This window comes from Agrobacterium sp. T29 (assembly GCF_006970545.1).
In the GTDB taxonomy this organism is placed as follows: Bacteria; Pseudomonadota; Alphaproteobacteria; order Rhizobiales; family Rhizobiaceae; genus Agrobacterium; species Agrobacterium leguminum.
In genome coordinates this window covers 1085007-1142677 of record NZ_CP040641.1, presented here as the reverse complement: position 1 = coordinate 1142677, position 57671 = coordinate 1085007, and the positions used below count along the sequence as shown (strand labels likewise).

The 57671-nt window shown below is 60.5% G+C and carries 51 protein-coding genes (2 of these 51 cut by a window edge); 39 read left to right on the top strand and 12 right to left on the bottom strand.

Annotation, left to right across the window (positions count from 1 at the left end; genetic code table 11):
• Positions 1 to 1050, bottom strand: partial view of a glycosyl transferase family protein gene (locus FGF54_RS20255; protein ID WP_142780918.1) — the 5' portion only. The gene continues 420 nt to the left of window position 1, outside the view; 1050 of the gene's 1470 nt are visible here — the first part of the coding sequence; it begins with the start codon at positions 1048 to 1050; its stop codon lies off the left edge, out of view.
• Positions 1051 to 1197: 147 nt separating this feature from the next.
• On the opposite strand from FGF54_RS20255, the gene FGF54_RS20250 reads away from it, so the two are divergent.
• Entirely contained in the window at positions 1198 to 3306 is a 2109-nt protein-coding gene (locus FGF54_RS20250) for a TonB-dependent siderophore receptor (protein WP_142780917.1), read from the top strand.
• 160 nt (positions 3307 to 3466) lie between these two features.
• Entirely contained in the window at positions 3467 to 3922 is a 456-nt protein-coding gene (soxR, locus tag FGF54_RS20245) for a redox-sensitive transcriptional activator SoxR (protein WP_003519761.1), read from the top strand.
• A 30-nt stretch (positions 3923 to 3952) separates the two neighbouring features.
• Here soxR and amyA read toward each other — a convergent pair whose 3' ends face one another.
• The 6 genes from amyA to FGF54_RS20215 all read right to left on the bottom strand — a co-directional run bounded on the left by amyA (position 3953) and on the right by FGF54_RS20215 (position 11815).
• Complete coding sequence (amyA, locus tag FGF54_RS20240; protein ID WP_142780916.1) at positions 3953 to 5440, bottom strand: alpha-amylase; 1488 nt, start codon at positions 5438 to 5440, stop codon at positions 3953 to 3955.
• 111 nt (positions 5441 to 5551) lie between these two features.
• The gene (locus FGF54_RS20235; protein WP_142780915.1) at positions 5552 to 7285 is read right to left on the bottom strand and encodes a biotin carboxylase N-terminal domain-containing protein; all 1734 of its coding nucleotides are present in this window, start codon (positions 7283 to 7285) and stop codon (positions 5552 to 5554) included.
• Positions 7282 to 8898: a 5-oxoprolinase/urea amidolyase family protein gene (locus FGF54_RS20230; RefSeq protein ID WP_142781590.1), complete on the bottom strand. Its 1617-nt coding sequence runs from the start codon at positions 8896 to 8898 to the stop codon at positions 7282 to 7284. The genes FGF54_RS20235 and FGF54_RS20230 overlap by 4 nt, the downstream gene beginning before the upstream one ends.
• Positions 8899 to 8905: 7 nt before the next feature.
• The gene (locus FGF54_RS20225) at positions 8906 to 9715 is read right to left on the bottom strand and encodes a putative hydro-lyase (RefSeq protein ID WP_142780914.1); all 810 of its coding nucleotides are present in this window, start codon (positions 9713 to 9715) and stop codon (positions 8906 to 8908) included.
• An 11-nt stretch (positions 9716 to 9726) separates the two neighbouring features.
• A complete protein-coding gene (locus tag FGF54_RS20220) occupies positions 9727 to 10494 on the bottom strand; it encodes a LamB/YcsF family protein (protein ID WP_142780913.1) in 768 nt (255 codons plus the stop codon).
• Between the two features lie 79 nt (positions 10495 to 10573).
• Positions 10574 to 11815, bottom strand: a complete 1242-nt coding sequence (locus tag FGF54_RS20215; RefSeq protein WP_035260452.1) for an NRAMP family divalent metal transporter — start codon at positions 11813 to 11815, stop codon at positions 10574 to 10576.
• A gap of 367 nt (positions 11816 to 12182) precedes the next feature.
• Here FGF54_RS20215 and FGF54_RS20210 point away from each other — a divergent pair, with 367 nt between their 5' ends.
• The 12 genes from FGF54_RS20210 (at position 12183) to FGF54_RS20150 (ending at position 27635) form a co-directional block, all read left to right on the top strand.
• Positions 12183 to 12848 carry a GntR family transcriptional regulator gene (locus tag FGF54_RS20210; RefSeq protein WP_065656665.1) on the top strand — a complete coding sequence of 222 codons (666 nt, stop codon included), beginning with the start codon at positions 12183 to 12185 and terminating at the stop codon, positions 12846 to 12848.
• Positions 12849 to 12949: 101 nt separating this feature from the next.
• Positions 12950 to 13537 (top strand): ANTAR domain-containing response regulator, encoded by a 588-nt coding sequence (locus FGF54_RS20205; protein ID WP_003519752.1) that lies wholly within the window; start codon positions 12950 to 12952, stop codon positions 13535 to 13537.
• 34 nt (positions 13538 to 13571) lie between these two features.
• Positions 13572 to 14858: a CmpA/NrtA family ABC transporter substrate-binding protein gene (locus FGF54_RS20200; protein WP_142780912.1), complete on the top strand. Its 1287-nt coding sequence runs from the start codon at positions 13572 to 13574 to the stop codon at positions 14856 to 14858.
• A 380-nt stretch (positions 14859 to 15238) separates the two neighbouring features.
• Positions 15239 to 16531, top strand: a complete 1293-nt coding sequence (locus FGF54_RS20195) for a CmpA/NrtA family ABC transporter substrate-binding protein (RefSeq protein ID WP_142780911.1) — start codon at positions 15239 to 15241, stop codon at positions 16529 to 16531.
• 115 nt (positions 16532 to 16646) lie between these two features.
• On the top strand, positions 16647 to 17540 hold the full coding sequence (gene ntrB / locus FGF54_RS20190) for a nitrate ABC transporter permease (protein ID WP_142780910.1): 894 nt from the start codon (positions 16647 to 16649) through the stop codon (positions 17538 to 17540).
• Positions 17541 to 17553: 13 nt separating this feature from the next.
• Positions 17554 to 18351 (top strand): ABC transporter ATP-binding protein, encoded by a 798-nt coding sequence (locus FGF54_RS20185; RefSeq protein ID WP_078052189.1) that lies wholly within the window; start codon positions 17554 to 17556, stop codon positions 18349 to 18351.
• A 5-nt stretch (positions 18352 to 18356) separates the two neighbouring features.
• Positions 18357 to 20804 (top strand): nitrite reductase large subunit NirB, encoded by a 2448-nt coding sequence (nirB, locus tag FGF54_RS20180; RefSeq protein WP_142780909.1) that lies wholly within the window; start codon positions 18357 to 18359, stop codon positions 20802 to 20804.
• A gap of 5 nt (positions 20805 to 20809) precedes the next feature.
• Positions 20810 to 21145 carry a nitrite reductase small subunit NirD gene (gene nirD / locus FGF54_RS20175; protein WP_003519747.1) on the top strand — a complete coding sequence of 112 codons (336 nt, stop codon included), beginning with the start codon at positions 20810 to 20812 and terminating at the stop codon, positions 21143 to 21145.
• A 214-nt stretch (positions 21146 to 21359) separates the two neighbouring features.
• The gene (locus tag FGF54_RS20165; RefSeq protein WP_142780907.1) at positions 21360 to 24008 is read left to right on the top strand and encodes a nitrate reductase; all 2649 of its coding nucleotides are present in this window, start codon (positions 21360 to 21362) and stop codon (positions 24006 to 24008) included.
• On the top strand, positions 23980 to 25437 hold the full coding sequence (gene cysG / locus FGF54_RS20160; RefSeq protein ID WP_168208199.1) for a siroheme synthase CysG: 1458 nt from the start codon (positions 23980 to 23982) through the stop codon (positions 25435 to 25437). The genes FGF54_RS20165 and cysG overlap by 29 nt, the downstream gene beginning before the upstream one ends.
• 323 nt (positions 25438 to 25760) lie before the next feature.
• A complete protein-coding gene (locus tag FGF54_RS20155; RefSeq protein ID WP_142781589.1) occupies positions 25761 to 26828 on the top strand; it encodes a cupin domain-containing protein in 1068 nt (355 codons plus the stop codon).
• A gap of 18 nt (positions 26829 to 26846) precedes the next feature.
• Positions 26847 to 27635, top strand: a complete 789-nt coding sequence (locus tag FGF54_RS20150) for a maleylpyruvate isomerase family mycothiol-dependent enzyme (protein WP_210247441.1) — start codon at positions 26847 to 26849, stop codon at positions 27633 to 27635.
• A 75-nt stretch (positions 27636 to 27710) separates the two neighbouring features.
• Here the strand turns inward: FGF54_RS20150 and FGF54_RS20145 are convergent, their stop codons facing one another.
• Together FGF54_RS20145 and FGF54_RS20140 are read right to left on the bottom strand one after the other, a co-directional pair.
• On the bottom strand, positions 27711 to 28541 hold the full coding sequence (locus FGF54_RS20145) for an IclR family transcriptional regulator (RefSeq protein ID WP_142780905.1): 831 nt from the start codon (positions 28539 to 28541) through the stop codon (positions 27711 to 27713).
• Entirely contained in the window at positions 28538 to 28939 is a 402-nt protein-coding gene (locus FGF54_RS20140; RefSeq protein WP_142780904.1) for a thioesterase family protein, read from the bottom strand. The genes FGF54_RS20145 and FGF54_RS20140 overlap by 4 nt, the downstream gene beginning before the upstream one ends.
• 82 nt (positions 28940 to 29021) lie before the next feature.
• Between FGF54_RS20140 and FGF54_RS27355 the strand changes: the two genes are divergently transcribed.
• The 9 genes from FGF54_RS27355 (at position 29022) to FGF54_RS20100 (ending at position 37941) form a co-directional block, all read left to right on the top strand.
• Positions 29022 to 30164, top strand: coding sequence for an FAD-dependent monooxygenase (locus FGF54_RS27355; protein WP_168208198.1), 1143 nt, complete (start codon positions 29022 to 29024; stop codon positions 30162 to 30164).
• Positions 30165 to 30175: 11 nt separating this feature from the next.
• Positions 30176 to 31843, top strand: a complete 1668-nt coding sequence (locus FGF54_RS27350) for a benzoate-CoA ligase family protein (RefSeq protein WP_168208197.1) — start codon at positions 30176 to 30178, stop codon at positions 31841 to 31843.
• Between the two features lie 88 nt (positions 31844 to 31931).
• Complete coding sequence (locus FGF54_RS20130) at positions 31932 to 32660, top strand: fumarylacetoacetate hydrolase family protein (RefSeq protein ID WP_142780903.1); 729 nt, start codon at positions 31932 to 31934, stop codon at positions 32658 to 32660.
• Positions 32657 to 33307, top strand: a complete 651-nt coding sequence (maiA, locus tag FGF54_RS20125) for a maleylacetoacetate isomerase (RefSeq protein ID WP_142780902.1) — start codon at positions 32657 to 32659, stop codon at positions 33305 to 33307. Before FGF54_RS20130 ends, maiA begins: the two co-directional genes overlap by 4 nt.
• A 30-nt stretch (positions 33308 to 33337) precedes the next feature.
• Positions 33338 to 34522, top strand: a complete 1185-nt coding sequence (locus FGF54_RS20120; protein ID WP_142780901.1) for an ABC transporter substrate-binding protein — start codon at positions 33338 to 33340, stop codon at positions 34520 to 34522.
• 42 nt (positions 34523 to 34564) lie between these two features.
• Positions 34565 to 35479 (top strand): branched-chain amino acid ABC transporter permease, encoded by a 915-nt coding sequence (locus tag FGF54_RS20115; RefSeq protein WP_168208243.1) that lies wholly within the window; start codon positions 34565 to 34567, stop codon positions 35477 to 35479.
• Between the two features lie 4 nt (positions 35480 to 35483).
• Positions 35484 to 36494 (top strand): branched-chain amino acid ABC transporter permease, encoded by a 1011-nt coding sequence (locus FGF54_RS20110; RefSeq protein ID WP_142780899.1) that lies wholly within the window; start codon positions 35484 to 35486, stop codon positions 36492 to 36494.
• The gene (locus FGF54_RS20105) at positions 36491 to 37240 is read left to right on the top strand and encodes an ABC transporter ATP-binding protein (RefSeq protein WP_142780898.1); all 750 of its coding nucleotides are present in this window, start codon (positions 36491 to 36493) and stop codon (positions 37238 to 37240) included. Before FGF54_RS20110 ends, FGF54_RS20105 begins: the two co-directional genes overlap by 4 nt.
• A complete protein-coding gene (locus FGF54_RS20100; protein WP_142780897.1) occupies positions 37240 to 37941 on the top strand; it encodes an ABC transporter ATP-binding protein in 702 nt (233 codons plus the stop codon). Before FGF54_RS20105 ends, FGF54_RS20100 begins: the two co-directional genes overlap by 1 nt.
• A 70-nt stretch (positions 37942 to 38011) precedes the next feature.
• Here the strand turns inward: FGF54_RS20100 and FGF54_RS20095 are convergent, their stop codons facing one another.
• Positions 38012 to 38632 carry a TetR/AcrR family transcriptional regulator gene (locus FGF54_RS20095; protein ID WP_142780896.1) on the bottom strand — a complete coding sequence of 207 codons (621 nt, stop codon included), beginning with the start codon at positions 38630 to 38632 and terminating at the stop codon, positions 38012 to 38014.
• Positions 38633 to 38829: 197 nt separating this feature from the next.
• On the opposite strand from FGF54_RS20095, the gene FGF54_RS20090 reads away from it, so the two are divergent.
• The 14 genes from FGF54_RS20090 to glpK all read left to right on the top strand — a co-directional run bounded on the left by FGF54_RS20090 (position 38830) and on the right by glpK (position 53836).
• Complete coding sequence (locus tag FGF54_RS20090) at positions 38830 to 40023, top strand: ABC transporter substrate-binding protein (protein ID WP_142780895.1); 1194 nt, start codon at positions 38830 to 38832, stop codon at positions 40021 to 40023.
• Positions 40024 to 40039: 16 nt separating this feature from the next.
• Positions 40040 to 40165, top strand: coding sequence for a hypothetical protein (locus tag FGF54_RS27745; RefSeq protein WP_256366674.1), 126 nt, complete (start codon positions 40040 to 40042; stop codon positions 40163 to 40165).
• Between the two features lie 4 nt (positions 40166 to 40169).
• Positions 40170 to 41567 (top strand): aminomethyl transferase family protein, encoded by a 1398-nt coding sequence (locus FGF54_RS20085; protein ID WP_246667002.1) that lies wholly within the window; start codon positions 40170 to 40172, stop codon positions 41565 to 41567.
• A 178-nt stretch (positions 41568 to 41745) separates the two neighbouring features.
• Positions 41746 to 42672 (top strand): methylenetetrahydrofolate reductase, encoded by a 927-nt coding sequence (locus tag FGF54_RS20080; protein ID WP_246667001.1) that lies wholly within the window; start codon positions 41746 to 41748, stop codon positions 42670 to 42672.
• Positions 42673 to 42733: 61 nt separating this feature from the next.
• Positions 42734 to 43618 (top strand): formyltetrahydrofolate deformylase, encoded by an 885-nt coding sequence (purU, locus tag FGF54_RS20075; protein ID WP_142780893.1) that lies wholly within the window; start codon positions 42734 to 42736, stop codon positions 43616 to 43618.
• A 167-nt stretch (positions 43619 to 43785) separates the two neighbouring features.
• The gene (locus FGF54_RS20070) at positions 43786 to 44559 is read left to right on the top strand and encodes a DeoR/GlpR family DNA-binding transcription regulator (protein WP_020812079.1); all 774 of its coding nucleotides are present in this window, start codon (positions 43786 to 43788) and stop codon (positions 44557 to 44559) included.
• Positions 44560 to 44667: 108 nt separating this feature from the next.
• Positions 44668 to 46191 carry a glycerol-3-phosphate dehydrogenase gene (locus FGF54_RS20065; protein ID WP_142780892.1) on the top strand — a complete coding sequence of 508 codons (1524 nt, stop codon included), beginning with the start codon at positions 44668 to 44670 and terminating at the stop codon, positions 46189 to 46191.
• Between the two features lie 36 nt (positions 46192 to 46227).
• Complete coding sequence (locus FGF54_RS20060; RefSeq protein WP_142780891.1) at positions 46228 to 47298, top strand: ABC transporter ATP-binding protein; 1071 nt, start codon at positions 46228 to 46230, stop codon at positions 47296 to 47298.
• Between the two features lie 12 nt (positions 47299 to 47310).
• Entirely contained in the window at positions 47311 to 48381 is a 1071-nt protein-coding gene (locus tag FGF54_RS20055; protein WP_059758107.1) for an ABC transporter ATP-binding protein, read from the top strand.
• A 2-nt stretch (positions 48382 to 48383) separates the two neighbouring features.
• The gene (locus FGF54_RS20050) at positions 48384 to 49250 is read left to right on the top strand and encodes a carbohydrate ABC transporter permease (RefSeq protein ID WP_003519739.1); all 867 of its coding nucleotides are present in this window, start codon (positions 48384 to 48386) and stop codon (positions 49248 to 49250) included.
• Between the two features lie 3 nt (positions 49251 to 49253).
• Positions 49254 to 50174 carry a carbohydrate ABC transporter permease gene (locus tag FGF54_RS20045; protein ID WP_035261093.1) on the top strand — a complete coding sequence of 307 codons (921 nt, stop codon included), beginning with the start codon at positions 49254 to 49256 and terminating at the stop codon, positions 50172 to 50174.
• 2 nt (positions 50175 to 50176) lie between these two features.
• The gene (locus tag FGF54_RS20040; RefSeq protein WP_142780890.1) at positions 50177 to 50470 is read left to right on the top strand and encodes a DUF2160 domain-containing protein; all 294 of its coding nucleotides are present in this window, start codon (positions 50177 to 50179) and stop codon (positions 50468 to 50470) included.
• A 75-nt stretch (positions 50471 to 50545) separates the two neighbouring features.
• On the top strand, positions 50546 to 52267 hold the full coding sequence (locus FGF54_RS20035; protein WP_003519735.1) for an ABC transporter substrate-binding protein: 1722 nt from the start codon (positions 50546 to 50548) through the stop codon (positions 52265 to 52267).
• Between the two features lie 69 nt (positions 52268 to 52336).
• On the top strand, positions 52337 to 53836 hold the full coding sequence (gene glpK, locus FGF54_RS20030) for a glycerol kinase GlpK (protein WP_142781586.1): 1500 nt from the start codon (positions 52337 to 52339) through the stop codon (positions 53834 to 53836).
• 5 nt (positions 53837 to 53841) lie between these two features.
• Here glpK and FGF54_RS20025 read toward each other — a convergent pair whose 3' ends face one another.
• Positions 53842 to 54702 (bottom strand): LysR family transcriptional regulator, encoded by an 861-nt coding sequence (locus FGF54_RS20025; protein WP_142780889.1) that lies wholly within the window; start codon positions 54700 to 54702, stop codon positions 53842 to 53844.
• A 98-nt stretch (positions 54703 to 54800) separates the two neighbouring features.
• Here FGF54_RS20025 and FGF54_RS20020 point away from each other — a divergent pair, with 98 nt between their 5' ends.
• The gene (locus FGF54_RS20020) at positions 54801 to 55820 is read left to right on the top strand and encodes a bile acid:sodium symporter family protein (protein ID WP_142780888.1); all 1020 of its coding nucleotides are present in this window, start codon (positions 54801 to 54803) and stop codon (positions 55818 to 55820) included.
• A gap of 66 nt (positions 55821 to 55886) precedes the next feature.
• On the opposite strand, the gene hspL is transcribed toward FGF54_RS20020, so the two are convergent.
• Positions 55887 to 56369 (bottom strand): heat shock protein HspL, encoded by a 483-nt coding sequence (gene hspL, locus FGF54_RS20015; protein ID WP_003519731.1) that lies wholly within the window; start codon positions 56367 to 56369, stop codon positions 55887 to 55889.
• A gap of 379 nt (positions 56370 to 56748) precedes the next feature.
• On the opposite strand from hspL, the gene FGF54_RS20005 reads away from it, so the two are divergent.
• Positions 56749 to 57671, top strand: partial view of an alpha/beta fold hydrolase gene (locus FGF54_RS20005; RefSeq protein WP_142780887.1) — the 5' portion only. It continues 19 nt past the right edge of the window; only the first 923 of its 942 coding nucleotides appear in the window; the start codon lies at positions 56749 to 56751; the stop codon falls past the right edge of the window.

Genomic DNA, 57671 nt, shown 5'->3' with positions numbered 1-57671 from the left:
AAGCGGATTGAGAAGATGCACGACCGTATTGAGCGGCAGGCGCATCTCCAGAATGCCGTACAGGCCAAGCAGGCTTTGAAACTGCAGGGACAGACCACCGATCGGCAGGTAGGCAATGCGTTCCGAGGCTGTGGCTTTCGCCGCCTGCGAAAGCGAGTGGCAAAGGGGAATGCCGCAGGCCTGTGCTGCAAGTTCAAGCTTGCCGCCGTTTTCTCCCTGCCCCACATGCCCGTGCAGCAGGACGCTATATCCCGCCATGGCGACAAGACGCGCGGAATGGAGGAACCACGGCGCATCGCGATGTTTCGGCGACATATAAGCGGGCCAGTCGAGATCCACCGATGCAGGTCCTTGCTGGTCCCTCTCTATATGTCGCCACATGGCTTCAATGAAACCGGCAAGCTCCGCCGCGGTCACGCCGCGATAATTCATCGTGGCAAGCAGCGCGCCTATCTGTATCGGGTCGGCATCCCCATCGAGAATGATAGAGAGCGCGTCCATCGCTTCCACCTGGCTGAGCGGGCGGCTGTTGCCGATACCCATCGCCGAGGTCGCGATATATTTGGCAAGCCTCTGCTGCGGATCGGCATTGTGGCCGATGCGCGCAAGACGGTCGGCGATGTTTTCCGGTGTCGGCTGACCTTCCAGAAGAACGCTGGGGCGAAGCGAAAGCGGCGGCGCCTTCATCAGCACAGGCCGCTCCCAGCCGCTTGCACTGGCGTTGGCCGGGGCGGCGGGTTTTTCCTGCGAATAGTCGATCAGGTTCTCGGCCTCCGCCGCCAGCGAACGAATGCGCAGCCGCATGTTTTCGGCAAAGGGGGTGGGACGCAGGCCCTGACCTGTGCGCAGAAAAAGCTGGTCACCGTATCTTTCGCGCAGCTGCTGCAATATCCGGCTCATGGAAGATGTCGGCAGTCCCATGCCCGCCGCCGCGCGGCTGACGCTGCCTTCCCGCAACAACGCATCGAAAGCGACAAGTAATTTCAACTGCCCAAGCCTGTCGGGTTTTGTCGTGGAGGCTGGTTCATCTTTTCTCTTGCCGGTTGTCATCTTGCGATTTTTTTACTCCGCCTCTTGTCCGGGGAGCCCTTTTTGCAATTTCTGGAATTTAGAACTGTTCGAAAACAAACGCGTTGCGCCCGCACTCCCTCCTAAATAAGTGGGGTTAAATTCTCAAGTTAAATGCGGGGGCATAACATGGAATTGAAGTACCGCGGCCGCGAAAAGTCCGCGACGATAATAAAAGCCGGTCTTTCGGCAGCAATGGCGGGAACGGCGCTTAGCATTGCTCTGCCCGTTTTTGCGCAGCAGGCGTCTGAGGGGAACACGGTTCTTCAGCAGATCGTCGTCACCGCATCCGGTTTCGAGCAGAATGTGAAGGACGCTCCGGCCAGCATCACGGTTGTGACGCGGGAAGATCTGGAAAAGGGATCCTATCGCGACCTGACCGATGCCCTGCGGGAAGTTCAGGGCGTATCCGTCACCGGCATTGCTAATGAAAAGGATATTTTCATTCGCGGTCTGCCCGGTGCTTACACGCTGGTTCTGGTTGACGGCAAGCGGCAGAGCACGCGCGATGCCCGCACCAACGGAAATTCCGGTTTCGAACAGAGTTTCGTGCCGCCGGTTTCGGCGATCGAGCGTATCGAAGTGGTGCGCGGGCCGATGTCCTCGCTTTATGGTTCGGATGCCATGGGCGGTGTCATCAACATCATCACCCGCAAGGTCGGCGATGTCTGGTCAGGTTCCGTCACCACCGAAGGCACGGTTCAGCAGCATTCCAAATTCGGCAATAGCGGCCAGGTCTCCTGGTACGCCAACGGACCGATCCTGAAGGACCAGCTCGGTCTGCAGCTCTGGGGCAGGGGCTTCACACGCGGCGAAGACCGTATTCTGAACGGCACCACGGGCGCCAAGGAATATGATTTCAACGGTCGTCTGACGTTTACGCCGAACGAAGATCACGACATCTATCTCGAAGGCGGCAAGACGCGGCTGCGCCGCAGCGCCGAGCCCGGCGACACGCTGGCGGCGACGGACGCCAACGGCACCTACAATACCAATACGCGCGACCACTGGTCATTGTCGCATACCGGCCGCTGGGGGCCGACCACATCCGAATTCTCGTTCCAGCAGGAATGGGCGGAGCGCACCAACTTCACCAGAAATATCCGCACCGGCCGCGTGACAGAAAACCCGCGCTCGCCGGAAGTGCGTAACACCGTTCTCGACGGTAAGTTCACCACGCCGTTCGAATTGTTCGGCAACCACACTCTGGTCACGGGCGGACAATATTTCGAGGCGCGGCTGACGGACCAGAACCCGGGACGCCGCACCGGCCGCGACGAAACATTTTCAGCGACGCAATGGGCGCTCTTCCTTGAGGATGAATGGCGCATTGTCGATAATTTCGCGCTGACGGGCGGTCTTCGTCTCGATAATCACGAGAAATACGGCAATCATTTCAGCCCGCGCCTTTATGGCGTCTGGAGCGCGACCGAGGAACTGACCATCAAGGGCGGCATCTCTACCGGTTTCCGCGCCCCGGAAATCCGCCAGATCGCACCGGGTTATGCCTATACGACGGGTGGTGGCGGTTGCACCTATGGCCAGAGCGGCACCTGCGGCGTGATCATCGGCGATCCCAACCTCGAAGCGGAAAAGAGCACGAGCTATGAAGTGGCTGCGCTTTGGGACAATGGCGACGTTGCTCTCGGCGCCACCTATTTCTACACCGATTTCAAGGACAAGATTTCCAACGCGCTGGTGCTCAATCCGGATGGAACGCCTGCCCGCTGGAGCGAAGACCGCAACTATCGTCTCTGGTACAATTACAACATCGACGATGCGGTCATTCAGGGCGTGGAACTGACGGCGACATGGTATGCGACGCCGGACCTGACGCTGCGCGGCAACTATACTTATACCCATTCCGAACAGAAAACCGGCGATTATGAAGGTTTCCCGCTGGCGCGCACGCCGGAACATATGGCCAATCTGCGCGGCGACTGGGTGACCCCAATCGACGGTCTGGAAGCCTGGGCCTCGCTGAACTACCACGGGTCGGAAATCAATGCCGGCCCACGCATCGGCACCAACGGCACGCCTGTGACGATCAACGGCAAGGCCGGGCGTAAATATGACGCCTACACGACCCTCGATATCGGCGCGAAATATGCGGTTGCCGAAAATGTCGACCTCAATGCCGCCATTTACAATGTCTTCGACAAGGATGTCGGCACCGACGATTTCAACACCGTCATGGAAGGCCGCCGTTTCTGGATCAGCATGACAGCGAAATTCTGATCCGTGGCCAACATTCACGAAATTTGGAGGCGCCCTTGGGCGCCTCTTTTTTTGGGCTATCGCCTATTGACCTCAACTATAGTTGAGGAATTATACCGGCTGCTCTTCACTATGTTTCCGCGTTTTCCGAGCGGAAATCGTTACGGAAGCAGGAGCCAGAATGGAAAATACCGTATTCAAGCACAGCCTGACGGTTGGAGAGGTTGCCCGCCGCAGCGGCATCGCCGTGTCCACCATCCATTTTTACGAGGCGAAGGGGCTGATTGAAGGCTGGCGAACCGCCGGTAACCAACGTCGTTATCATCGCGCCGTCCTGCGGCGTATCGCCATCATCCGCATCGCGCAGCGGGCGGGTATACAGCTCAGCATCATCAGGGATGCGATGGCCGATCTGCCGCAGGATCGGGTGGCGACGACGGCCGATTGGCGCAGGTTCTCCCAATCCTGGCGGGAAATGCTTCAGCTTCGCATCAACAGCCTTATCATGCTGCGCGATCAGCTTACCGGCTGTATCGGTTGCGGGTGCCTTTCGCTGGATGATTGTCCGTTGCGCAATCCGAACGATGTTCTGGCCGATGACGGCGCAGGTCCGCGCCGCCTCGTTTCTGCGGAATGAACGGGATTTCCGAACCGGAACGGTTGTTCCTCACTCGGAATCGGCTGCAACCCAGACGCTGACGCTGCCGCCATTGGTGGGAAAGACGCCCTTGCCGCTCTCATCGAGGGTAATCCGTTCTTCACGGTGCCCGAGAAAGTCGCGCCAGACCGCCCCGGCGCGATCTGGACCGAGATCGATCTGCTTTTCCGCCGGCTCGCCATTCGACATCACCACCACGCAGCCCGGCGCATCGGCGGTGCCGTGGCGAATAAAGGCGATGCAGCTTGCATGGTCGAGAATATCCGTCTGGGCTCCGTTGGCGAAACGGCTGCGGGCTTCGATGAGCTTCGGCAGGCATTCAATGGCGGGCATATCGATTTTATATTCGTTGCCGTCATTGCCGGTGTCGGTATAGCTCGTGCCGAACAGATCGGGATAAAAGACGCAGGGCACACCGTCTTCGCGCAGCAGGATGATCGCATAGGCAAGAGGTTTGAACCAGGGTTCCACCGGCGCTTCCAGCGATTGCAGCGGCTGCGTGTCGTGATTGTCGACCAGCGTGACGGCATGGTCTGGAACGGCGGAGACAAGCGAACCACCGAAGATGCTGCGCATATCGAAATCGCCGCCCTGTTTCGAGGCATCGTGGAAGCTGTGGTGAAGCGCGACATCGAAAAGCATCAGCTGCTTGTCGACGAGTTCGAGATAGCTTTTCAGCGCCTCGAGATCGGGGTGCCAATATTCCGCCACGACGAAAAGATCGGGATCGACCGTTTCGCGCATATGGCCGACCCAGTTGCGGAAGAACCAGGCCGGAATATGTTTGGCGGCATCCAGCCGGAAGCCATCGACCTGCACCTGCTCGGAGAGCCAGCGGCCCCAATATTTGAGTTCCTCATAAACCGCCCGGTTCCTGAACTCGACATCGGCACCCATCAGATAATCGAAATTGCCATTTTCCTGATCGACTTCCTCATTCCATTCCCCATCGCCATACTCATTGACGAGGCGGAATATGCCGTCTTCGGTCGGCTCCTCGATGTGGTCGACGCCGCTGAAGCACTTCATATCCCAGATGAATTTGGAGTGTTTGCCACTGCGGCCGGGAAAGGTGAAGCGGGTAAAGGCCAGCGCCTGAAAGTCTTCATCGTCGATTTCGGTACGGTCTTCGGGATTGACGCGGCGAACCCGCACCTTCTCCTTTTCATCCGCACCCATCTTGTGATTGAGAACCACGTCATGAATGACGCGGATGCCGTTTTCCTTCAGCGTCCGGCCCGCATGTTCGAGAGCGGCGCGATCGCCATATTTGGTGGCGACGGTGCCCTTCTGGTCGAATTCACCGAGATCGAAGAGATCGTAGGTATCGTAACCGACCGAATAACCGCCGGCAGCACCCTTATAGGCCGGTGGCAGCCAGATATCGGTGATGCCCATTTTCGCAAGGCTTTCGGCCTTTTCGGCCACCTCGCTCCATAATTTCCCTCCGTCCGGATAATACCAATGGAAGAATTGAAGCAAGGTGCGTCCGGCCATATTTCCCTCACAGTCGTTAGCAGGTCGCGCCATAAACGGCCCGGCGGCGAAAGGGTTCCGCCGCCGGCCATGCGCGATCTGCAATTGTGAGGCAGGTGGCCTGTCCGTATATTAGCCGGCTATGTCGAGAAGGGCAGCGCCCGCCTGCAGATAGTCGCCTTCCTTGACGATCAGGCGAACTTTGCCCGCCTTGGTGGCGACAATCTGCGTCTCCATCTTCATGGCTTCCATGACGGCCAGAAGATCGCCTTGCGAAACCATGTCACCGTCTTTTACCTTGAAGGATTGCAGGGTGCCGGAAACCGGGGCGGTGATTTCGCCTTCCTTTTCCTTGGTGGCGGCGGTGCCGGGAACAGCCGTGCTACTGCCACCAACCGCACCGAGGCTGGAGAGCAGCAGGCTGGGCAGACCGACCGATACGCGCTTGCCGTCGATTTCCAGAAAAGTGCGGGTGACGGAAGGGTCGTCGGCCGGTGCCGGGCGTTCCATGGCATCCGGCATGGCGGCGAAGTCGGTTTCGATCCAGCGGGTGTGAACCTTGAAGCCGTCGGTGCCGATGAAATCATCAGTCTCGATCGCGGCGCGATGGAAGGGCAGGACGGTGGCGATGCCTTCGATACGGAATTCTTTGAGCGCGCGGCGGGCGCGGCGCAGAACCTGATCGCGGTCGGCACCCGTGACGATGAGCTTCGCCATCAGCGAGTCGAACACACCCGGCACGCTGGAGCCGCTGACGACGCCGCTATCCACGCGAATGCCGGGACCGGAGGGTGCGTCGAAAAGCGAGATCGAGCCGGGGGTCGGCAGGAAGCCCCGGCCGGGATCTTCGGCATTGATGCGGAATTCCATCGAATGTCCACGCGGTTCCGGCGTTTCGAGGACCCGCAGCTTTTGGCCCTCGGCAATACGGAACTGCTCGATGACGAGATCGATACCGGTGGTTTCTTCGGTAACGGGATGTTCCACCTGCAGGCGCGTATTGACCTCGAGGAAAGAAATCGTGCCATCGACGCCGAGCAGGAATTCGACGGTGCCGGCGCCGGAATAACCGGCAGCGGCGCAGATAGCCTTGGCAGCCGCATGGATTTTCTGCCGCTGTTCGTCGGACAGGAACGGGGCGGGAGCCTCCTCGATCAGCTTCTGGTTCCGGCGCTGCAGCGAACAATCGCGGGTGCCGAGGACGAGCACATTGCCATGCTTGTCGGCCAGAACCTGCGCCTCGATATGGCGCGGCCGGTCAAGGAAACGCTCAAGGAAACATTCGCCACGGCCGAAGGCGGCCGTCGCCTCGCGCACGGCGGATTCGTAGAGATCGGCGATCTCTTCCATCTTCCACGCAACCTTCAGGCCGCGTCCGCCACCGCCATGGGCCGCCTTGATGGCGACGGGCAGGCCGTGTTCTTCGGCGAAGGCGGTGACTTCGGCGGCGGAAGCGACCGGGCCGTCACTGCCGGCGACCAGCGGCGCGCCGACGCCGGTGGCAATGCGCCGTGCCTCTACCTTGTCGCCCAGTGCCTCGATGACATGCGGATCGGGGCCGATCCAGATGAGGCCGGCATCGAGAACGGCACGCGCAAACTCGGCGCGCTCGGACAGGAAACCGTAACCGGGATGCACGGCATCTGCGCCGGCGCGTTTGGCAATCGCGATCAGCTTGGCGATATCGAGATAGGTCTCGGCGGGACGCACGCCCTCCAGCGCATAGGCCTCATCCGCCAGACGGACGAAGAGCGCTTCCTGATCGGGATCGGCATAAACGGCGACCGATTGCACGCCGTAATCGCGACATGCGCGGATGATGCGCACCGCGATCTCGCCGCGATTGGCAATCAGCACTTTTTTCATCGCTCTTCTCCTCGGAATTCTGTGTTCTTGGCCGCGATTTCGGCGAAGGGGCCGATCGGGCGGAATTTGATTTTGGCGTTCACCGGGATCTGCCCGGCAAGATCGAGATGATATTCGGCGACAGCACCGATGACGGGATAACCGCCCGTCAGCGGATGGTCGGCAAGGAACAGAACCGGCTGGCCGCTATGGGGAATCTGGATCGCTCCCGTCGCCGTGCCTTCGCTCGGCAATTCGGCGCTGTCCCTGCGTTCCACCGGCACTTCGCCGGCAAGGCGGATGCCGACGCGGTTGGATTGCGGGGTGACCTGCCAGAGCTGGTCGGTCAGGGTCTCGATACCTTTCTGCGTGAACCAGTCCGTTCGCGGTCCGAGAACGACGTCCAGCGTAACGACCTCACCCGTTGCCGGCGCTTCGAAGGCCGGAACCTCGTCGATCCATACGCTGGAAAGGCCGGTCTTCTCGCCCTTTAGGGAAAGGATGGCGCCCGCGCCCACCGGCTCGGGACCGACGATAGCAAGCGTGTCGGCGGCGAAGCTGCCCAGCACCGGCTCGACATCAAAACCGCCGCGCACCGCAAGATAACAGCGCATGCCCTTCGGCGGCTGACCGAAAGTGACCACATCACCGGGTTCGAGCGACACCGGGCCATGGGTCTTTGCCGCGAAGCTGCGATCCGTTGTGGTGATGGTGACGGGGCAGGGCGCACCTGCAATGCCGATGACGGCGCGGCTCGTGCTCTTAAAGGAAAATCCGCCGAGCGTCAGTTCGAGACATGGCGTGTTGACGGGGTTACCAACGATGCGGTTTGCGGCATTGAACGCGCCGCGATCCAGCGCGCCGGAGGCCGAAACGCCCTGTCCCGTCTGGCCGAAACGGCCGAGATCCTGGAAGATGGCGGGCATGGGGGCGGTGAGCACCTCGAAATGCGGGCCTGCTTTTGCCCAGTCTTTCCCGGCGCTGCGCGGTGCCGAGACGGGGATGTCGACCGTTTTGCCGGCCTTGTCCATGTCGAAGAAACGCACCCGGTAACCCGGCTGAAAAAGCGCGCCGGGATCGCGGTCTATATCCCACATCTTCACCGGCGTGGTGCCAATGATCTGCCAGCCGCCGGGGCTGTTTTGCGGGTAGACGCCGCTGAAGGCGCCGGCCAGCGCCACTGAACCTGCCGGAATGCGGGTGCGCGGGCTTTGCCGACGCGGCACATGCAGCGCCGGATCGCCACCGACCAGATAACCGAAGCCGGGAGCGAAGCCGCAAAAGGCCACGGTGAATTCACTTTCGGTGTGGCGGCGGATGACCTCTTCGATGCTCATGCCGGTCAATTCGGCAACATCGGCGAGGTCCTCACCGTTATAGTGGACGGGGATTTCCACGAGATTGTCCGAAGGCGCGATTTTTGCCGAGAGATCACGGCTTGCCAGCCGCGCGGCCAGCGCTTCGGCACCGATCTTCTCAGGGCGAAAGCGGATCATCAGGGTGCGGGCAGCCGGCACCGTCTCTTCGATACCTTCGACCGGATCGTTCTGAAGCGAGGCGAAAAGCGCCAGGGTTTCATCGAGATCGGCGAGTTCGACGAGAATGGTGGTGAGGCTGACGGGGAGAAAACGCATCATGTCCTCACGCGTGATAGGCTGAATCGGGAATGTCGGTAATGAACATGTGCCCGGGCGCATGGGTGATCGCAAAGGGCACGCCGGACGCCATCACGGCGGCCTGGGGTGTGACGCCGCAGGCCCAGAACACCGGAACTTCCCCCGGCTCGATCCGCACCGCGTCACCGAAGTCGGGTTTTGCAAGATCGGTAATGCCGATCTCTTCCGGCGCGCCGACATGCACGGGTGACCCGTGTACGGCCGGAAAACGTCCCGAAATGGTCGCGGCATCGGCGACGCGTGAGGCCGGGATCGGCCGCATGGAAACGACCATATTGCCCTTCAGCCGACCGGCCGGGCGACAGGCTCGGTTGGTGAGATACATCGGCACATTGCTCTTGTCGGTCATATGGCGGATTTCGATGCCCGCTTCCACCATCGGCGTTTCGAAAGTGAAGCTGCAGCCGATCAGGAAGGCGACGAGATCGTCACGCTCCGCCCAGGCTGCGGTGGCGTCAGCCGTTTCCTCGACGAGCTTGCCGTCCCGCCAGATGCGGTAGAGCGGCAGGTCGGTTCTGAGATCGGCACCGGGCGCCAGAAGCGTGGTGGGCGAACCGGGATCGGATACATCCAGCACCGGGCAGGGTTTGGGATTGCGCTGCGCATAAAGCAGGAAATCGAAGGCCCAGTCGCGCGGCAGCACGATCATGTTCGCCTGCGTGAAGCCGGGTGCAATGCCGGAAGTTGGGGCGACGAGGCCGCCGCGATAGGTGGCGCGGGCCTTTCGTGCGGCTTCGGCGTCGGTGTGGTTGAGATAGGATGTCGGTATCGTCATCGGCTATCCTTTCAGCGATTGGATGCGAAAGAGCGGATGTCGATGCCATCAGCCTCGAAACGGCGACGGATTTCCTGGGCGATGGCGACCGCGCCGGGGCTGTCGCCATGCACGCAGATGGATTGCGCTTCGATCTTTATGCTGCTGCCATCGATGGCCTCAAGCGTGCCTTCGCGGGCAAGCTGTACCATGCGGTCGGCGATTTTCGCCGCGTCATGCAACACGGCACCGGCCTCGCGGCGGGAGACGAGCTGGCCCTGAGGCGTATAGGCGCGATCCGCGAAAGCTTCGGCGACGACGGCAAGACCCGCCTTGCGGGCGAGATCGAGAATGGGCGCGTTGGCGAGGCCCATCAACACCAGCGAAGGATCGATGGCCTTGATGCCGTCAATGACGGCCTGCCCCTGTTTCGCGTCGTTGGCGATGCGGTTGTAAAGTGCGCCATGCGGTTTCACGTAACGCACCGTGGTGCCGGCGGCAGCGGCGACGCCTTTCAGTGCGCCGATCTGGTAGATGACATCGGCGATCAGTTCTTCCGAGGTCGCGTCCAGATCGCGGCGGCCAAAGCCGACGCGGTCCGGATAGGAGACATGGGCGCCGACGACCACGCCTTTTTCGGCGGCGGCCTTGACGGTGCGGTAGATACCGGCCGGATCGCCGGCATGAAATCCGCAGGCGATGTTGGCGCTGGAAACGATGGCGAGCATCGCCTCATCGTCTCCCATGCGCCATGCGCCGTAACTTTCGCCAAGATCGCTGTTGAGATCGATAGCGGCCATGTTTGCCTCCCCTTAGAGCATTTCCAGCAAAAGTACGTAGCGGTTTTGCGTCCGGAAAATGCGTAAAAACACTAGTTTATTACAGGCCAAGCAGGCCGAAGATGGTGCCGGCGGACTTGTAGCCCATGTACCATGTCAATGCGCAGGTCAGAACGCCAAGCACAAGCAGGATGCGCGGGTAACGATAGCCGCCCATCAGGTCTTCGCGTTTCCATGCGGCGAACAGGAAGATGCTGAGGCCGATGGGCAGGATGAGGCCGTTCAGGCCGCCGACGAACACCAGCATGGCGGCGGGCGGCGTGGTGATCAGCAGGTAGCAGACGAGCGAGACGGCGATGAAAACGATCGTCGCCATGTTGCGGGCACGTTCGGTCATGTCCTGCTTGAAGACGGGCAGGAATGAAACGGAAGTATAGGCCGCGCCGATGACGCTGGTGATGGCCGCGGCCCAGAAGATGATGCCGAAGAGCCGGAAGCCGAGATCGCCTGCAGCCGAACGGAAGGCCTGTGCGGCAGGGTTGGCGGCCTGGCCCGACGTATCGATGATGACGCCGCTGGCGACGACGCCGAGAATGGCGAGGAACAGCACATAGCGCATGACACCGGTGACAGCGATGCCGGTTAGCGCCGCGCGGTTGACGGCAGGCAGGTTTTCGATGCCGACCATGCCCCGGTCCAGCAGCCGGTGCGCGCCGGAATAGGTGATGTAGCCGCCGACGGTGCCGCCGACGATGGTGGTGATGGTCGCGAAATTGATCGTGTCCGGCAAGAAGGTCTGGCGGAAGGCGTCGCCCACCGGCGGCGCGGAAACGAAGGCCACATAAAGTGTCAGCACGATCATCAGGATACCGGCGAAGATGATGAACCGGTCGACGGCAAGGCCTGCGCGTTTGGAAACGAAGATGGCGATGGAAAAGATCGCGCTGATGGCACCGCCGATTTTCGGGTCCAGCCCGAAAATGGCGTTCAGGCCAAGGCCGGTGCCGCCAATATTGCCGATGTTGAAGAACAGGCCGCCGATGATGACGAGAATGGCCAGAAGATAACCGGAGCCGGGAATGGCGGCATTGGCGATGTCGGATGCGCGCATGCGCGTCAGTGTGACGATACGCCAGATGTTGAGCTGGACGACGAAGTCGATGAGGATGGAGGCGAGGATGCCGAAGGCGAAGGCGGCACCGAGCTGGGTGGTGAATGTCGCCGTCTGCGTGATGAAGCCGGGACCGATGGCGGATGTCGCCATCAGGAAGATCGCCCCCATCAGGGATGCGCGTTTTGACATCTTCATATCGGCAGTCGGGGTGAGCTTTTTCTGCTCCATGGATTTTCTCCGCTCCTGTCGCAATCCGCCCCTCGCGGATGCTTTATGCGGACGATCTTGTCCTGTTCCGTGAAATTGTCAACATTGTTCAACAATAAATAATAATCGTTCTCTTATTTTGTCTATTTGTTGGACGTTATGCGCGGGAATTCATCACGTTTTTTTCGTGCTTTGCTAATGCTTTGTGCTAAAGCATGTCGCGCAAAGTGTGCAGCGGTTTGCGATAACGACATGCGCCAACAATGGCTTAAAGCGCAAGGAGCGGGTCTGAAAGATCCGCGACACGTTTTAAGGGCAATCATGCCGTGTCCGAACATGCCTGTCACGGAATTCCCGATGCTGCATTGCTCTTAAGGAAAGGAGCGCCATGACCGAAACGATAGAGGGTCTGCCGCTTGCGGATCGATTGGCCAAGGGTATTCGCACCCTGCTGATTTCCGGCGAGTTGATGCCGGGACAGCGCCTTTCAGAGGCAGCCTTCAGTGAACGTTTCGACGTCTCGCGCAATTCGCTGCGCGAAGCTTTTCGGCTGCTGACCAAGGACGGGCTTCTGCGCCATGAGGCAAATCGCGGCGTGTTCGTCGCCGTTCCCACCATGTCCTCGGTCATCGATATTTATCGCGTGCGACGCATGGTGGAATGCGGCGCACTTCGCCAGGCGTGGCACAAGCATCCCGCAATCAAGACGATGCGGGCAGCGGTCGAGGACGCCAAGGTCAAGCGCGAAGATGCAGACTGGCTGGGTGTGGGCAGCGCCAACATGAAATTTCACGCCGCCGTCGTCGATCTTCTCGACAGCGCCCGCCTCAGCGATTTTTACGAGCGTATCGCCGCTGAACTCAGGCTTTGTTTCGGCTTGCTGAAAGATCCCGAACAGCTTCATTCCCCCTTTGTGGACATGAACAGCAAGATCCTGTCGCTGATGGAAGAGGGCAAGGCGCAAGAGGCCGGCGACGAGATGGAAATTTATCTCAATCTGTCCGAGCGGACGGTTCTGAAGGCGCTTGAACGCGCCGTCGAACACGCTTCCTGACATGACGGGCGGCAGGGTAGGAAACGACCCTTGCCGCTCCCGCCATTTTTTGCAGCCGCAGCCGATTGCCAAGTTTGCTGCGCTGCGTCATCAATGCTGACATGACGCTTCGCGACCTGACCATTCTCGTTATCGACGAAAACGCGATCCGCGCCTCCATCATCGAGGAGGGGCTGCGCGAGGCCGGCTATCATCGCGTCACGGTCATCCACGAGGTGAACGGGGTGGCGCGCACCATCGAGACGCTGCAGCCCGATGTCATCTTCATCGATCTTGAAAATCCCAATCGTGACATGATGGAGCATCTGTTCCAGCTTACCCGCACGGTCGGCCGGCCGATCGCCATGTTTGTCGATCGTTCCGATACCGCGTCCATCGAGGCGGCCGTCGAGGCGGGTGTTTCCGCCTATGTGGTGGACGGGCTGAAGAAGGAGCGGGTCAAGCCCATTCTCGATATGGCGGTCAGCCGCTTCAATGCCTTCAGCCGTTTGCAGCGGGAACTTGCCGAAGCGAAATCGGCGCTTGAGGAACGTAAGGTCATCGAGCGTGCCAAGGGCATTCTGATGAAGATGCGCGGCCTTTCCGAAGAGGAGGCCTTTGCGCTTTTGCGGCAAACGGCGATGAACGAGAAGAAGAAGATTTCCGAGATCGCGCAAAGCGTGGTCACCGCGGCCGGTCTGTTGATGTGACGAACCGCCGGTCGGACAGTGTGGAGTGAATGATATGGCGGCACCGGAAAAAACGGCCGGATCAGACAGCGGAGTAACGCAAGCCCCGGCAATCGTCGGCAGCGACCGGCAGAAAATCCTGCGCGCCGGCTTTATTCCTCTTGTCGACGCATCCGTCCTGATTGCTGCGGCCGAATTCGGTTTCGCGGAACGCGAAGGCCTTTTGCTCGATCTCGTCAAGGATGTTTCCTGGGCGAATGTGCGCGACCGGCTGGCGTTTCGGCAATTCGACATCGCCCATATGCTGTCGCCGATGCCCGTCGCCTCCATGCTCGGGCTCGGCTCCAACCCGTCGCCGACCATCACGCCCTTTTCGCTCGGACGCGGCGGCAATGCGATCACCCTTTCGACCCGGCTGTTTGCGCGAATGAAGGCTTTGACCGGGCTTTCCGAAACGGCGGGAGCGCTCGAAAATGCCGAGGCGTTGAAGCGGGTGCTCGATGATATGCGCGCCCGCGGTGAACCGACGCCGACGCTCGGCATGACATATCCGTTTTCATCGCATAATTACGAGTTTCGCTACTGGCTTGCCGCCGGCGGCATTCACCCCGATCACGATGTCAAGCTTGTGGTGGTGCCGCCGCCATTGACCTCGGATGCGCTTGCCGCAGGGGCCATTGACGGTTTCTGCGTCGGAGCGCCATTGAACATCGTCGCTGCCGAGCGCGGCGTCGGTCGCATCGTTGCGGCCAAGCAGGATTTGTGGCCTTCCGCACCGGAAAAGGTCATCGGCATGCGACCCGACTGGGCGGAAAACCAGCAGGAAACGGTCGGACGGCTGCTGACGGCGCTCGATGCCGCCGCGCGCTGGTGCGACCTTGCCGAAAATCACGATGATCTCAGCGCAGCCCTTGCCGATCCCCGCTATATCGGCGCACCGGAAGGCATCATCCGCCGTGTGCTTGCCGGTGAATTCAGTATCGACAGCCAGGGCAACCGCCGGGTGATCGACAATTATTTCATCTTCCACGGCGATCACGCCAATTATCCGCGCCAGAGCCAGGCATTGTGGATCTACAGCCAGATGATCCGCTGGGGGCAAGCGGAATTTTCACGGGCCGGTGTGGAGGCCGCCCTGTCTGCCTACCGGCCGGATATTTATCGGGCGGCGCTGGGCGACGCCAATGCACCTGATGATGCCGATATCCGCATCGAAGGGCAGGAAGAGCAGGACCGTTTCGTGGATGGCCTCGTATTCGATCCCGCCGACATTACCGGCTACGTGAACGCCTTTTCCGTGCGCACCGCCACGCCGTTTTCTCCGACTTCAAGCGAGACGTAAGCGGGGTCATGCCTTGCGGGCTGCGCAAATTTCAAGCGCAGGATTCTTCTCTTTGCACAAATGGAAGACAGAAAACACGCTGGTTAAAATTTAATCAGTAGGTCGATTTTCAAAAACACTCTTTCATTTTCAATAATATAATCTGGTTTTTATAAACTGGCACGCCTCTTGCTTCTTGTTTTTTGCACCGGTCAACGGCGATCGGGGCGAGCAAGGCGCGGCATAGGCGCTTTCACAAGACACAGACGTCGCAAGGTTTTGCTGCCCGGAACACCTCCCGTTCCGCAGGCGCAAACACCGAGCGGCGTTTTTTTATTTTCAGGTTTTTTCGCAAGCGAAAACGTCACCCGCAGAGGTGGCCCAATAAGGGGAACATGCGAATGAAAAATATATTCTCCGGCGATGTCAGCCGCCGCGCGATACTGAAGACGACAGCCACCGCCGCCCTTGTCAGCGCCGTGCGCGTGGCCTTTCCGTCCGGTGCTTTCGCAGCCACCGCTGAGCCCGAAGTGAAAGGTGCGAAAATCGGCTTCATCGCGCTCACCGATGCCGCCCCGCTCATCATTGCGGCGGAAAAGGGCCTGTTCGCTAAACACGGCATGCCGGATGTCGAGGTTCTGAAACAGGCCTCCTGGGGTGCGACGCGCGACAATCTCGTGCTCGGCGGCGCATCGAACGGCATCGATGGCGCACACATCCTGACGCCCATGCCCTATCTCATGCATACCGGCAAGGTGACCCAGAACAATGTGCCGGTGCCGATGACCATCCTCGCCCGCCTCAACCTCGACAGCCAGGGCATTTCCGTCGCCAAGGAATATGCCGAAACCGGCGTTCAGCTCGATGCTTCCAAGCTGAAGGCGGCTTTCGAGAAAAAGAAGGCCGAGGGCAAGGAAATCAAGGCCGCCATGACCTTCCCCGGCGGCACGCATGATCTCTGGATTCGTTACTGGCTTGCCGCCGGCGGCATCGATCCGGACAAGGACGTCTCGACCATCGTTGTTCCGCCGCCGCAGATGGTCGCCAATATGAAGGTCGGCAATATGGACGTCTTCTGTGTGGGCGAACCCTGGAACGAGCAGCTCGTCAATCAGGGCATCGGTTTCACCGCCTGTACCACCGGCGAACTCTGGAAGGGGCATCCGGAAAAGGCGCTCGGCATGCGCGCAGACTGGGTGGAAAAGAACCCCAACGCCACCAAGGCGCTGCTGATGGCTGTGATGGAAGCGCAGCAATGGTGCGATGAGATGGCGAACAAGGAGGAAATGTCCACCATCCTCGGCAAACGCCAATGGTTCAACGTGCCGCCAAAGGACGTGCTTGGCCGCCTGAAGGGCAATATCAATTACGGCAACGGGCGTGTGCTCGAAAATACCGGCCTGCAGATGAAGTTCTGGCAGGACCATGCCTCCTATCCCTTCCGCAGCCACGACAGCTGGTTCATCGCGGAAAACATCCGCTGGGGCAAATTCGCACCCGATACGGATGTGAAGGCGCTGGTGGAGAAGGTGAACCGCGAGGATATCTGGCGCGCGGCGGCCAAGGATCTCGGCGTCGCCGATCTTCCCGCCTCCACCTCGCGTGGCAAGGAAACCTTCTTCGACGGCAAGGTCTTCGACCCGGAAAATCCGTCGGCCTATCTCGAAAGCCTGTCCATCAAGGCGGCCTCCTGAGGAGGAGACCCGGGGTATCGCCCCTCATCCGCCAGATGCGCTGCCCAACCGGCGCGACTGAAGACCGGATGAGGGGCGAGCCCCAGACCGCAACCGAAATCAAGAGGAAATGCCCATGTCCGCATTGGCCCGAAAATTCAACGAAGAGCCGCAGCAGCCGGTAGCGCAGAAGGCAAACGTCGTGGCACTTGCGCCGAAACAGTCGCCGCGGATCGATCTGCGCAAATGGGGTGCGGCGGCGGCCCACAACATCGTACCGCCGTTCATCGTTCTCGCCATTCTGCTGGGCGTCTGGCAATTGCTCTGTTCCGCCCCCGGCTCATCGCTGCCGCCGCCGAGCCAGGTTTTCGAGGAGAGCTACGATCTCATCGTATCGCCGTTCTTCCATAACGGTTCGCAGGATATCGGCCTTGGCTGGCGCGTGCTGGTCTCGCTGGAGCGTGTGGCTTACGGTTTCGGCCTCGCCGCCATTGCCGGCATCATTCTCGGCGCTGTCGTCGGTCAGTCGGTCTGGGCCATGCGCGGTCTCGATCCGATCTTCCAGGTGCTGCGCACCGTGCCGCCGCTTGCCTGGCTGCCGCTTTCGCTGGCCGCCTTTCAGGACAGCAATCCTTCGGCCATTTTCGTGATCTTCATCACCTCCATCTGGCCGGTCATCATCAATACCGCAGTCGGCGTGCGCAATATTCCGCAGGACTACCGCAACGTGGCGCAGGTGCTGCGACTCAACCAGCTGGAATTCTTCTTCAAGATCATGCTGCCTTCGGCGGCACCCTACATCTTCACCGGCCTGCGTATCGGTGTCGGCCTTTCGTGGCTCGCAATCGTCGCGGCGGAAATGCTGACCGGCGGCGTCGGCATCGGTTTCTTCATCTGGGATGCGTGGAATTCCTCGCGCCTGCCCGACATCATCGTGGCGCTCGTCTACATCGGCGTCGTCGGCTTCGTGCTCGACAAGCTGGTGGCGGCGCTCGGCAAGGTCATCACCCGCGGCGCTGCGGCAAATTAAGAGGGCGACGATCATGAACGCTTATCTGAAGCTCGATCACATCGACAAATATTTCGACAAGGGCGGCTCGCGCGCCGAGGTGCTGAAAGGCATCAATCTCACCATCGAAAAAGGCGAATTCGTCTCCGTCATCGGCCATTCCGGTTGCGGCAAATCCACCATGCTCAATCTCATCGCCGGACTGACGAAAGTGTCTGCCGGCGCCGTTCTGCTCGAAAACCGCGAGGTCAACGAGCCCGGCCCGGAACGCGCCGTCGTGTTCCAGAACCACAGCCTGCTGCCATGGCTTTCGGTTTATGAAAACGTCAATCTTGCCGTGGAAAAGGTCTTCCGCAACACCAAGACCCGGGCCGAGCGGCATGACTGGGTCATGCGCAATCTCGATCTCGTGCAGATGGCCCATGCCAGAGATAAGAAACCCTCTGAAATTTCCGGCGGCATGAAACAGCGCGTCGGAATTGCCCGCGCGCTCGCCATGGAGCCCAAGATCCTGCTGCTCGACGAGCCTTTCGGTGCGCTGGACGCGCTGACCCGCGCCCATCTCCAGGACGCGGTGATGGAAATCCACGCCCGGCTTGGCAACACCATGGTCATGATCACCCATGATGTCGACGAGGCGGTGCTGCTTTCCGACCGTATCGTAATGATGACCAACGGTCCCGCCGCCCATATCGGCGAAGTGCTGGAGGTGCCGCTGGCACGCCCGCGCAACCGCATCGAGCTCGCATCCGACAAGACCTACCTCAAATGCCGCGAGGCCGTGCTGAAGTTCCTCTACGAACGTCACCGCTTCGTCGAAGCTGCGGAGTAACGCCCATGACGCAAAAACTCGTCATCATCGGCAATGGCATGGCGCCGGGGCGCATGCTGGAAAACCTGTTCGAAACCGCTCCCGGCCTTTACGACGTCACCATTTTCAACGCCGAGCCGCGCGTCAATTACGACCGCATCATGCTCTCGCCGGTGCTTTCTGGCGAAAAGAGCTATGAAGACATCGTCATCCACAATGACGAATGGTATGCGGCTAACGATGTCACGCTGCACAAGGGCGCGAAGGTCACCGGCATCGACCGTGACAGGAAGACCGTGACCAGCGAAAACGGCATCACGGTTTCCTACGACAAGCTGGTGATCGCCACCGGTTCGTTGCCCTTCATCATTCCCGTCCCCGGCCATCAATTGCCAGGCGTGCTCGCCTACCGCGATCTCGACGATGTGACGAAGATGCTGGCGATCGCCGAGGGCAAGGGCCGCGCCATCGTCATCGGCGCCGGTCTTCTCGGGCTGGAAGCCGCCTATGGCCTCAAGCGCCAGGGCATGGATGTCACCGTCATCCACCTGATGCCGACGATCATGGAGCGCCAGCTCGATCCGGCAGCGGCCTATCTTCTGGAAAAGGCGCTCAATGAGCGCGGCATCGACATCATCACCAAGGCCAATACCAAATGCATTCTCGGTGAGGAGAAGGTCGAGGGCATCGAGCTGGAAGACGGCCGGGTCATCAAGGGCGATATGGTGGTGATGGCGGTCGGCATCCGTCCTGCCTCGGGTCTCGCCAAGGAGGCGGGTATCGCCGTCAATCGCGGCATCGTGGTGGATGACGGCATGATGACGTCGGACGCCTCGATCTACGCGCTCGGCGAATGCGCCGAACATCGCGGCATGTGCTATGGTCTCGTTGCGCCGCTTTATGAATCGGCCCGCGTGCTCGCTGACCGGCTGTGCGGCGGTTCGGCCGAATATCACGGCTCCGTCACCAATACCAAGCTGAAGGTCACCGGCATCAACCTGTTTTCTGCCGGCGATTTCGCAGAAGGCGACGACCGCGAGGAAATCGTGCTGCGCGATGCCACCGCCGGTGTCTACAAGCGCCTGATCCTCAAGGAAAACCGCATCATCGGCGCAGTGCTTTACGGCGAGACGGCGGACGGGTCGTGGTTCTTCGACCTGATGAAGAAATCGACCGATATTTCCGCCATGCGCGAAACCCTGATCTTCGGCCAGGCCTATCAGGGAGGGTCGCCGCTGGACCCTATGGCGGCCGTTGCAGCCTTGCCGGATGATGCGGAAATCTGCGGCTGCAACGGCGTCTGCAAGGGCAAGATCACCTCGGCCATCACGTCCAAGGGGCTGACATCGCTGGACGATGTGCGCGCCCACACAAAGGCATCCGCCTCCTGCGGCAATTGCACCGGCCTTGTCGAGCAGCTGATGACGATAACGCTCGGCGACAGCTATAACCCCGCTGCCGTGCAGCCCATGTGCAAATGCACCGATCTTGGCCACGACGATGTGCGCCGTCTCATCAAGGCCAAGGGGCTGAAGACCATCCCAGCCGTGATGCAGGAGCTGGAATGGAAGACCTCCTGCGGCTGCGCCAAATGCCGGCCGGCGCTCAATTATTACCTCGTCTGCGACTGGCCGGATGAATATGCCGACGATTACCAGTCGCGTTTCATCAACGAGCGCGTCCACGCCAATATCCAGAAGGACGGCACCTATTCCGTCGTGCCGCGCATGTGGGGCGGCGTTACCTCTTCCTCCGAACTCCGGGCGATTGCCGATGTGGTCGACAAGTTCGAAATCCCGATGGTGAAGGTGACGGGCGGCCAGCGCATCGACCTTCTCGGCATCGAGAAGGAGGATTTGCCGGCGGTCTGGGCCGATCTCGGCAAGGCCGGCTTCATTTCCGGCCAGGCCTACGCCAAAGGTTTGCGCACGGTCAAAACCTGCGTCGGCCAGCAATGGTGCCGCTTCGGCACGCAGGATTCCACCGGACTTGGCATCCGCATCGAAAAATTCATGTGGGGCTCGTGGACGCCCGCCAAGCTGAAGCTTGCCGTTTCCGGCTGTCCGCGCAACTGCGCGGAGGCCACCTGCAAGGATATCGGCGTCATCTGCGTCGATTCCGGTTTCGAAATCCATTTCGCCGGTGCCGCCGGTCTCGATATCAAGGGCACGGAAGTTCTGGGTCTTGTCAAAACCGAGGATGAGGCGCTGGAGCATATCGTGGCGCTGACGCAGATGTATCGCGAACAGGCGCGCTATCTCGAGCGCATCTACAAATGGGCCAAGCGCATCGGTTACGACGAAATCCGCCGCCAGATCATGGACGATGCGGAAAAGCGCAAGGCCTATTTCGACCGCTTCGTCTTCAGCCAGAAATTCGCGCAGGTCGATCCCTGGTCGGAACGCGTATCCGGCCACGACAAGCACGAATTCAGGCCCATGGCGGCAATCGGTTTCAGTGAGGCGGCGGAGTGATAACGATGGACAGCAACTGGATCGATATTGGCGATATCTCCGACATTCCCCTGCGCGGCGCGCGCTGCGTCAAAACGCCGATGGGCAAGATCGCCGTGTTCCGCACGGCGGAAAATCAGGTCTTCGCCATCGAGGACCATTGCCCGCACAAGGGCGGGCCGCTGAGCCAGGGCATCGTGCATGGAGCTTCGGTGACGTGTCCCTTGCATAATTGGGTCATTTCGCTGGAAACCGGTAAGGCGCTGGGAGCGGATGAAGGCGAGGTAAGGACCATACCCGTCCGCAATCTGGATGGAAGGCTCTCGATAGCGCTTGAAACCCTGATGATCGCGGCGGAGTGAATTGCGATGGCAGCGGCTTTACCCCCCTCTGTCCTGCCGGACATCTCCCCCTCAAGGGGGGAGATCAATCGCGGCACAAACTTCCATTCACAACTGGCGTCGTCGCCGGCGGAGAGGAAACGGGGAGCCATCCGCTTGTCGATCTCCCCCCTTGAGGGGGAGATGTCCGGCAGGACAGAGGGGGGTAACCGCCACGCACCGAGAGGGCAAACCCATGCCCGTTGAAACAAAAACCACCTGTCCCTATTGCGGCGTCGGCTGCGGCGTCATCGCCACCGTCAACGACGATGGCGCGGTGTCTGTCAGAGGCGATCAGGACCACCCCGCCAATTTTGGCCGGCTGTGCTCCAAAGGTTCGGCTCTGGCCGAAACCATCGATCTCGACGGTCGCCTGCTCCACCCCGAAATCGCCGGCAGGCGGGCGGCATGGGACGAAGCGCTTGACCTCGTCGCCTCCCGGTTTTCTCAAGCCATTGCCGAACACGGCCCGGATTCGGTCGCCTTTTACGTCTCCGGCCAATTGCTGACGGAGGATTATTATCTCGCCAACAAGCTGATGAAGGGTTTCATCGGCTCGGCCAATATCGATACCAATTCAAGGCTCTGCATGTCGTCCTCGGTTGCCGGCCATCGCCGCGCCTTCGGGGCCGATACGGTGCCGGGCACCTATGAGGATATGGAGCTTGCCGATCTGGTGATCCTCACCGGTTCCAATCTCGCCTGGTGCCATCCGGTACTTTACCAAAGGCTTGCGGCGGCAAAGGCGGCACGGCCGGAAATGAAAGTCGTCGTTATCGATCCGCGTCGGACGATGAGCGCCGATATTGCCGACATGCACCTCGCAATCCGCCCGGATGGAGATGTGGCGCTGTTTACCGGTCTACTGGCGCATCTTTCCGATAGCCCTGCAATAGATCGCGGTTATGTGGAAAATCACACGATTGGTTTTGATGCTGCGATGCAGGCAGCAAGCGCGCATAGCCTGCCGGAGATCGCCGAGGCCACCGGCCTGACAGTCGCCGAACTGATTTCCTTTTACGAATTGTTCGAACGCACCGAAAAAGCCGTCACCTGTTACAGCCAGGGCGTCAACCAGTCGCAAAGCGGCACGGACAAGGTCAACGCGATCATCAACTGCCACCTTGCCACCGGCCGCATCGGCAGGCCGGGCACGGGACCTTTTTCGCTGACCGGCCAGCCGAACGCCATGGGTGGGCGCGAGGTCGGCGGGCTGGCCAATATGCTGGCCGCCCATATGGCTATCGAAAATGCCGAGGATCGCGACCGCGTGCGGCGCTTCTGGGCCTCGCCCGCCATCGCGCAAAAGCCCGGCCTGAAGGCGGTGGATATGTTCCGGGTGGTGGCTGACGGCCGCATCAAGGCACTGTGGATCATGGCGACCAACCCGGTGGTTTCCATGCCGGATGCCGGTGCCGTTGAGGCGGCTATCAAGGCCTGTCCTTTCGTTGTGGTGTCCGATGTCATGGCGAGTACCGATACGGCCCGCCATGCCCATGTGCTTCTGCCATCGCTTGGCTGGGGTGAAAAGGACGGCACCGTCACCAATTCCGAGCGGCGCATTTCCCGCCAGCGCGGTTTTCTCGATGCGCCGGGCGAAGCGAAAGCGGACTGGTGGCAAATGGCGGAAGTGGGCCGGCGCATGGGTTTCGGCACGGCCTTCGCCTATGGCCAGCCATCGGAGATTTTTGCCGAACATGCCGCCCTCTCCGGTTTCGAGAATGCGGGCAGTCGCGATTTCGATATCAGCGGTGTCGAACGGAATTCCTATGATGCGATGCCGCCCTTTCAATGGCCAAAGGCCGGAACGGGCGATGCCGTCGTTACCCGCTTTTTTTCGGATGGCCGGTTTTACCATGCCGATGGCAAGGCGCGGTTCATCGCCACCGCTTTGCCGGAGACCGGCAGGACATCGGCGGATTATCCGCTGACGCTGAATACCGGCCGTATCCGCGACCAATGGCACACCATGACCCGCACCGGCAAAAGTGCGCGCCTCACCGCCCATATCGCCGAACCCTTCGCCGAGCTTCATCCGCGCGATGCGCAGGCGCTGGGAATTGAAAGCGCCGATCTGGTGGAGCTGGAAAGTCCCCATGGCAAGGTTCTGCTGCGGGCGCTGGTCAGTGAGAGGCAGGCGCGCGGCTCGGTGTTTGCGCCGATGCACTGGAACGACCAGTTTGCCTCGCAGGCGCGCATCGATGTCGTGGTTGCCCCGGTGACGGATCCGCATTCGGGCCAGCCCGCCTCGAAAAACGTGGCGGTAAGGGCACGGCGCTTCGAAGCGAAGGCCTATGGTTTCGCCATCTCCCGCATCCGGCCGGATGCGCCGGATTGTGCCTATTGGGCCACGGCCAAAGCGGATGGCGGCTATCGCATGGAGCTTGCCTTTGCCGAGGAGCCGCAGGACTGGGCACTCTGGGCGCGACAGATCTTCGGCATCGAGGCCAGGGTTGAGCCGCTGGGCTACAGCGACCGGCAGACGGGCGACCTGCGCCTTGCCTTCTTCGACGGCGATATCCTGCTGGCGGCGCTGTTCATCGCCAGAGAGCCGGTGGCCGTCGCCCGCAACTGGGCGATCTCGCAATTGACTGAGCGCCATGAGGACCTGCGCATGCGTTTTGCGCTGGTTGCGGGTCGCCCCGGTGCCGGCCGCGCCGATCCGGGCGCCACCGTCTGCTCCTGCTTTAATGTCGGGGTGAACCAGATCACAGCCGCCATCCGTGAAGGCTGCCACAGCGTCGAAGCCATCGGCAAGGCGTTGAATGCCGGAACCAATTGCGGCTCCTGCCGCGCCGAAATCAGGGGGATCATCGATGGATGCCTTAAGACCGCAGCGGAATGAACCGGCCCGCATGGAAAGATTAGCCAAGTTGCCGGTCTTCTGGGGGCTTGAGGGCAAGCGCGTGGTGCTGGCGGGCGGATCGGATGGAGCCGCCTGGAAAGCGGAACTGCTGCTGGCCTGCGGGGCGGAATTGCATCTTTATTGCGAGGCAAGCGAGCTTTCGGAAAGCTTTGCAGTGCTTGTCGCAAAAAGCCCGATGCTGACATGGCATGACCGTCCGTGGGGTCCGGATATCTTCGGCGGCGCGGAACTGGCGCTGGCGGATTGCGAGACCGATGCGGAAGCCGAGAGCTTCTACGATGCCGCGCGGGTGGCCGGCGTTCCCGTCAATGTCATCGACAAGCCGGAATTCTGCCAGTTCCAGTTCGGCTCCATCGTCAATCGCTCGCCGGTAGTGGTGTCTATCTCCACCGATGGCGCCGCACCCATTCTGGCGCAGGCCATCCGCCGGCGCATCGAAACATTGCTGCCGCTTTCGCTGAAGGACTGGGGCGCACTTGCCCAAACCATCCGCGAGCACGTCAATCTGCGGCTCGCTCCCGGTGCGTCGCGGCGCTCTTTCTGGGAAAAATTCGTTGATCGGGCTTTTACCGAAAGGCTGGGTGAGGGCAGCGAGGAACGGCTGCTTGCGGATATCGGAATGCAGGCTGCGCGGGCAGGATCGGGGCGCGGCCTTGTGACGCTTGTGGGCGCCGGACCGGGCGATGCCGAACTGCTGACGCTGAAAGCGGTGCGCGCTTTGCAGGCGGCCGATGTCATCCTGTTCGACGATCTCGTTTCGGCCGAGGTGCTGGAACTGGCGCGGCGGGAGGCGAAGCGCATGCTGGTCGGCAAGCGCGGCGGCCGGGAAAGCTGCAGGCAGGAAGACATCAATGACATGATGATCCGTCTCGCCAAGGCCGGCAAACGGGTGGTGCGGTTGAAATCGGGCGATCCAATGATTTTCGGGCGCGCCGGCGAGGAGATCGCCGCGCTGGAGGCTGAAAATATCCCGGTCGAGATCGTGCCCGGCATCACCGCCGCAAGCGCCATGGCCTCGCGCCTGGGTATTTCCCTGACCCATCGCGACCATGCCCAGTCGGTACGCTTTATCACCGGCCATTCCCGGCAGGGAAAGCTGCCGGAGAATATCGACTGGCAATCCCTGTCGAACCCCTCCGTGACCACCGTTTTTTATATGGGCGGGCGAACCGCAGCCAGCATAGAGGCTTGCCTGCTCGCTCACGGCATGCCCGCTTCAACACCCGTTGCGGTCATGATTTCCGTCAGCCGTGCGAATGAGCAGCGCTGGTGCGGGCCCCTAATGGAACTCGGTGCCGCCGTCGAGAGACTGGGCGTGAACGAACCTGTGCTGATCGGTATCGGCGATGTGTTCAGCGCCGCATCCTCGAAAGCTCTTGAATGGCAGCCCGCACGAACCGCAATCTAAGACAGGCAGGGCGTAAAACCCCGTTCTAGCCTCCGGGTATCGTGGCACGATGCCGTAAAGCTCGTCCGCCTCTTCGCGCGGTCCGGGCAAAGGCCCATCCAAATCACAGATCGATATTGCGGTCCTCCATGGTTCTGGCCATGGAGGTTTTCCTGCAATGTTTTTTGATATTGCATTCAGTGCAATATATTTTACTGTACGTAATAAAAGGTGGGTAGGGCGATGACGATACCGGGATGAGGAGATGCCCCCGACCTGAAGCGCCGCCGCAGAAGACGATTGGGAGGAACGAAACCGTGCAGAGCGAAACGAAAAGCAACATGATGGTGCCGGATGACACGCCGGAGCTTCGCCAGCTTTATGCGGATTTCGAAGCGGAACATCTAAAACCGCTCTGGACCCAGATAGACGACCTGATGCCGGTGGTGCCCAATCCCAAGGCCGTGGCGCATGTCTGGAAGTGGTCCAGGCTCTATCCGCTTGCGAAACGGTCGGGCGATCTCGTTCCGGTCGGGCGTGGCGGGGAGCGGCGGGCGATCGGGCTTGCCAATCCGGGTCTTGGCGGCAGGGCCTATATCAGTCCCACGCTCTGGGCCGCGATCCAGTATCTCGGCCCGCGTGAGACGGCACCGGAACATCGCCACGCACAGAATGCCTTCCGCTTCGTCGTCGAAGGCGAAGGGGTCTGGACCGTGGTGAATGGCGACCCGGTGCGGATGAGCCGGGGTGATTTTCTGCTGACGCCGGGCTGGCATTTTCATGGCCATCACAACGATACCGACCACCCCATGGCCTGGATCGACGGGCTCGACATCCCCTTTTCCTACCAGAACGATGTCGGCTTTTTCGAATTCGGGTCGGACCGCGTCACCGATTATGCGACGCCGAAATTTTCGCGCGGCGAAAGGCTCTGGTGTCACCCGGGCCTGCGGCCGCTTTCCGGCCTTGCGGCAACCGTATCCTCGCCGATCGGCGCCTATCGCTGGGAACATACCGACCGCGCCCTGACAGAGCAGCTTCTGCTGGAGGAGGAGGGGCAGCCGGCCACCACGGGGCCGGGGCACGCGGCGGTGCGCTACATCAACCCCACCACCGGCGGCGACGTCATGCCGACCATCCGGGCGGAGTTTCATCGCCTGCGGGAAGGTGCCGTCACGCCCGGCCGGCGCGAGGTGGGCTCGTCGGTTTTTCAGGTGTTCGATGGCCGGGGCTCCGTCGTGCTCAACGGCAAGGAACACAGGCTCGACAAGGGCGATATGTTCGTCGTGCCCTCCTGGGTGCAATGGTCGCTGCGGGCGGAAAGCCAGTTCGATCTTTTCCGGTTTTCGGATGCGCCGATCATGGAGCGGCTTCATTTCGCCCGCACCCACGTGGAAGAGCGGGACCGGTGACGCGATCGGGAGGGATGGATGATGTCTTCTGATCTCACCGGTGCCCGGTTGGAACTGCGCCAACGTCTGGGGGCTGGCGCCCGTTACGATTCGTCTGCGGCGCCGGCCGCCGAATTGCGATATGCGCGGCTGGGAACTGCTTATTTTGCGAGAAAATTGAACGAACTCTCCGATGGCGAACTCGCTCTTCCTTCGCTCGTTCCCGGCTGGACCAGACGACACGTGATCGCCCATGTCGGTTTTCAGGCACGGGCGCTTGCCCGGCTGGTCGAGGCGGCGCGCCTTGGGCGGCGACGGGAAATGCTGGAAGAGCCGGAAGCGCAGAACGAGGATATCGCCTTTGGCGCGAGCCTGCCGGCCCATGCGCTGCGCTATCTTTTCAAACATTCGCAGGTGCATCTGGATGTCGAGTGGCGCGATCTGGATGAGGCGGGGTGGCGGGCGCAGGTGGAGCCGCTGAATGGCGGTCTTGTCGAGATCGCTCAGACACCCTGGCTGCGGACCAGGGAAATATGGCTCCGCGCCGTCGATCTCGACAATGGGGCCTCCCTGCTGGATGTTCCGTCCGAAGTGGTGGATCGCCTTCTTCGAGAGGCGGCGCAGGCGCTGGACATGCGTGGCCAGCCGTTCTCATTGACGCTGAAGCCGACGGACAGGGTGGCCTCCATCGTCATCGGCTCCGGCAAAAACACGGTCAGCGGCACGGCCGTCGACCTGCTTCGCTGGCTGACGGGACGCGGCCCGCGCCGCAGCCTCGTTTTCGACCGCGAAATTGCAGATCCGCCCTTCTGGCCGGAGAAGCCCTAATGCATGTCGCCCGAAGTGTGCAGCGGTTTCGGGATAACGACATGCATAAAACAAAGAGATTAAACGCGACGCGCTTTAGGCCTTCGACGAAGGCCATTGTCGCCGGCTGGATATGGCTGTTGTAAAATCGAGCAGCTGGCGCACGGCGGGATTATCCGCCGACAGGATCTGATCGGAGTTGCTGATGAGGGTAACGGCAGCTTCCGCCTCGCCCTGCCAGTTGATGACGGGCGCCGCCACCGCCCGAAGGCCGGGGACGTAGCGGCCGTCGACGCTGGCAAAACCATCGGCGCGAATGGTCTCCGCCAGCCGGTCGATGCTTGCGCCGCTGAGATCGAGGTCGGGCCAGGAGAGGCCCGCATCCATCGCACGTTCGACCTCGAGATAAAGCCGGGCGGCGGTGACATGGCGCGGCAGAAAGGCGAGAAAGACCCGGCCGCTCGAGGAGGTGAGAAGCGGCAGGCTGCTGCCGAGGCCGAAGGATGTCACCATCGGGCTCGGCGCCCGGCACCAGCGGATCACGGTCGCGCCCTGACTGCCCCATACGGTGAGCAGCACCGTCAGGCCCGTCTGTTCCACGAGGTCCGGCAGCGCATCGGCGGCCTGATTGACGAAATCGCTGCGGCCGAGCGCGGCGATGCCGAGAGAAGCCGCAAACGGCCCCAGCTCGTAACGGCCGGATCGCTGGGTCTGACGGACAAAACCGGCATGGATGAAACTGGCGAGATAACGATGCACCTTGCTGGACGGCATGGATACCGCCCGGGCGATGTCGATCAATGCGGCAGGCCCTTCGAAATCGGCAAGCGCATGCAGCACGGTCAGAGCCGCATCGAGAGCCTGAATGCCGCCGCGGGCATTGCCATTGCCCGAAGCCTCGTTGTCGACATCGTCCTCGCCGTTCATTGCATTCGCCTCCTGAATTCCTCGGATATGGGCGCGCCCTTGAGACCATTATCCGTTATGGTTGCCCATGCCCGAACCTCATAACCCTCCGCGATGATCTTTTCACCGGAAAAAATGCGATAGGCGATGCGGAACCTGCGTTCCTGCCATTCCACGATGGTGGCCTCGATGCGAAGCGTATCGTCATAGCGGGCCGGCGCCTTGAACTGCAGGCTGACATCCACCAGCGGCGTCACCGCACCGAATTCCGCCCTGTTCTGCCGTTGCCCCAGATTTTGCGAACGCAGCAGCCTTTGGAAGGTGCAATCCAGCCAATAGAAATAGTTCGGATAAAAAACGATGCCCGCCTCATCGCAATCCCCCCATTCCACCGTGATTTCCGTTGCGAAGGTTTTCATTCGTTGCACTCCATAAAATATATTGCACTATACGTAATATTCGCTAGATTGATGAAAAGCAATTGCGTGAGGGAGGATGCGCATGAAGCGGGTGGCTGTTATCGGCGGCGGGCCGGGAGGGCTTTATTTCGCCGGTCTGTGGAAAAGGCGGCATCCGGCCGACGTCGTGAAGGTGTTCGAGCACAATCCGGAAGGTGCGACTTTCGGATTCGGTGTCGTGTTTTCGGCAAAGGCCATGGATTTCCTGCGTGCCGACGATCCGGAAACAGCGGACCTTGTCACGGCCCGCATGGAGACCTGGTCGGATATCACCCTCGTCCATCGTGGTGAGAGTGTCGCGCTGGATGGCGTCGGGTTTTCGGCCATCGGCCGCCTCGACCTTATCCTGCTGCTGACGGAAAGGGCGCGCGCAGCAGGTGTGGAGCTTTCATTTTCAACGACAGTGCAGTCGGTGTCGGAACTCGATGGTTACGACCTTGTCGTTGCCGCCGATGGCGTCAATTCGCTGGTGCGCCGTGCCTTTGAAGGCGATTTCCAGACGTCGCTCACTTATCTCGATGAAAAATTCGCCTGGTTCGGCACCACCAAGCGCTTCGAAACGCTGACACAGACTTTTGTCGAGACGGAATTCGGTGCTTTCAATGCCCACCACTATCGTTATTCACCGACCATGAGCACTTTCATCGTCGAGTGCGATCGTGAAAGTTGGCTGAAAGCCGGCTTCGATCAGCTCGGCCCCGAAGACAGCAAGGCGCGCTGCGAGGCGATTTTCGCCGAAACGCTCGATGGCCACGGGCTGGTTGCCAACAAGTCCACCTGGCGCAATTTCCCGTGGATATGGAACGGGCGCTGGTCGCATAGCAACATGGTGTTGATCGGCGACGCCTTGCACACGGCCCATTATTCCATCGGATCCGGCACCCGGCTGGCGCTCGAGGATGTTCTGGCGCTGGTAAAGGCGCTCGAGGCGCATCCTGGCGATGTGCGCGATGCCCTTGAGCACTATCAGGCCGAGAGGCAGCCGGTGGTGGAAAAGCTGGTGCGGGCCGCGCGTGAAAGCGCCGGCTGGTATGCGGATGTTCCAAAACATATGCGCCTTTCGCCGGTCGATTTCGCCCATAGCTACATCACCCGTTCCGGCCGCATCGACGATGAGCGGCTGCGGTCGATGTCCCCGCGTTTCATGCAGCGCTACGACGCCTCGCGTCCGCGCCCGGCCGCCTGAAGGAGGAAGATATGACCGTTCAGGCCAAGCTTTACGAAACCCTGCCGCAGCCGCCAGAAGACGGGGTGCCGCGCAATGCCGCCGGCAGTCTCGAAATCGGCTTTTCCGTGCCGGAAATCTACAATGCCAGCGCTATCCTTTTCGATAATCTGGAAAGGGGCCGAGGCGACCATCCGGCCGTGATCGGCCCAGCCGGAACCCGCACCTATGCCGAACTCTGCGCCGATGCCTGCCGTTTCGGCAATGCCCTGATTGAAGCCGGCCTTGGCCATGGCGACAGGGTGCTGCTGTTTCTCGATGACATGCCCGCCTGTCCGGCGGCTTTGTTCGGTGCGCTTCGGGCCGGCCTCGTGCCGCTGCTCATCAACACGCTGACGCCGCCGGACCTTTTGAATTTCTATCTTCAGGATTCGTCAGCGCGTATCGCCATCGTCGATGCCGGTTTCGCATCCCGTTTCGACAAGATCGCCTGCGCCGATACGCTGCTGGAGAAGGTGGTCGTCACGAACGGTCCGGCGCCGGCGGATTGCCCGGTGCCTGCGGTCGAAGCCGAGGCGTTTGTCGCCCATGCCGGCGGGGAGCTTGAAGCGGCGCCGACGCGGCGTGACGATATGGCCTTCTGGCAATATTCCTCCGGTTCCACCGGGCGTCCCAAAGGCATCGTCCATCTGCAGCACGACATGGCTTTTACGGCGCAATCCTTCGGGCATCATGTGCTCGATATCTCGCCCGACGATATCTGTTTTTCGGTTCCGAAGATTTTCTTCGCTTATGGTCTCGGCAATTCGCTGACCTTTCCCTTTTCGGTCGGGGCGACCAGCGTTCTTGTTCCGGGGCAGCCGAAGGCCGATGTGGTCTTCGATGCGATCCGGCGTTATCGGCCGACGCATTTCTTCGGGCTGCCGACGCTGTATACGTCGCTCATCAACGCACCGGAGGCAGCCGGAGCCGATCTTTCCAGCCTGAAACTCTGCCTTTCGGCGGCGGAAGTGCTGGCCAATGAGGTGGCGGAAGCCTGGCGGGCACTGTCGGGTCACGACATTGTCGAAGGTCTCGGTTCCACCGAGGTGCTGCATATCTATCTTTCGAATACGAAAGAGATGCGGCGGCCGGGCGCTGCCGGGCTGCGTGTGCCGGGTTACGAGATTTCGCTGCGCGATCCCGATGGCAATGAGGTGCCGGATGGCGAAAGCGGTGTCTTATGGGTGCGCGGCGATTCCAACGCGCCGTTTTACTGGAACCGACCCGACAAAACCGCTGAAACCATGCGCGGCGATGGCTGGATCTACACCTCCGACCGCATGAAGCGCGATGCCGACGGGTTCTATTATTTTCTCGGCCGCGCCGATGAGTTCGTCAAGGTTTCGGGCCAGTGGGTCTATCCGCTGGAAGTGGAGCTTTGCCTCGCCGACCACCCGCTGGTGCGCGAATGCGCGGTGCTGGCGGTGGAAATGGCCGACCGGCGGATGACGCTTCAGGCTTTTGTTGTTCTAGAACAGCCGGATGCGGAAGAGGCGAGCGCCGCCGAGGCGCTCAAGCAACACGTCAAGAAGACGCTGCTGCCCTACAAATATCCCCGCAGCGTCATTTTCTTCCAGGAATTGCCGAAGACAGGAACCGGCAAGATCGATCGGCAGACCCTGCGGAAAATCGATCTGAGCGCTGAGCGCGTCCATTGAGGACACGCTGGCCCTGACAGGACCACGAGATGGTCTGACGCCGCTTTTGCGGCTTTCAGACCCGGATAAAGGACAGATTGGAAAACCCATGAGCGATTTCGAATTCGATCCCCCGGCACCGGCATCCATTGCCATCCATGACAGCGAGAGCCGTTTCCCGGTGAGGCGCATATTCTGCGTCGGCCGAAACTACGCCGCCCATGCCCGTGAGATGGGCAAGGATCCGGACCGGGAGCCGCCGTTCTTTTTCACCAAGCCGGCGGACGCCGTGGTCGATAATGGCAGCACGATACCCTATCCGCCCGAGACCGAGGATTTCCACTACGAGATCGAGCTTGTCGTGGCGATCGGCCAGGATTGCGTAGATGTGCCGCAGGAAGCGGCCCTCGATATGGTCTGGGGTTATGGCGTGGGCATCGACCTTACCCGCCGCGATCTGCAACTGGCGGCGCGCGACAAGGGACGGCCCTGGGATTGGGGCAAGGCCTTCGATCTTTCCGCTCCCATCGCGCCCCTCCGCCGCGCCTCGCAGGTGGGTCATCCGTCGCAGGGGCGGATCTGGCTTGCGGTCAACGGTGCTAGCCGGCAGGAAGCGGATATTGCCGAGCTGATCTGGGATGTGCCGGAAATCGTTTCCATCCTGTCGCGCTCCATGTCGCTGAAGCGCGGCGATATCATCATGACGGGAACGCCTGCGGGTGTCGGCGCGATTGTGCCGGAAGACAAGGTGACCGGCGGTATCGACGGGCTGGGTGAGATCGCCATCGAGATCGTGGAGCCCGCGTCCGCCGCCCGGCGCGCGGGGAAGGCCGCATGAACCGGCCGATCCTGCATAATTATTTCAGAAGCTCCACTTCTTATCGCGTCAGGATCGCACTGGCGCTCAAGGGTGTGGACTATGATTACGAAGCGTTCCACCTGCGCAAGGGTGAGCAGCGGTCCGACCGTTTTCTCAGGCTCAACCCGCAGGGCCTCGTGCCGGCGCTCACCTGGACCGATGACGAGACCTATACGCAGTCGCTCGCGATCATCGAATTTCTGGAGGAGAAAATTCCGGAGCCGGCTTTGCTGCCGAAGGATGCCGAAGGGCGTCAGCGTGTGCGCAGCCTTGCGCAGATGATCGCCCTCGACATTCATCCGATCAATAATCTCAGGGTGCTGGCCTATCTCAAGGAGCATTTCGGCGCTGACGAAAAAGCGCAGGCCGCGTGGTTCCGGCATTGGGTGGCCGAGACCTTCGCGGCGCTGGAGCGCCGGCTTGCGACAGAGCCGGAAACCGGCCGCTTCTGCCACGGCGACAGCGTGACGCTGGCGGATATCTGCCTTGCGGCGCAGCTCGTCAACAACAGGCGTTTCGATGTGGATATGGAGGCCTATCCGCATATCGGCAGGATCGGGCAGGCGCTTTCGGAACTGGAGGCGTTCCGCAAGGCGGCGCCGGTCAATCAGCCGGATAACGAATAACGAAATTATGTTTTCAGGGAGGAGAACACAATGAAACGTTTCGCAGCGGCGGCCCTGTCCGCCTTGCTCATGAGCGGAACGGCGGGAGCACAGGAGCCGATCAAGATCGGCTTCATCACCACGCTGACCACGCCCGCCGCATCCATCGGCAACGATATGGTCGATGCCGTCAAGCTCGCGGTCGAACATTCCGGCGGCAAGATCGCCGGTCATCCGATTGAGGTCGTTTTCGAAGATGACGGGCTGAAGCCGGAACTCGGCCGCCAGAAGGCGGAGAAGCTGGTGCGCCAGGACGGCGTCGATATCGTCGCGGGTTTCATCTGGTCCAACGTGCTGATGGCGGCGCGCAAATCGGTGCTCGATTCCGGCAAGTTTCTGATCAGCACCAATGCCGGGCCTTCCGAGCTTGCCGGTAAGCTCTGCAGCCCCAATTTCTTTTCGCTGCGCGGTCAGAACGACATGGTGCCGATTGCGCTCGGCAAGGTCATGAACGAGCGCGGCGTGAAGAAGCTTTATGTGATGGCGCCCAACTATACCGCCGGCAAGGACATGGCCGCTGGGGTGGAAAGCAGCTTTGGCGGGGAAGTGGCTGGCCGCGATTTCACCAAATGGGGCGATGATCCGCAGCTCGATTTTTCGGCTGAGTTCGCAAAGGTGGCGGCATCGGGCGCGGACGCGCTTTTCGCCTTCTATCCCGGCCGCGCCGCGATTTTTGCGCGCCAGTTCGAACAATCGGGACTGAGCAAGAAGGTCAAGCTTTACAGCGTCTATACAATGGACCAGATCGCGCTGCCGAAGCTGCAGGAAGCGAAGATCGATGCTGTTCTGGGGACCAGCTCGGCGGATTACTGGTCGCCGGATCTTGCAACACCCGCCAACCAGCGCTTCGTTGCCGATTTCAAGGCGAAATATAACCGCGTGCCTTCGAACTACGCGGCGGCTGCCTATGATCTGATCCCCTATGTCAAAGCAGCGGTGGAGCAGGCGGGCGGCGATATCTCCGCGACCGATGCGGTGCGTGCGGCGCTCGCCAAGGCCGATTACGACTCCGTGCGTGGCCGCTACAAGCTTGCCCGCAATCATTTCCCCATCGACCGCTATCTCAGCCTTGAAGTCGCACCGGATGCGAACGGTGTCTGGAGCCTCAGGTCGGATGGTCTCGAAATGAAAGACCTGACCGATCCCTATGTGGATGCCTGCCGCAACGAGGGGTGAGACAACGTTTCGGCGGCACGGCTCTGGGAGGAGAAAATGGATATTATCCTGTTTGCCAATCAACTTCTGAACGGGGTTCAGCTCGGACTGATCCTGTTTCTGCTGGCCGCCGGCCTGTCACTGGTCTTCGGCATCATGGACTTCATCAATCTGGCGCATGGCGTTTTTTACATGATCGGCGCCTATATCTGCGCCACCGTCGCCATTGCGCTCGATTCCTTTGTGGTCGGCATGCTCATCGCCCTGCCGGCAACGCTGGCGGCCGGTTTCATCGCCGAATGGCTGATTGCCCGGCACTTCTACAAGCGCGATCATCTCGACCAGGTTCTGGCGACATTCGGCCTCGTGCTCTGCGCGGATACGGCGGTGAAATATCTCTGGGGGCCGGAAGGACTGTCGGTTCCCCTGCCGGCCTGGCTCAGCGGGCAGATCGCGCTTGGCGGCGTCACCCTGCCGTCCTACCGCCTCTTTATCGTTGTCGTTGCGGCTCTCGTGGCGATTGCGCTCTGGCAGGTCATCACCCGCACACGGGTTGGAATGATGGTGCGGGCATCCGCCTCCAATGAGGAAATGGCACGGGCGCTCGGCATAGAAACGCGCATGGTCTTCGCATTGGTGTTCGCCATCGGTGCGGTTCTGGCCGGCATCGGCGGCATCATGGTGGCCCCCATCACCGGTGCTTCTATCGGCATGGGCAACCAGATCGTCATATTGGCGCTGGTAGTGATCATCATCGGCGGCATCGGTTCGATTATCGGCGCCTTTATCGCCTCTCTCGGCGTCGGGCTGATCGATACGCTTGGGCGGGCCTATCTGCCGTCGCTGCTGAATGCGGTGTTTCCGCCGGAAGTCGCCTCTTCGGCGGGTCCGTCGCTCGCCTCCATCCTGATCTATCTCACCATGACCCTGGTGTTGATATTCCGGCCCGAGGGCCTCTTCCCGCCAGCAAGCAGGTGATGTGATGACAGAAACCACTTCGGTAATCACTCCATCAGTGCAGCCGACCGCAACGCGGGAGACCGCATCGGGCAGGGCGGTGGATCGCGACCTGCTGACGGCGATTGCCGTGCTCCTGCTTCTTGCCGTCGCGCCATCGGTGCTTTCGGCGCTCGGCCATGACTTCTGGGTGGAAGTGCTGCTGCGGGCGATGATCCTCGGCATTGCAGCCGTCAGCCTCAATTTCATCATCGGCCTCGGTGGGTTGGTCAGTCTCGGTCACGCGGCCTTTCTCGGCATCGGCGCTTATTCCGTCGGCATCCTCGCCGATTTCGACATCGATAACGGTGTCATCCAGTTGCTGGTCACGGTGTGCGTCAGCGGGCTTTTCGCCTGTCTGACCGGCCTCGTCGCGCTTAGAACGCGCGGTGTGCATTTCATCATGATCACGCTCGCCTTCGCGCAGATGGTTTATTTCACCATGATCGGCCTCAGGCAGTTCGGCGGCGATGACGGGCTGACGATCAATTATCCGAGCAGCTTCGGCACGGTAGTTGATCTCGGTGACAGGTCCATTCTTTATTACGTGGTGCTGGCGGTGCTGGCGCTTGTGATGCTGGGTTTCGCCCGTATCCGGCAATCCGATTTCGGCCTGCTCCTGAAGGCGGCGAAGGGCAATGAACGGCGGGTGAGGGCGGTCGGGTTCGATCCCTATCGCTATCGCCTCGCCGCCTATATCGCCGCTGGTGTGATCTGCGGCCTTGCCGGCTTCCTCGATGCGAATTTCACGAGTTTCGTGACACCGGAATCGATGAGCTGGACAAGTTCCGCCGAGCTTATCTTCATGGTCATCGTCGGCGGCGTGTCCACGGTGGCCGGTCCCGTCGTCGGGGCGCTGGTCTTTCTCCTGATCGAGGAATTTCTCGGCGGATTGACGGTCTACTGGCACTTCTGGTTCGGTCTTTTCCTGATCGCCGTCGTGCTTTTCGCCAAGGGTGGCCTCGTCGGTCTCATCTGTTCGGGGAGGCGCGCATGAACGCGGTGCTCGAGGTTCGCAATCTGCAAAAATTCTTCGGCGGCCTGCACGCCACCCGCAATCTCTCCATGTCGCTCGCCAAGGGCGAGCTTCATGCGGTGATCGGTCCCAATGGCGCGGGCAAGACGACGCTGATCAGCCAGCTTTTCGGAGAAATCCTGCCGACATCCGGCGCCGTGCTCATCAACGGTGTCGATGTCACCAACCGCCCCTCGCATGAGCGGGCGAGGCTCGGCATGGCGCGGTCGTTCCAGATCACGACGCTGGTTCGAGACCTCAGCGTCGGGGAAAACCTCATCCTGGCGCTTCTGGCAAGCGATGGCCATGCATTCCGCTTCTGGCGTCGGGTCGACCGCAATGCGGATTTGCAGGCGCGTGCGGCGCAGATGCTTGCGCTTATCGGCCTGAACGGCATGGATGTGTCGCGAAAAGTGGCCGATCTCAGCCATGGCGAGCAGCGCATGCTGGAGCTTGCCATCGCGCTTGCCGGCAATCCGGCGCTGGTTCTGCTCGACGAACCGATGGCCGGGCTTGGCTCGGAGGAAAGCCGGGCGATGACGCGGTTTCTCGCCGGCCTCAAGGGCCTCATCACCATACTTCTGGTCGAGCATGACATGGAGGCCGTGTTCGAACTGGCCGATCGGGTGACCGTGCTCGTACGCGGCGAGATCGTCGCCGTTGGAACGCCCGAAGACATCCGCAACGATACGCGGGTCCGGGAAGCCTATCTCGGGGAGGATGCCTGATGCTGAAAGTCCGCAATTTGACGAGCGGTTACGACCGCAGCCAGATCCTGTTCGACATGTCCTTCGAGGTCGATGCCGGCGAGGTGGTCTGCCTCATGGGCCGCAACGGCATGGGCAAGACGACGACCGTGCGGGCGCTGATGGGCCTGCTGCCGGCATGGGACGGGATGATCGAGTTCGAGGGCAAAAGGCTCGATGGCCTTTCGACCGCCCGCGTCGCCCGGACAGGGTTGGGCCTGGTGCCGGAGGGGCGGCAGGTTTTTCCAAACCTCACCGTGCATGAAAACCTGAAGGTGGCGGCCGCCAACCGCCGGGCGGAGCCGCAATGCTGGACGGTGGAGCGCATATATGAGCTTTTTCCAGGGCTTTCCGAGCGAAACGGTTCCTATGCCAATCTTCTTTCCGGAGGAGAGCAGCAGATGCTGGCAATCGGCCGGGCGCTGATGACCAACCCACGGCTGCTTATTCTCGATGAGGCGACGGAGGGACTGGCACCCGTCGTGCGCGACCAGATATGGCACTGCATCGCCCGCCTGCGGGAGTTGGGGCAATCCATCGTCGTCATCGACAAACACATCAAGCGGCTGCTTGGCGTTGCCGACAGGTTTTATGTGGTGGAAAAGGGTCGTGTCGTCTGGACGGGCGCACCGGAGAAGCTGCGCGCCGAGGAAGAAACGGTCAAGCAATATCTGAGCGTCTGATCCGTTTCGGCATTCGGGTCGAATGCCGGCGGAATTCGCTTCCGGCCGTCTCAATGCGAATGGCCCACAATTACCCCTTGAGCGCCGCCGCCGTCTTGCGCCGCGCGGCGCGGTCGGCGCACCAGGCATCCAGCAATGGCGCATAGGCCGCATCGCCGCTTTTCCAGATTTTATTGACGGCCATTCCCCGGATGAGATTGAGCGTCAAAGCGAGTTCCTCTTCCGCTTCGGACGGTGTGTAACCGGTCGCCACGAATGTCTCGATCCATGTCGCCTTCATGGCGCCGTGGAAATTTTCGAGAACCGGGCGCAGGCGTTCCATCAACACCTCGTCGGTTCGCGCGGTGATGACAACCTCAAGCGCGGCGATGAAGGGCCAGTCGAAATAGATCGACAGGCAGTCCTTCACATATTCCCGGAGTGGCTCGGGTGAGTTGCGCGCGGACAATGCCCGCTGGCGGCCAAGCTGCGCGGCAAGCTCGTAGGTGTGGCCCGTCGCGGCCACGACCAGATCGATCTTGGCGGGATAATGATGCACCCGCGCGCCGCTCGAGACGCCAGCCCGTTCATCGACCAGCGCCGTCGTCAGCCGTGCATTGCCCTGTTCGAAGAGCAGGTCGATCGTCGCCTGCAGGATTTTCTCCTTCGTTTCGGCGCTTCGTTCAGCCTGTGTGCGTCGCTTTTTCTGCATTGCCTGATGCCACTATCCTGTTGTGCCCCTGCGGGCTCTTGTATTCGCCATCTTCGCACTGTGCTCCGTCGCAAATTCCGGAGCTATTCCCGTATTCAATAGACGAAACTTTCCATAGCAGAGAATCTTTTTGTTGAAAACATACCGATTAAGCGGTATGTAAATGAGGCCGGAGAGGAGCCGGCACGGAGGGGAAAATGACAATCAAATATCTCGCGGCCGTTGCCGCCCTATTCAGCCTCACAGAGCCATTATCCGCACAGGAGCCGATCAGGATCGGCCTCGTTACCACGCTGACGACGCCGGCCGCCGTCATCGGGCGGGATGTCGAAGATGCGATCCGGCTGTCGGTCGATCATGCGGGCGGCAAGATCGCCGGCAGGCCCATTGCGCTTGTGGTCGAGGACGATGCCCTGAAGCCCGATGTTGGCCGCCAGAAGACCGAGAAGCTCGTGCGCCAGGACAAGGTCGATTTCATCACCGGCTATATCTGGTCGAATGTTCTGCTTGCCTCGCGCAAAAGCGCGCTCGATTCCGGCACGATCGTCATCAGCACGAATGCAGCGCCGTCCGATATGGCCGGAAAGCTGTGCAATCCGAATTTTTACAGCATGCGCGGGCAGGGCGACGTGATGTCCATGGCGCTCGGCGAAGAGCTCAACAAGCGCGGTGTCAACGCGATCTATACCATGGCGCCGAATTACGCCGCCGGGCAGGATGTCGTCAAAGGTCTGCTGAATACCTTCAAGGGCAAGGTCGTTGGCCAGGATTTCACCAAATGGGGTGACGATCCGCAGCTCGATTTTTCCGCCGAGTTCAGCAAGGTGGCCGCGAGCGGCGCGGAAGCGCTCTTTGCTTTCTATCCCGGTCGTTCCGCCGCCTTCATGACCCAGTTCGAGCAATCCGGCCTCAAGGGCAAGGTGAAGCTCTATACCGTCTATACGCTCGACCAGATCGCCCTGCCGGCGCTTCAGAAAGGCAATGCGACGGGTGCGCTCGGTTCCGTGTTGACGGATTATTGGTATCCCGATCTCGATACGCCCGAAAACCGGCGTTTCGTCGCCGACTTCCGGCAGAAATACGGGCGGGATCCCTCGAATTATGCCGCCGCCGCCTATGACGCCATCCAGCTTATCAAATCCGCCGTGGAAACCGCCAAGGGAGACCTTGAGAACAAGGCCGCCCTTCGCACCGCGCTGGAGGCGGCGGATTTCAAGTCCGTTCGCGGCAAGCTGATTTTCGGCAAGAACCATATGCCGCTCGATAATTATTACGCCCTCGAGGTGGAAGCGGGGCCGGAAGGCAAATGGCGCATGGGTTCGCCGCGCATCGCAATGGAGCGGGGCGAGGACCCTTACGTCTCCGCCTGCGATATGCCCGCCGTGAAGTAATCGCCGGCATTCCAGCATGACTGAAACCGCCCCGGCCGTGGCACCGGTCCGGGTCGAAGCGGCGGAGCCTACGCATTTTTCCCGCCTGCGCCAGAACCGCCTGCGCGGCGACCATATCAAGCATCATGAACAGGAAGGCTGATACCATGAAAAATCTGCAAGAACTGATCGATTCGAAACAGAACCTGGTCGACTATTTCTACAACGATACGATTTCCCAGTATCACAAATCGCGGACCAGCCTTTTTGCGACGCTGATCGCGCCGGAATATAGCAACTGGCGCGAAGAGCAGAGGGCCTGGCGTGAAAGCGCCGTTCTCTTCAACCAATCGCATCATATGCCGGTTCTTTATGTGAAAGGTCCGGACGCGCAAAAGCTTCTGAGCGACCTTTCCCCCTGCTCGTTCGCCAATCTTTCCACCGGTCGCGCCAAGCAATATATCGCCTGCACGCCGCGCGGCCACCATATCGGCGATTGCATCCTGAACTATTACGGCGAGGATGCGGGTTTCGAACTCATCAGCGGCATGCCGGTTCTGAACTGGGTTCGCTATAATGGCGAGACCGGCGGTTATAATGTCGAATTCCGTTTCGATCCGACCACACCCTACAGCCCGGACGGCAAACGCACGAAATATCGCTTCCAGATCGAAGGGCCGAACGCCCGCGATATTCTTGAAGAAATCTGCGAAGGCGGTTGGCCGGAAATCAAGTTCTTCCATACGGCCTATGTCACCATTGCCGGATGCAGGGTGCATGTGCTGCGCCATGGCATGGCGGGCCATGCCGGCGCGGAAATATCCGGCGCTTTCGCGGAGATGGATATCGTCCGCGACGCTATCCTCAAGGCGGGCGAAAAATACGGGCTGCTTCAGGCCGGCACCCGAACCTATTACAGCACGCCGCTCGAGGATGGCTGGATACCCTATCCGCTGCCCGGCATCTATTCCGGCGAGGAACTGCGTGCCTACCGCGAATGGCTTCCGGCCGATAGCTGGGAAGCGAATATGCAGCTTGGCGGCAGCCTCTACACCAGCAATATCGAGGATTATTACTGGACGCCCTGGGCGCTCGGTTATGAGCGGCTGGTGAAATTCGACCATGATTTTATCGGCCGGGAGGCGCTGGAAGCGCAGCTCAAGCAGCCGCGCCGGGTCAAGCGCGCGCTGCAATGGAACAAGGAAGATGTTCTCAAGATATTCGCCTCTCAACTGGGGGATGGTCCGATCTACAAGGCGATCGATATGCCGACCGCCTATTTCGGCTGGCCGCAGGCCGATGAAGTCCGTGCGAAAGACGGCAGGTTGATCGGCATGTCGCAATATTGCGGTTACAACATCAATGAGCGCGACATGATCTCGCTTTGCGGCATAGACGAGGCCTATGCGGATGTCGGCACCGAGGTCGTGCTGACATGGGGAGAAGTGAACGGCGGTTCGCGAAAGCCGCATGTGGAACGCCACGCGCAAACGACGATCAGGGCGAGGGTTTCGTCCATTCCATACTCCAAGGCGGCGCAGGAAAAGCTGCGTGCGGTGATCTAGCCCCGGGGCGGTTTCGCCCGCGCCTGTGTGGACCTTGAAATCGTGACCTCTTTCATTGCGGCGTGCCCGATGAAAGAGGTCGCCGGATATCAAAATCTTTCAATAATTCATGGAGTTCGGTATGCGCTGGCGGGTCCGGCAAGCCTGCCGCATTCTCTTCAGATCTCCCGGAGGACACATGGTGGCACTACTGGACCTGTTGAAAGGCAGACGCGGGGAGAAATCTCCCGATACGGCCCATCTGAAGGATATCGTTTCGGGATATTCCATTGAAGTGATGCCGAGAACGGCGGCAAAGATCGATGATTTCAAGGCTTTGCTACCGGCCGGCACGCGCGTTTACGTCGCCCATATAGAGGGAACGCCGATCGATGACATGGTGGCGACGGCAAGGCGTCTTCGTGAGGCCGGTTTTCCGGTCATGCCGCATTTTCCATCCCGCCTCATTGCGGATGCGGCGACGCTTGAAGAATGGATCACGCGCTATAAAAATGAGGCCGGTGTGGAGGAGGCCCTGCTTCTCGGCGGCGGTGTTACCACGCCGGCGGGAGATTTCGACAGTTCCATCCAGCTTCTCGAGACCGGCCTGTTCGACCGTCACGGTTTCAGGCGGCTGCATGTCGCCGGGCACCCGGAAGGCAATGGAGCGATTGACAGGGACGGTTCCACCCGCATCGTCGATAAAGCCTTGGCCCTCAAACAGGACTATTGCGAGCGCACGGATGCGGACATGGCCATCGTAACACAATTCGCCTTCGCCGCCCGCCCCGTGATCGCCTGGGCGGAGCGCATAGCCGCAGCCGGTATTGGCTTACCGATCCATGTCGGCATTGCCGGCCCGACCAAATTGCAGACGTTGATCAGATTTGCGATTGCCTGCGGCGTTGGCCCATCGCTTGCCGTGCTGCAAAGGCGCGCACTCGACCTCAGCCAGCTTCTGAAGCCTTACGAACCGGCGGAAGTCCTGACGGATATAGCGGATTATAAGGCGGCCCATCCACAAAGCCGCATTGCGCAGATACACGTCTTTCCGCTCGGCGGTATCACTGCCGGTGCCGACTGGATGAACGGCCAGTTGAGCGAGGAGGCGCGCGTCGTGACCTGATCTGCAGAGATTCCTGCCTATGACACAATCCAATGAACCTGCTTCAACAACGGAAAAACGAATGACATCCTATGTTCTGACCGTAGCCTGCAAATCGACCCGTGGCATTGTGGCTGCGATTTCCGGTTATCTGGCGGAAAAAGGCTGCAACATCGTCGACAGTTCGCAGTTCGACGACCTCGAGACCGGCAAGTTCTTCATGCGCGTCTCCTTCATCTCCGAAGAAGGCGCCACCCTTGAGGCCATCACCGACGGCTTCAAGCCGGTGGCGGAAAAATTCGGCATGGAGGCGGATATCTATCCGGACGGCCAGCGCATGAAGACGCTTTTGATGGTCTCCCGTTTCGGCCATTGCCTCAACGACCTGCTCTATCGCTGGAAGATCGGCGCATTGCCGATCGACATCGTCGGTGTCGTCTCCAACCATTTCGATTACCAGAAGGTCGTCGTCAACCACGACATTCCCTTCCACCACATCAGGGTGACGAAGGAGAATAAACCCAAAGCCGAAGCCCAGCTGATGGACCTGATCGAGACCAGCGGCACGGAACTCGTGGTGCTGGCGCGCTACATGCAGGTTCTGTCCGACGATATGTGCCGGAAGATGTCTGGCAAAATCATCAACATCCACCATTCCTTCCTGCCGAGCTTCAAGGGCGCCAACCCCTACAAGCAGGCCTATGAGCGCGGTGTGAAGCTGATCGGTGCCACGGCCCATTACGTCACCGCCGATCTCGACGAAGGCCCGATCATCGAGCAGGACACGGTGCGCATCACCCACGCACAGAGCGCCGACGATTATGCCTCGCTTGGCCGCGATGTCGAAAGCCAGGTGCTGGCCCGCGCCATCCACGCCCATATCCATCACCGCACCTTCATCAACGGCAACCGCACCGTCGTCTTCCCGCCAAGCCCGGGAAGTTATGCTTCCGAGCGGATGGGATAAACGCTGAAACGCAGTGCGCGTGGACAGGGTGCGACGACAAGCGCGCTATCTTTCGCCGGCCGGTTCGCACCAGCCGCTGCGGGCCATGGCTGAAAACCGTCCCTTGACATTGGTTTTTCGTTCGCTCTTCAATAAAACGAAAAAATTGAAAGAGGAGGGAGGGTGAAATGCTGCTCACACCGCGTCAGGATGAAATCGTTGCGCTGGCGAAAGCGAACGGGCGGGTGCTGGTCGACGAGCTGGCGGCGCGGTTCTCAGTCACTCCCCAGACGATCCGCAAGGACCTGAACGATCTCTGCGATACGCGGGTTCTGACCCGCATCCACGGCGGCGCGCTTTTTCCAAGCGGCAATGAAAACGTCAAATACGAGGCGCGTCGGGCGATCGCCTCTTCCGAAAAGCAGGCGATCGGCGCCGCCGCCGCCGCCCTCATCCCCAACAACTCGTCACTTTTCATCAATATCGGCACGACGACCGAAGCTGTGGGCGAAGCGCTGGCGGATCATCACGAGTTGATGGTCATCACCAACAACATCAATGTTGCCAACAGGTTGAGGGTCTTCCCCGGTATCGAGGTGGTGATTGCCGGCGGTGTCGTGCGCGGTTCCGATGGCGGTATCGTCGGCGAGGCGGCGGTGGATTTCATCCGTCAGTTCAAGGTGGATTTTGCGGTCATCGGCGTTTCGGCCATCGATGAGGATGGCGCTTTGCTGGATTTCGACTTTCGTGAGGTCAAGGTCGCGCAGGCAATCATCTCCAATGCACGCCATGTCATTCTGGTGTCGGATTCGCTCAAATTCGAGCGCACGGCTCCAGTTCGTATCGGCCATCTTTCCCAGGTGCATACTTTCATCACCGATCATTGTCCGGTGGATTCGATCCGCTCCATCTGTGCCGATCATGACGTCCGGTTGATCGAAACCGAGATGGTCGAGTCCTGATCGGGACGGCCTATGAATTTCGTTTGACATTCGTTTTATCTTCGAATTAGATGTCCGTGCTTTCAGTATATCGATGAGGAGAGCGTCGATGAAAGCGCGGGAGGATTTATGTCTGACGAGGCAATCCACGATATTTTCGTGATCGGCGGCGGTATCAATGGCTGCGGCATCGCGCGTGACGCCGTCGGCAGGGGCTATTCCGTCGCGCTTGCGGAAATGAACGATTTCGCCTCCGGCACCTCGTCCGCCGCCACCAAGCTTATCCATGGCGGTTTGCGTTATCTCGAACATTACGAGTTTCGTCTGGTGCGCGAAGCGCTGATGGAACGCGAGGTGCTGTGGGCCATGGCGCCGCACATCATTTGGCCCATGCGCTTCGTATTGCCGTTCCAGAAAGGTGGCGTGCGCCCGGCCTGGCTCGTGCGTCTCGGGCTGTTTCTGTACGACCATCTCGGCGGCCGCAAGCTTCTGCCCGCGACCCGCTCGCTCGATCTGCGCCGCGATCCCGCCGGGAAACCTTTGAAACCGATTTTTGCCCGCGCCTTCGAATATTCGGATGGCTGGGTGGATGATGCCCGCCTGGTGGTGCTGAATGCCCGCGACGCTGCCAATCGCGGCGCGCTCATCCTCAACCGCACGCAGGTGGTTTCGGCCCGACGCGAAGGCACCTTCTGGCATGTCGAAACGAAAAATGCGGCCGGAGAGGCCAAAACCTACCGGGCGCGCATGCTGGTGAATGCCGCGGGTCCCTGGGTGGACAAGGTGCTGTCCTCGGCGTTCGGCAAAAACAATGTCCATAATGTCCGCCTGGTGCAGGGCAGCCACATCATCGTGCGCAAGAAATTTTCCGATCCGCGTGCCTATTTTTTCCAGAATCCGGACGGGCGGATCATCTTCGCCATTCCCTATGAACAGGACTTTACGCTGATCGGCACGACGGATCGCGACTATACCGCCGACCCCCGGGCTGTTAAGATCAGCGACGAGGAGATCAGCTATCTTTGCAATGCGGCGAGCGAATATTTCGTTGAACCGGTGGAGCCGACGGATATCGTCTGGACCTATTCCGGCGTGCGCCCGCTGTTCGATGACGGAGCATCGAAAGCGCAGGAAGCGACCCGCGATTATGTGCTGAAAACCGAAGGGGCGGAAGGTGAAGCGCCGCTTCTCAATATTTTCGGCGGCAAGCTCACCACCTATCGGCGGCTTGCCGAACATGCTCTTGAAAAAATCGGCGATGCGCTGGGTGAAAAGGGTGCGCCATGGACGGCGGGCTCGCATTTGCCGGGTGGAAATTTCGGCGCCGAGGCCTACACCGCGGAAGTTTCGGCGCTGCGGTCGCGTTACCCCTTTCTTGAAGAGCGTCATGCGGAGCGGCTTGTGCGCTGCTACGGAACGGATGCGGCGGTGCTGATCGGCAATGCCACGGAGGCGGCGGCGCTGGGGCGGTATTTCGGCGGTACGCTGTACGAGGCTGAGGTTCGCTGGCTGATGGCGCGGGAATGGGCGCTGACAGCGGAGGACATTCTGTGGCGCCGCACCAAGCAGGGGCTCTTTTTTACCCTGGAAGAGGTGCGTGGGCTGGAGGATTATGTCGAAGACGTTGCAGGTGGGCGCTTAAGGGCAATCTGACGATCCGGATAAAAGCGGAGGAGGCTTTGGATCACCATGCTTGAATTGCGAAACGTCTCTAAGATGGTTGGCGGTGAATATCATATTCACCCGACTGATCTGACGTTGCAGCGCGGAAGCCTGAACGTCCTGCTTGGACCGACACTTTCGGGCAAGACGACGCTGATGCGGCTGATGGCCGGGCTGGACAAGCCGAGCGCCGGCTCGATCTTTTTCAATGGCGAAGATGTGACGGGATGGCCGGTGCAGAAGCGCAACGTCGCCATGGTCTATCAGCAGTTCATCAACTATCCGGCGCTCAGCGTTTACGAAAACATCGCCTCGCCCATGCGCGTTGCCGGCAAGGACCAGGCGACCATCGACAGGGAAGTGAGGAAAGCCGCCGAGCTTCTGAAGCTGACGCCTTATCTCGACCGCACGCCGCTCAATCTTTCCGGCGGTCAGCAGCAGCGCACAGCACTTGCCCGCGCCATCGTCAAAAACGCCAATCTGGTGCTGCTCGATGAGCCGCTGGCCAATCTCGATTACAAGCTGCGCGAAGAGCTGCGCGAGGAACTGCCGCGCATTTTCGCTGAATCCGGCGCCATCTTCGTTTATGCCACCACCGAACCTTCCGAGGCGCTGCTTTTGGGCGGCAATACCGCAACGCTCAACGAGGGCAGGGTAACGCAGTTCAGCCGCACCATCGAGGTTTACCGGCGTCCGGTGGATATCGTCACCGCGGAAATTTTTGCAGACCCGCCGCTCAACACCATCGAGGTCGTCAAGGCGGGCGCTGCATTCACCCGTGCCGACCAAGCGGTGATTGCGGTGCCCGCGCATCTTGCCGCCGTGCCGGATGGACCTTTGACCATCGCTTTCCAGCCGCATCATCTTTTCCCGCAGGTGAAGGGCGAGGCCCGCCAGTCGATCCGGGCGCGGACGCTGATTTCGGAAATCGCCGGATCGGAAAGCTTCGTGCATGTGGAATTTTCGGGTCGGCGCTGGGTCATGCTCGCGCATGGTATTCACGACATTGAGCCGGACAGGGACATAGAGCTGTTTCTCGATACAAAACACCTGATGGCCTTTGACGCGAATGGCCGCGCCATCGGCGAAGCGGCTTGAGGGAGATCGGTCATGGCACGCATCACGCTCGATCACATCCGCCACGCCTATAACGCAAAGGCGCAGGCTGCCGGCGACTATGCGCTGAAGGAAGTCCATCACGAATGGGAGGACGGCGGCGCCTATGCGCTGCTCGGTCCTTCCGGCTGCGGCAAGACCACGCTGCTCAACATCATTTCCGGGCTGCTGCGCCCCTCCGAAGGCCGCATCGCCTTTGATGGAACCGACGTGACGGATTTCGCCACGGAAGACCGCAATATCGCGCAGGTATTCCAGTTCCCGGTCGTCTACGACACGATGACGGTTTACGACAATCTGGCCTTTCCGCTGCGCAACCGGCATGTGCCGGAAGCCGAGGTCGACCGTCGGGTGCGGGAAATCCTCGAAATGACCGATCTTTCCGGCATGGCCAAACGTCATGCGCGTGGTTTGACGGCGGATCAGAAACAGAAGATCTCGCTGGCGCGCGGGCTGGTGCGGTCCGATGTCAACGCCATCCTCTTCGACGAGCCGCTGACGGTGATCGACCCGCATATGAAATGGGTGCTGCGCTCGCAGCTGAAACGGCTGCACCGGCAGTCCGGTTTCACCATGGTTTATGTCACCCATGACCAGACCGAAGCGCTGACCTTCGCCGACAAGGTTGTGGTCATGTATGACGGGCAGATTGTCCAGATCGGCACGCCGGCTGAGCTTTTCGAACGGCCGGGACATACCTTCGTCGGTTATTTCATTGGCTCGCCGGGCATGAACGTGCTGCCCGCCAGTATCGACGGTGCGACCGCCATGGTCGGCGGCCTTGGTGTGCCGCTGGCCGGTGCGCCAAAGGTTGACGGAGCGCAACGCATCGAGATCGGCATCCGCCCGGAATTCGTCCGGCTGGAACGGGGTGGCATGCCCATCACTGTCGACAAGGTCGAGGATATCGGTCGGCAGAAGATCGTGCGCGCCCGGTTCGCCGGCCAGAAACTCGCGATCGTCGTTGCCGAAGACGAGGAAATCCCGGCGGAAGCGGGTGTTCGCTTCGATCCGGCCGCCATCGGCGTCTTCGCCGACTCGTGGCGTGTAAAGATGGGGGCCTGACCATGGAAAAGAGCTGGAACAACAAGGCATGGTTCATGGTGCTGCCGGTGCTGGTGCTGGTCGCCTTTTCCGCCGTCATTCCGCTGATGACCGTCGTGAATTATTCGGTGCAGGATACGTTCGGCAACAACCAGTTCTTCTGGGCGGGAACGCAATGGTTCGAGGAAATTCTGGCCTCGGACCGTTTCTGGGATGCGCTGGGGCGCAACCTGCTGTTCTCCGGCATCATCCTGGCGATAGAAATTCCGCTCGGCATCTTCATCGCGCTCAAGATGCCGAAATCCGGCATCGGCGTGCCGATCTGCCTCGTTACCATGGCGCTGCCGCTGCTGGTGCCGTGGAATGTCGTCGGCACCATCTGGCAGGTTTTCGGCCGCAGCGATATCGGCCTGCTCGGTTATTACGCCAATCAGCTCGGGCTCGATTACAACTATGTCAACGATCCGGTCGATGCGTGGATCACCGTCGTCATCATGGATGTCTGGCACTGGACGAGCCTTGTCGTGCTTTTGTGCTATGCCAGCCTCGTTTCCATTCCGGACGCCTATTATCAGGCAGCAAGGATCGATGGCGCGTCGCGTTTTGCGGTGTTCCGTTACATCCAGCTGCCGAAGATGAAGCGGGTGCTGCTGATCGCTTTCCTGCTGCGTTTCATGGACAGTTTCATGATCTATACCGAGCCTTTCGTCGTCACCGGCGGCGGCCCGGGCAATTCCACCACCTTCCTGTCCATCGATCTCGTGAAGATGGCGCTCGGCCAGTTCGACCTCGGGCCGGCGGCGGCCATGTCGCTGATCTACTTCCTCATCATCCTGCTGCTGTCCTGGGTGTTCTACACCGTCATGACCAGCCACGACGCGGAGACTTGAGACATGAGCGCCTCGAATGTCACCACAAGCGTGGAGCGTAACGGCATCGGCAGTTCGCCGGTGAGAGCCACTGCGACGGGACGATCCGGCCTTGCCGTCAATGCGCGCCGTCGCCACCATGGGCCGTCGCGTTTTTCCTGGCTGGTGCCGACGATCTATATCCTGCTGCTGCTTGTTCCGATCTACTGGCTCGTCAATATGAGCTTCAAGACGAACACGGAAATCGTCTCCTCCATGACGCTTTATCCGCATCAGCCGACGTTGCAGAACTACCGGACGATCTTCACGGATTCATCCTGGTATTCGGGCTATATCAATTCGATCATCTATGTCGTCATGAACATGGTGATCTCGGTCGCGGTGGCGCTGCCGGCGGCTTACGCTTTCTCGCGTTATCGTTTTCTGGGCGACAAGCACCTGTTCTTCTGGCTTTTGACCAACCGCATGGCCCCGCCCGCCGTCTTCGCGCTGCCCTTCTTCCAGCTCTATTCGGCCTTCGGGCTGATCGACACGCATATCGCCGTGGCGCTGGCGCATTGCCTGTTCAACGTGCCGCTGGCGGTGTGGATTCTCGAAGGTTTCATGTCCGGCGTGCCGAAGGAAATCGACGAGACCGCCTATATTGACGGCTATTCCTTCCCGAAATTCTTCGTGAAGATTTTCATGCCGCTCATCGCTTCCGGCATCGGTGTCGCCTGCTTCTTCAGCTTCATGTTCTCGTGGGTCGAGCTTCTGATCGCCCGCACGCTGACGACGACGGACGCCAAGCCGATTGCCGCGACCATGACGCGCACCGTTTCGGCCGCCGGCATGGATTGGGGCCTGCTTGCCGCCGCCGGCGTGCTGACACTGATTCCCGGCGCGCTGGTGATCTGGTTCGTGCGCAATTACATCGCCAAGGGCTTTGCGCTCGGGAGGGTTTGACCATGACGAAGATGCCCGATTTTACCTGGATGGCGTGGACTTGGCAGACGGCGGCCTTTTTCGGCGCGATTGCGCTGCTGCTCATCGGCATGTGGTTCTGGGAATATCTCTCGCCCGGCGGCAATCCCCGCTTCGGCCTCTTGCGCTTCGAGACCACGCGCGGCGACAGGCTGTTCATCTCGCTGCTCGGCAGCGCCTTCATTCATCTCGCATGGCTCGGGCTGGTCGGCCCGAACCTGTGGTGGGCTCTCGCTCTATCCTTGGTTTACGCCATCGGCGTTTTCCGTTTTGTCTAGAGCAGGAAAACGGTGCGGCGGAGGAAAACCGCACCCGCAGACTTCATGCAATCGCAAACCCCTGGGAGGACTGATATGCGACGGCATCTGATGACGACGACGGCGGCCATGCTGCTGGCAATGACGGGTTCCGCTTTCGCCGGAATGGAGGAAGCAAAGCAGTTTCTGGACAAGGAAATCGGCGATCTTTCGTCGCTTTCGCGTGGCGATCAGGAAAAGGAGCTGCAATGGTTTGTCGATGCCGCGAAACCTTTCGCGGGCATGGAAATCAAGGTCGTTTCCGAATCTCTGACGACCCATGAATATGAATCCAAGGTTCTGGCTCCGGCCTTCACCGCCATTACCGGCATCAAGGTCACGCACGACCTGATCCAGGAAGGCGACGTCGTCGAAAAAATCCAGACCCAGATGCAGACCGGCCAGAACCTTTATGACGGCTGGGTCAACGACAGCGACCTTATTGGTACGCATTGGCGTTACCAGCAGGTGCGCAACCTGACCGACTTCATGGCCAATGAAGGCAAGGACGTCACCAATCCCGGCCTCGACCTTAAGGACTTCATCGGCAGCGCCTTTACGACGGCGCCGGACAAGAAGCTCTACCAGCTTCCCGATCAGCAGTTCGCGAATCTTTACTGGTTCCGTTACGACTGGTTCAACAACGAAAAGAACAAGGCCGACTTCAAGGCCAAATATGGTTATGACCTCGGCGTACCGGTCAACTGGTCGGCCTATGAGGATATTGCCGAATTCTTCACCGGCCGCGATGTCGACGGCAAGAAGGTCTTCGGCCATATGGATTACGGCAAGAAGGATCCCTCGCTCGGCTGGCGCTTCACCGATGCCTGGCTCTCCATGGCCGGCAACGGCGACAAGGGCTTGCCGAACGGTCTGCCGGTCGATGAATGGGGCATCAAGGTCAACGACAAGTCGCAGCCGGTCGGCTCCTGCGTGGCGCGCGGCGGCGATACCAACGGTCCGGCTTCGGTCTATTCCATCGAGAAATATCTCGAATGGCTGAAGAAATATGCGCCGCCGGAAGCACAGGGCATGACCTTCTCCGAATCCGGTCCGGTGCCGGCGCAGGGCAATATCGCCCAGCAAATCTTCTGGTACACGGCGTTTACCGCCGATATGGCCAAGCCCGGCCTGCCTGTCGTGAACGAGGACGGTTCGCCGAAATGGCGCGTCGCACCTTCGCCGCACGGCGTCTACTGGAAGGACGGCATGAAGCTCGGTTATCAGGACGTGGGTTCGTGGACGCTGATGAAATCCACCCCCGACGACCGCGCCAAGGCCGCGTGGCTCTATGCGCAGTTCGTGACCTCCAAGACCGTGGATGTGAAGAAGAGCCATGTGGGCCTGACCTTCATTCGCGACACCACCATCCACCACAAGAGCTTCACGGATCGGGCGTCCAAACTCGGCGGTCTCATCGAGTTCTATCGTTCGCCGGCCCGCGTGCAGTGGTCGCCGACCGGCACCAACGTTCCGGACTATCCGAAACTGGCGCAGCTGTGGTGGCAGGCGATCGGCGATGCTTCGTCGGGTGCGAAAACCGCGCAGGCCGCGATGGACTCTCTCTGCGCCGAGCAGGAAAAGGTCATGAGCCGTCTGGAACGCGCCGGCGTGCAGGGCGATATCGGCCCGAAACTGGCGGAAGAGCACGATATCGAATACTGGAACAAGGATGCCGTTTCGAAGGGCAATCTGGCGCCGCAGTTGAAGATTGCCAACGAAAAGGAAAAGCCGGTCACCGTCAATTACGACGAACTGGTCAAAAGCTGGCAGAAGTGATGTCTGCGTAAAATCTGAAACCGGGGCGGCTTGCCGCCCCGGTCATTGCGTCTGAAAGGGAGTGGCATGATGGGCGGTTATATTCTGGCGATCGATCAGGGAACGACATCGACACGGTCGATGGTCTTTGATCGCGACATGCGGGTCATCGGTGTCGGACAGCGAGAATTTCCGCAACATTTCCCGGCCTCCGGCTGGGTCGAACACGATGCCGAGGATATCTGGAAAAGCGTGCTCGAAACCATCCGGCTGGCGCTTGCCGATGCCGGCATCGCCGCCTCCGATATCGAGGCGATCGGCATTACCAACCAGCGCGAAACGACGGTGCTGTGGGACCGGAACACGGGCGAGGCCGTGCATCGGGCCGTGGTCTGGCAGGATCGCCGCGCCGCTCCCGTCTGCGAGGATTTAAAAAAAAGGGGGCTGGAGCCGCTTTTTTCGAAAAAGACCGGTCTGCTGCTCGATCCGTATTTTTCCGGCACGAAGCTGAAATGGCTTCTCGATAGTGTCAGCGGCCTTCGCGAAAAAGCCGTGAAGGGCGAGATCTGCTTCGGTACCGTCGACAGTTTCCTGATCTACCGTCTCACCGGCGGCCGTCGCCATGTGACCGACGCCACCAATGCCTCGCGAACGCTGATCTATAATATCGAGGAAAATACATGGGACGATGAACTTCTGTCGATCCTCGACATTCCCCGCGCCATGCTGCCGGAGGTGCTAGATTGCGCCGCCGATTTCGGCGTGACCGACAAGTCGCTGCTGGGCGCGAAAATTCCGATCCTCGGTGTAGCCGGCGACCAGCAGGCAGCGGTGATCGGCAATGCCTGCTTCGAGCCGGGCATGATGAAATCCACCTACGGCACGGGCTGCTTTGCGTTGCTCAATACCGGCACGGATCGCGTCGCCTCCACCAACCGGCTGCTGACGACCATCGCTTACCGTCTCGACGGCGTCACCACCTATGCGCTGGAAGGCTCGATCTTCATTGCCGGTGCCGCCGTGCAATGGCTGCGCGATGAGCTCGGTTTCATCTCGGTCGCTTCCGAGGTCAGCGCGCTTGCGGAAAAGGCTGACGCCAATCAGCGTGTCTATCTGGTTCCGGCCTTCACCGGCCTTGGCGCACCCTATTGGGACGCGGAGGCGCGTGGCGCGATTTTCGGGCTGACGCGTGGCACCGGTCCGGCGGAATTCGCCCGCGCGGCGCTGGAAAGCGTCGCCTATCAGACCTTCGACCTGCTGGACGCCATGCGCAAGGACTGGGCGGGTGACAATGGCAAGACGGTGCTCCGGGTCGATGGTGGCATGGTCGCTTCCGATTGGACCATGCAACGGCTGGCGGATATTCTTGCGGCGCCGGTCGACCGGCCGGTCTTCCTGGAAACGACCATTCTCGGAGCGGCCTGGCTTGCCGCCTCGCGTGCCGGCATCTGGCCGGATCGCAAGGCCTTTGCTGAACATTGGCGGCGTGACCGCCGTTTCAGCCCCGCAATGGAAGAGGCTAAACGGAAAGACGCCATTGCCGGCTGGCGTGACAGCGTCGGCCGCTGCCTGTCGCGGCGGAAGAATTGAACAGGCTATACGAAACTGCCGGGTGCGATGCTCTTGCTGGAAACGAGATCGGAAAGGGCGCGCACCAGCTTCGCATCCGCGCCCTTGCTCGGCTGAAGCACGAATTCCACGTCCTCCAGCGGCGGTAGCACGCCTGCGGCAATCTCCTTCAGGCCTGCCGGCGCCATGCTGCGTGGCTGCACCAGAATGCCCATGCCCGCCCTTGCTGCGGCGGTCAGCCCGCTGAGACTGCCGCAGGTGCAGACGATCCGCCAGGCGAGACCGGCCCGGTCGAGCGCCTCCTGCGCCGCCTTTCGGGTGATGCTCGGCGGCGGAAAGGCAATCAGCGGCAGGGCGTCCGGCTGGTTCAGCATCCGCTCCGGGTCGCGCGCCAGCCATACGAGCGGTTCGCGGTAGAGAAAGTGACCGAGCTTGTCGCCGAGACGGCGTTTGGCGAGCACCACATCCAGTTCGCCATTGTCCTGCATCTGGTAAAGCACGCCGCTCAACGAGACCGTCAGTTCCAGATCCACGAGGGGATAAAGGCGGATGAACTCTTCCAGAATGGCGGTCAGCCGGCTGGCGACGAAATCTTCCGAAACGCCAAGCCTCAACCGTCCGCGCAGACGGTTCTCGCTGAATAGCGATGACACCTTGCTGTCGATTTCCAGCATGTTGCGGGCGTAACCCAGCAGCGCCTCACCTTCGCCCGTCAGTTTCACCTGATGGGTGCTGCGGGCAATCAGCCGGCGGCCAAGTGTGGCCTCAAGCCTTTGAATATGCTGGCTGACAGTGGACTGGCCAATCCCCAGCCGTTCGGCCGCCAGCGTGAAGCTGCCGGTCTGCTGAAGCATCACGAAGCTGGCAAGATGTTGAAGGTTCAGCATTATCCTGAATCGCGATAACTGTTAATCTTTGCATCGGAATTCATGATGAGCGATAGTAGCGCGCGTTTCAAGCAAAACCGATGCCGGAAAGATCTCCCATGACCCGCTTCCTACCTGATCGCTTCACCATGATGCTGGTGGCCACCGTGATTTTGGCCTCCATTTTGCCGATCAGCGGTGAGCCGGCGGAGTACTTCGGGCTGGCGACAAAACTCGCGATCGCTTTGTTGTTCTTCCTCCACGGCGCGCGGCTTTCCCGGGATGTGGTGATTGCCGGTATCCTGCACTGGCGCCTGCATCTGGCGATCCTTCTCGTGACCTTCGGCCTGTTCCCGCTGCTCGGTGTGGCAATCGGCTTAATTCCCGAGAATATTCTGCCTGCGCCGCTTTATATGGGCGTGTTGTTCCTCTGCGTCCTGCCATCCACCGTGCAGTCCTCCATTGCCTTCACCTCCATGGCGGGCGGAAACGTGCCGGCTGCGATCTGTTCGGCCTCCGCTTCGAATATTTTCGGCATGTTCCTGACCCCGCTGCTGGTCGGCCTGCTGTTTACGGTGGGCGGCCACGGCGGTGGATTTTCGCTGGATGCGTTCCTGCAAATCTTCCTGCAGCTGCTTCTGCCCTTCATCGTCGGTCAGGTGCTGCAGCCGTGGATTGGCGACTGGATCAGGGCGCGCAAGAAATTGCTGGCTCCGGTCGATCGCGGCTCCATCCTGATGGTCGTTTATCTGGCTTTTTCCGATGCGGTCATCGAAGGCATCTGGCACACGTTTTCGCTCAGGGATATCGGCGTGGTCATCGTCATCAATATCCTGCTGCTGGCGCTTGTCCTGTGCGTGACGATGTTCGGCAGCCGTTTGCTGGGTTTCGACAAGGCCGATGAAATCACCATCACCTTCTGCGGCTCGAAAAAGAGCCTCGCCAGCGGCGTGCCGATGGCAGGCGCCATCTTCGCCGGCCAGAGCATCGGCGCGATTGTTCTGCCGATCATGCTTTTCCACCAGATTCAGCTGATGGTCTGCGCGGTTCTGGCCCAGCGTTACGCGCGCAAGGCCCATGAAAAAGCGGCGATGCCGGAACCGGTTGCCACGGAAGGCGCGGCTGCTTCCAGCCGCTGACGCGAGGGTTCTCCGCAAATAAAACGGCCCCATAAAGGGGCCGTTCGTTTTGCCTGTAAGGAAAGCTTAGTTGACCTGAGCCGGCGAAATCTGGGCTTCGATGGTCTTCGGCGCATCGGCGCTGTCGGACGAGATCGCAATGCGGCGCGGTTTCATGGCTTCCGGAATATTGCGGACGAGATCGATGTGGAGCAGGCCGTTCTTCAGGGAAGCGGTCTGGACCTCGACATGGTCGGCAAGCTGGAAGCGGCGTTCGAAAGCGCGCGTGGCGATACCGCGATAGAGAAACTCGCCTTCCGTGGATTTCTCATCCGCGGATTTCTCGGCTTTCACGGTCAGCGCATTGGCGCGGGATTCGATGCTGAGTTCGTTCTCATCGAAACCGGCAACGGCCATGGTGATGCGATAGGTGTTTTCGCCGGTCCGCTCGATATTGTAGGGCGGATAGGACTGGGCCTGCTCGGGCTGGCCGAGGCCGTCAAGCATCGAGAAAAGACGGTCGAAGCCGACGGTGGAACGATAGAGAGGGGAAAAATCAACGTGACGCATGGTGTCCTCCTTAAGAAGCGACTGTTTGCGGTTAAGCCCGGCGTCCCGTTCTGGCAACGGCCGGACATGTGGCGCGGTCCCGTTCTGGCGACCGCATGAATGAGATGGGAATGGCCTGCCGCTGCGTCAAGGGGGCGTGAAAAGGCGAAAGCAACATGAACCATGGCTGAACGTCAGGTTCCGGCATCGTTCAGTTTGAGAGCCATAAAACATCGGTCATCGGAGACATTCTCCGTGGACAGAAGCAATAACGTCCCTTCTTCTTCTGTCTTATTCGCCGGAACCGCGACTGCTTTAACCGACGGTTCCGGCAATTTTTTCTTTGACCTTCCCGCGCCGCCGACCTATCCCGAAAAGGCAGAAAAGCCGGAAAAGACCGATGATCGAAGCCACATTACGCGCCAGCGAAGACAACCCGGTTCCCGGCAACCATACCGTCGGATATTTTACCGGCGATCGCGGCAAACAGCTTCGCTATGCGATCTTTCGCGCCAGCCGCCAGGTGGCCCGCGGAACCGTGGTTCTGCTGCATGGCAGGAACGAATGTATCGAGAAATATTTCGAAACGGTCGGCGATCTTACCGCCATGGGTTTCTGGGTTGCGACCTTCGATACGCGCGGGCAGGGCGGTTCCGAAAGATTGCTGAAAAAACCGGGTGCCGGGCATGTGCGGCGGTTCTCCGACTATCAGCGTGATATCAGCCTTTTTCTCGAACAGGTGGTGTTGCCGGATACGCGGCTGCCATTCTTCATGATCGCGCATTCCACCGGCGCGCTTGCAGCGCTTGCCGCCGCACCCGGCCTGTCGAACCGGATCGACCGTCTGGCGCTTTGTTCGCCCTTCATCGAGCTGGACAGTCAGCAATCCGTCCCATCATCCGTCATTCGGGCGGTGGCGACGGCTCTAAGTCTGGTTGGCCTTGGGCGGGTGCAGCTCGGCAAGGATCAGCGCGAGCGGGATTTCGACGGTAATCCGCTCACCTCGGACCCCAGACGTTTTACAAGAAATCTCTCGCTGCACAGGCAGTTTCCGGAACTTTTCATCGGTGCGCCGACGGCGCGCTGGGTCTATGAGGCGCTGAAGACCATGGGGCGGGTGGTCCGTCAGGACCATCTGACGAATATCACCATTCCGACCCTCATTCTGGCGCCGATGCTGGATACCATCACGCCCTATAAGGCGCAGGAGGAACTCTCACGCAATTTCCGGGCAGCGCAGCTTCTTCCGATCACCGGTGCGCGCCACGAATTGCTGCACGAGCGTGATGTTTTCCGCAAACAGGCGCTGGCAGCCATCGACGC

Bases quoted from the DNA above. Each gene is read 5' to 3' on its own strand.
- FGF54_RS20050 (WP_003519739.1), top strand. From the start codon at position 48,384: ATGGAAAAGAGCTGGAACAACAAGGCATGGTTCATGGTGCTGCCGGTG.
- FGF54_RS20210 (WP_065656665.1), top strand. From the start codon at position 12,183: ATGACCGAAACGATAGAGGGTCTGCCGCTTGCGGATCGATTGGCCAAG.
- FGF54_RS20065 (WP_142780892.1), top strand. From the start codon at position 44,668: ATGTCTGACGAGGCAATCCACGATATTTTCGTGATCGGCGGCGGTATC.
- soxR (WP_003519761.1), top strand. From the start codon at position 3,467: ATGGAAAATACCGTATTCAAGCACAGCCTGACGGTTGGAGAGGTTGCC.
- FGF54_RS20235 (WP_142780915.1), bottom strand. From the start codon at position 7,285: ATGAAAAAAGTGCTGATTGCCAATCGCGGCGAGATCGCGGTGCGCATC.
- FGF54_RS20070 (WP_020812079.1), top strand. From the start codon at position 43,786: ATGCTGCTCACACCGCGTCAGGATGAAATCGTTGCGCTGGCGAAAGCG.
- FGF54_RS27355 (WP_168208198.1), top strand. From the start codon at position 29,022: ATGAAGCGGGTGGCTGTTATCGGCGGCGGGCCGGGAGGGCTTTATTTC.
- FGF54_RS20085 (WP_246667002.1), top strand. From the start codon at position 40,170: ATGAAAAATCTGCAAGAACTGATCGATTCGAAACAGAACCTGGTCGAC.
- FGF54_RS20130 (WP_142780903.1), top strand. From the start codon at position 31,932: ATGAGCGATTTCGAATTCGATCCCCCGGCACCGGCATCCATTGCCATC.
- FGF54_RS20205 (WP_003519752.1), top strand. From the start codon at position 12,950: ATGACGCTTCGCGACCTGACCATTCTCGTTATCGACGAAAACGCGATC.
- FGF54_RS20200 (WP_142780912.1), top strand. From the start codon at position 13,572: ATGGCGGCACCGGAAAAAACGGCCGGATCAGACAGCGGAGTAACGCAA.
- FGF54_RS20090 (WP_142780895.1), top strand. From the start codon at position 38,830: ATGACAATCAAATATCTCGCGGCCGTTGCCGCCCTATTCAGCCTCACA.
- FGF54_RS20215 (WP_035260452.1), bottom strand. From the start codon at position 11,815: ATGGAGCAGAAAAAGCTCACCCCGACTGCCGATATGAAGATGTCAAAA.
- cysG (WP_168208199.1), top strand. From the start codon at position 23,980: ATGGATGCCTTAAGACCGCAGCGGAATGAACCGGCCCGCATGGAAAGA.
- FGF54_RS20150 (WP_210247441.1), top strand. From the start codon at position 26,847: ATGATGTCTTCTGATCTCACCGGTGCCCGGTTGGAACTGCGCCAACGT.
- FGF54_RS20020 (WP_142780888.1), top strand. From the start codon at position 54,801: ATGACCCGCTTCCTACCTGATCGCTTCACCATGATGCTGGTGGCCACC.
- FGF54_RS20155 (WP_142781589.1), top strand. From the start codon at position 25,761: ATGGTGCCGGATGACACGCCGGAGCTTCGCCAGCTTTATGCGGATTTC.
- FGF54_RS20195 (WP_142780911.1), top strand. From the start codon at position 15,239: ATGAAAAATATATTCTCCGGCGATGTCAGCCGCCGCGCGATACTGAAG.
- FGF54_RS20110 (WP_142780899.1), top strand. From the start codon at position 35,484: ATGACAGAAACCACTTCGGTAATCACTCCATCAGTGCAGCCGACCGCA.
- glpK (WP_142781586.1), top strand. From the start codon at position 52,337: ATGGGCGGTTATATTCTGGCGATCGATCAGGGAACGACATCGACACGG.
- FGF54_RS20230 (WP_142781590.1), bottom strand. From the start codon at position 8,898: ATGCGTTTTCTCCCCGTCAGCCTCACCACCATTCTCGTCGAACTCGCC.
- FGF54_RS20060 (WP_142780891.1), top strand. From the start codon at position 46,228: ATGCTTGAATTGCGAAACGTCTCTAAGATGGTTGGCGGTGAATATCAT.
- FGF54_RS20145 (WP_142780905.1), bottom strand. From the start codon at position 28,541: ATGAACGGCGAGGACGATGTCGACAACGAGGCTTCGGGCAATGGCAAT.
- FGF54_RS27745 (WP_256366674.1), top strand. From the start codon at position 40,040: ATGACTGAAACCGCCCCGGCCGTGGCACCGGTCCGGGTCGAAGCGGCG.
- FGF54_RS20025 (WP_142780889.1), bottom strand. From the start codon at position 54,702: ATGCTGAACCTTCAACATCTTGCCAGCTTCGTGATGCTTCAGCAGACC.
- nirB (WP_142780909.1), top strand. From the start codon at position 18,357: ATGACGCAAAAACTCGTCATCATCGGCAATGGCATGGCGCCGGGGCGC.
- FGF54_RS27350 (WP_168208197.1), top strand. From the start codon at position 30,176: ATGACCGTTCAGGCCAAGCTTTACGAAACCCTGCCGCAGCCGCCAGAA.
- FGF54_RS20185 (WP_078052189.1), top strand. From the start codon at position 17,554: ATGAACGCTTATCTGAAGCTCGATCACATCGACAAATATTTCGACAAG.
- ntrB (WP_142780910.1), top strand. From the start codon at position 16,647: ATGTCCGCATTGGCCCGAAAATTCAACGAAGAGCCGCAGCAGCCGGTA.
- amyA (WP_142780916.1), bottom strand. From the start codon at position 5,440: ATGGCCGGACGCACCTTGCTTCAATTCTTCCATTGGTATTATCCGGAC.
- FGF54_RS20055 (WP_059758107.1), top strand. From the start codon at position 47,311: ATGGCACGCATCACGCTCGATCACATCCGCCACGCCTATAACGCAAAG.
- FGF54_RS20040 (WP_142780890.1), top strand. From the start codon at position 50,177: ATGACGAAGATGCCCGATTTTACCTGGATGGCGTGGACTTGGCAGACG.
- FGF54_RS20100 (WP_142780897.1), top strand. From the start codon at position 37,240: ATGCTGAAAGTCCGCAATTTGACGAGCGGTTACGACCGCAGCCAGATC.
- FGF54_RS20140 (WP_142780904.1), bottom strand. From the start codon at position 28,939: ATGAAAACCTTCGCAACGGAAATCACGGTGGAATGGGGGGATTGCGAT.
- hspL (WP_003519731.1), bottom strand. From the start codon at position 56,369: ATGCGTCACGTTGATTTTTCCCCTCTCTATCGTTCCACCGTCGGCTTC.
- FGF54_RS20250 (WP_142780917.1), top strand. From the start codon at position 1,198: ATGGAATTGAAGTACCGCGGCCGCGAAAAGTCCGCGACGATAATAAAA.
- FGF54_RS20095 (WP_142780896.1), bottom strand. From the start codon at position 38,632: ATGCAGAAAAAGCGACGCACACAGGCTGAACGAAGCGCCGAAACGAAG.
- FGF54_RS20120 (WP_142780901.1), top strand. From the start codon at position 33,338: ATGAAACGTTTCGCAGCGGCGGCCCTGTCCGCCTTGCTCATGAGCGGA.
- FGF54_RS20035 (WP_003519735.1), top strand. From the start codon at position 50,546: ATGCGACGGCATCTGATGACGACGACGGCGGCCATGCTGCTGGCAATG.
- FGF54_RS20045 (WP_035261093.1), top strand. From the start codon at position 49,254: ATGAGCGCCTCGAATGTCACCACAAGCGTGGAGCGTAACGGCATCGGC.
- FGF54_RS20220 (WP_142780913.1), bottom strand. From the start codon at position 10,494: ATGGCCGCTATCGATCTCAACAGCGATCTTGGCGAAAGTTACGGCGCA.
- purU (WP_142780893.1), top strand. From the start codon at position 42,734: ATGACATCCTATGTTCTGACCGTAGCCTGCAAATCGACCCGTGGCATT.
- FGF54_RS20105 (WP_142780898.1), top strand. From the start codon at position 36,491: ATGAACGCGGTGCTCGAGGTTCGCAATCTGCAAAAATTCTTCGGCGGC.
- maiA (WP_142780902.1), top strand. From the start codon at position 32,657: ATGAACCGGCCGATCCTGCATAATTATTTCAGAAGCTCCACTTCTTAT.
- FGF54_RS20225 (WP_142780914.1), bottom strand. From the start codon at position 9,715: ATGACGATACCGACATCCTATCTCAACCACACCGACGCCGAAGCCGCA.
- FGF54_RS20080 (WP_246667001.1), top strand. From the start codon at position 41,746: ATGGTGGCACTACTGGACCTGTTGAAAGGCAGACGCGGGGAGAAATCT.
- FGF54_RS20165 (WP_142780907.1), top strand. From the start codon at position 21,360: ATGCCCGTTGAAACAAAAACCACCTGTCCCTATTGCGGCGTCGGCTGC.
- nirD (WP_003519747.1), top strand. From the start codon at position 20,810: ATGGACAGCAACTGGATCGATATTGGCGATATCTCCGACATTCCCCTG.